Source organism: Bradyrhizobium sp. WBOS08, assembly GCF_024585125.1.
Lineage (GTDB): Bacteria > Pseudomonadota > Alphaproteobacteria > Rhizobiales > Xanthobacteraceae > Bradyrhizobium > Bradyrhizobium japonicum_B.
Genome location: NZ_CP028988.1, coordinates 4,619,892 through 4,675,463 on the forward strand (window position 1 = coordinate 4,619,892; position 55,572 = coordinate 4,675,463).

Annotated in this window: 54 protein-coding genes and 1 pseudogene (2 of these 55 running past the window's edge); 34 read left to right on the plus strand and 21 right to left on the minus strand. The window is 65.1% G+C overall.

Going from position 1 to position 55,572, the window contains the following annotated elements:
- Positions 1 to 630, plus strand: the 3' portion of a protein-coding gene (locus DCM80_RS21705; protein WP_257193602.1) for a spermidine synthase. 45 nt of this gene lie to the left of the window's left edge; the window shows 630 of its 675 coding nt (coding positions 46-675); the start codon falls outside the window, past its left edge; it ends in the stop codon at positions 628 to 630.
- A 118-nt stretch (positions 631 to 748) separates the two neighbouring features.
- Here the strand turns inward: DCM80_RS21705 and DCM80_RS21710 are convergent, their stop codons facing one another.
- Positions 749 to 1,663 (minus strand): alpha/beta fold hydrolase, encoded by a 915-nt coding sequence (locus DCM80_RS21710; protein ID WP_257193603.1) that lies wholly within the window; start codon positions 1,661 to 1,663, stop codon positions 749 to 751.
- 160 nt (positions 1,664 to 1,823) lie between these two features.
- On the opposite strand from DCM80_RS21710, the gene DCM80_RS21715 reads away from it, so the two are divergent.
- The 16 genes from DCM80_RS21715 to DCM80_RS21790 all read left to right on the plus strand — a co-directional run bounded on the left by DCM80_RS21715 (position 1,824) and on the right by DCM80_RS21790 (position 16,009).
- On the plus strand, positions 1,824 to 2,207 hold the full coding sequence (locus DCM80_RS21715; protein ID WP_257193604.1) for a hypothetical protein: 384 nt from the start codon (positions 1,824 to 1,826) through the stop codon (positions 2,205 to 2,207).
- Positions 2,204 to 3,286 (plus strand): alpha/beta hydrolase, encoded by a 1,083-nt coding sequence (locus tag DCM80_RS21720; RefSeq protein WP_257193605.1) that lies wholly within the window; start codon positions 2,204 to 2,206, stop codon positions 3,284 to 3,286. The genes DCM80_RS21715 and DCM80_RS21720 overlap by 4 nt, the downstream gene beginning before the upstream one ends.
- On the plus strand, positions 3,283 to 3,876 hold the full coding sequence (locus tag DCM80_RS21725) for a GNAT family N-acetyltransferase (RefSeq protein ID WP_257193606.1): 594 nt from the start codon (positions 3,283 to 3,285) through the stop codon (positions 3,874 to 3,876). Before DCM80_RS21720 ends, DCM80_RS21725 begins: the two co-directional genes overlap by 4 nt.
- Positions 3,877 to 4,071: 195 nt before the next feature.
- Entirely contained in the window at positions 4,072 to 4,527 is a 456-nt protein-coding gene (locus DCM80_RS21730) for a phasin (protein WP_257193607.1), read from the plus strand.
- Between the two features lie 218 nt (positions 4,528 to 4,745).
- The gene (locus DCM80_RS21735; protein WP_257193608.1) at positions 4,746 to 6,032 is read left to right on the plus strand and encodes a DUF445 domain-containing protein; all 1,287 of its coding nucleotides are present in this window, start codon (positions 4,746 to 4,748) and stop codon (positions 6,030 to 6,032) included.
- 199 nt (positions 6,033 to 6,231) lie between these two features.
- Complete coding sequence (locus DCM80_RS21740; protein ID WP_257197998.1) at positions 6,232 to 7,002, plus strand: triacylglycerol lipase; 771 nt, start codon at positions 6,232 to 6,234, stop codon at positions 7,000 to 7,002.
- Positions 7,003 to 7,202: 200 nt separating this feature from the next.
- The gene (paaX, locus tag DCM80_RS21745; RefSeq protein ID WP_257193609.1) at positions 7,203 to 8,069 is read left to right on the plus strand and encodes a phenylacetic acid degradation operon negative regulatory protein PaaX; all 867 of its coding nucleotides are present in this window, start codon (positions 7,203 to 7,205) and stop codon (positions 8,067 to 8,069) included.
- Positions 8,070 to 8,145: 76 nt separating this feature from the next.
- On the plus strand, positions 8,146 to 9,138 hold the full coding sequence (gene paaA, locus DCM80_RS21750; protein WP_257193610.1) for a 1,2-phenylacetyl-CoA epoxidase subunit PaaA: 993 nt from the start codon (positions 8,146 to 8,148) through the stop codon (positions 9,136 to 9,138).
- A gap of 10 nt (positions 9,139 to 9,148) precedes the next feature.
- Positions 9,149 to 9,436 carry a 1,2-phenylacetyl-CoA epoxidase subunit PaaB gene (gene paaB / locus DCM80_RS21755; protein ID WP_015687593.1) on the plus strand — a complete coding sequence of 96 codons (288 nt, stop codon included), beginning with the start codon at positions 9,149 to 9,151 and terminating at the stop codon, positions 9,434 to 9,436.
- A gap of 136 nt (positions 9,437 to 9,572) precedes the next feature.
- Positions 9,573 to 10,349: a 1,2-phenylacetyl-CoA epoxidase subunit PaaC gene (paaC, locus tag DCM80_RS21760; protein ID WP_257193612.1), complete on the plus strand. Its 777-nt coding sequence runs from the start codon at positions 9,573 to 9,575 to the stop codon at positions 10,347 to 10,349.
- Complete coding sequence (gene paaD, locus DCM80_RS21765) at positions 10,343 to 10,846, plus strand: 1,2-phenylacetyl-CoA epoxidase subunit PaaD (protein ID WP_257193613.1); 504 nt, start codon at positions 10,343 to 10,345, stop codon at positions 10,844 to 10,846. The genes paaC and paaD overlap by 7 nt, the downstream gene beginning before the upstream one ends.
- A gap of 2 nt (positions 10,847 to 10,848) precedes the next feature.
- Positions 10,849 to 11,931 (plus strand): 1,2-phenylacetyl-CoA epoxidase subunit PaaE, encoded by a 1,083-nt coding sequence (paaE, locus tag DCM80_RS21770; RefSeq protein WP_257193614.1) that lies wholly within the window; start codon positions 10,849 to 10,851, stop codon positions 11,929 to 11,931.
- A gap of 101 nt (positions 11,932 to 12,032) precedes the next feature.
- Positions 12,033 to 12,482: a hydroxyphenylacetyl-CoA thioesterase PaaI gene (gene paaI / locus DCM80_RS21775; RefSeq protein ID WP_257193616.1), complete on the plus strand. Its 450-nt coding sequence runs from the start codon at positions 12,033 to 12,035 to the stop codon at positions 12,480 to 12,482.
- 47 nt (positions 12,483 to 12,529) lie between these two features.
- Positions 12,530 to 13,861 carry a phenylacetate--CoA ligase PaaK gene (gene paaK / locus DCM80_RS21780; RefSeq protein ID WP_257193618.1) on the plus strand — a complete coding sequence of 444 codons (1,332 nt, stop codon included), beginning with the start codon at positions 12,530 to 12,532 and terminating at the stop codon, positions 13,859 to 13,861.
- Between the two features lie 64 nt (positions 13,862 to 13,925).
- Positions 13,926 to 14,930 carry a zinc-binding alcohol dehydrogenase family protein gene (locus DCM80_RS21785; RefSeq protein ID WP_257193619.1) on the plus strand — a complete coding sequence of 335 codons (1,005 nt, stop codon included), beginning with the start codon at positions 13,926 to 13,928 and terminating at the stop codon, positions 14,928 to 14,930.
- 2 nt (positions 14,931 to 14,932) lie between these two features.
- Positions 14,933 to 16,009: a YeeE/YedE family protein gene (locus tag DCM80_RS21790; protein ID WP_257193620.1), complete on the plus strand. Its 1,077-nt coding sequence runs from the start codon at positions 14,933 to 14,935 to the stop codon at positions 16,007 to 16,009.
- A 1-nt stretch (position 16,010) separates the two neighbouring features.
- Here the strand turns inward: DCM80_RS21790 and DCM80_RS21795 are convergent, their stop codons facing one another.
- From DCM80_RS21795 to DCM80_RS21810, 4 genes are read right to left on the minus strand one after another with little or no spacing between them, the layout of a single operon-like run.
- Positions 16,011 to 17,234 (minus strand): bifunctional alpha/beta hydrolase/OsmC family protein, encoded by a 1,224-nt coding sequence (locus tag DCM80_RS21795; RefSeq protein WP_257193621.1) that lies wholly within the window; start codon positions 17,232 to 17,234, stop codon positions 16,011 to 16,013.
- A gap of 27 nt (positions 17,235 to 17,261) precedes the next feature.
- Positions 17,262 to 17,924, minus strand: a complete 663-nt coding sequence (locus DCM80_RS21800; protein WP_257193622.1) for a sulfite oxidase-like oxidoreductase — start codon at positions 17,922 to 17,924, stop codon at positions 17,262 to 17,264.
- Between the two features lie 36 nt (positions 17,925 to 17,960).
- Positions 17,961 to 19,181 carry a cytochrome P450 gene (locus DCM80_RS21805; protein WP_257193623.1) on the minus strand — a complete coding sequence of 407 codons (1,221 nt, stop codon included), beginning with the start codon at positions 19,179 to 19,181 and terminating at the stop codon, positions 17,961 to 17,963.
- A 55-nt stretch (positions 19,182 to 19,236) separates the two neighbouring features.
- Entirely contained in the window at positions 19,237 to 19,446 is a 210-nt protein-coding gene (locus tag DCM80_RS21810; protein WP_028135239.1) for a ferredoxin, read from the minus strand.
- A gap of 157 nt (positions 19,447 to 19,603) precedes the next feature.
- Between DCM80_RS21810 and DCM80_RS21815 the strand changes: the two genes are divergently transcribed.
- Positions 19,604 to 20,251: a TetR/AcrR family transcriptional regulator gene (locus tag DCM80_RS21815; protein ID WP_257193624.1), complete on the plus strand. Its 648-nt coding sequence runs from the start codon at positions 19,604 to 19,606 to the stop codon at positions 20,249 to 20,251.
- Here DCM80_RS21815 and DCM80_RS21820 read toward each other — a convergent pair.
- The 3 genes from DCM80_RS21820 to DCM80_RS21830 all read right to left on the minus strand — a co-directional run bounded on the left by DCM80_RS21820 (position 20,248) and on the right by DCM80_RS21830 (position 23,300).
- A complete protein-coding gene (locus tag DCM80_RS21820; RefSeq protein ID WP_257193625.1) occupies positions 20,248 to 20,898 on the minus strand; it encodes an aspartate/glutamate racemase family protein in 651 nt (216 codons plus the stop codon). The genes DCM80_RS21815 and DCM80_RS21820 overlap by 4 nt on opposite strands.
- Positions 20,899 to 20,981: 83 nt before the next feature.
- Entirely contained in the window at positions 20,982 to 22,400 is a 1,419-nt protein-coding gene (locus DCM80_RS21825; protein WP_257193626.1) for an amidase, read from the minus strand.
- Positions 22,401 to 22,523: 123 nt separating this feature from the next.
- Entirely contained in the window at positions 22,524 to 23,300 is a 777-nt protein-coding gene (locus tag DCM80_RS21830; protein WP_257193627.1) for an SDR family oxidoreductase, read from the minus strand.
- A gap of 156 nt (positions 23,301 to 23,456) precedes the next feature.
- On the opposite strand from DCM80_RS21830, the gene DCM80_RS21835 reads away from it, so the two are divergent.
- Complete coding sequence (locus tag DCM80_RS21835; RefSeq protein ID WP_257193629.1) at positions 23,457 to 24,530, plus strand: tartrate dehydrogenase; 1,074 nt, start codon at positions 23,457 to 23,459, stop codon at positions 24,528 to 24,530.
- Positions 24,531 to 24,710: 180 nt separating this feature from the next.
- Here the strand turns inward: DCM80_RS21835 and DCM80_RS21840 are convergent, their stop codons facing one another.
- The 4 genes from DCM80_RS21840 to DCM80_RS21855 all read right to left on the minus strand — a co-directional run bounded on the left by DCM80_RS21840 (position 24,711) and on the right by DCM80_RS21855 (position 29,060).
- Positions 24,711 to 25,784, minus strand: coding sequence for a malate/lactate/ureidoglycolate dehydrogenase (locus DCM80_RS21840; protein WP_257193630.1), 1,074 nt, complete (start codon positions 25,782 to 25,784; stop codon positions 24,711 to 24,713).
- A 151-nt stretch (positions 25,785 to 25,935) separates the two neighbouring features.
- Positions 25,936 to 26,847 (minus strand): NAD(P)-dependent oxidoreductase, encoded by a 912-nt coding sequence (locus DCM80_RS21845; protein WP_257193631.1) that lies wholly within the window; start codon positions 26,845 to 26,847, stop codon positions 25,936 to 25,938.
- Positions 26,848 to 26,859: 12 nt separating this feature from the next.
- Positions 26,860 to 28,110, minus strand: a complete 1,251-nt coding sequence (locus DCM80_RS21850; protein WP_257193633.1) for a Zn-dependent hydrolase — start codon at positions 28,108 to 28,110, stop codon at positions 26,860 to 26,862.
- A 32-nt stretch (positions 28,111 to 28,142) separates the two neighbouring features.
- Positions 28,143 to 29,060, minus strand: coding sequence for a LysR family transcriptional regulator (locus DCM80_RS21855; protein ID WP_257193634.1), 918 nt, complete (start codon positions 29,058 to 29,060; stop codon positions 28,143 to 28,145).
- Positions 29,061 to 29,180: 120 nt separating this feature from the next.
- Here DCM80_RS21855 and DCM80_RS21860 point away from each other — a divergent pair, with 120 nt between their 5' ends.
- The 6 genes from DCM80_RS21860 to DCM80_RS21885 all read left to right on the plus strand — a co-directional run bounded on the left by DCM80_RS21860 (position 29,181) and on the right by DCM80_RS21885 (position 34,801).
- Complete coding sequence (locus DCM80_RS21860) at positions 29,181 to 29,996, plus strand: putative hydro-lyase (RefSeq protein ID WP_257193635.1); 816 nt, start codon at positions 29,181 to 29,183, stop codon at positions 29,994 to 29,996.
- An 89-nt stretch (positions 29,997 to 30,085) separates the two neighbouring features.
- The gene (locus DCM80_RS21865) at positions 30,086 to 31,330 is read left to right on the plus strand and encodes an ABC transporter substrate-binding protein (protein ID WP_257193636.1); all 1,245 of its coding nucleotides are present in this window, start codon (positions 30,086 to 30,088) and stop codon (positions 31,328 to 31,330) included.
- 193 nt (positions 31,331 to 31,523) lie between these two features.
- The gene (locus DCM80_RS21870; RefSeq protein ID WP_257193637.1) at positions 31,524 to 32,402 is read left to right on the plus strand and encodes a branched-chain amino acid ABC transporter permease; all 879 of its coding nucleotides are present in this window, start codon (positions 31,524 to 31,526) and stop codon (positions 32,400 to 32,402) included.
- Positions 32,402 to 33,385 carry a branched-chain amino acid ABC transporter permease gene (locus DCM80_RS21875; protein ID WP_257193638.1) on the plus strand — a complete coding sequence of 328 codons (984 nt, stop codon included), beginning with the start codon at positions 32,402 to 32,404 and terminating at the stop codon, positions 33,383 to 33,385. Before DCM80_RS21870 ends, DCM80_RS21875 begins: the two co-directional genes overlap by 1 nt.
- Positions 33,382 to 34,113: an ABC transporter ATP-binding protein gene (locus DCM80_RS21880; RefSeq protein ID WP_257193639.1), complete on the plus strand. Its 732-nt coding sequence runs from the start codon at positions 33,382 to 33,384 to the stop codon at positions 34,111 to 34,113. Before DCM80_RS21875 ends, DCM80_RS21880 begins: the two co-directional genes overlap by 4 nt.
- Positions 34,097 to 34,801, plus strand: a complete 705-nt coding sequence (locus DCM80_RS21885; RefSeq protein WP_257193640.1) for an ABC transporter ATP-binding protein — start codon at positions 34,097 to 34,099, stop codon at positions 34,799 to 34,801. The genes DCM80_RS21880 and DCM80_RS21885 overlap by 17 nt, the downstream gene beginning before the upstream one ends.
- A 130-nt stretch (positions 34,802 to 34,931) precedes the next feature.
- Here the strand turns inward: DCM80_RS21885 and DCM80_RS21890 are convergent, their stop codons facing one another.
- The gene (locus tag DCM80_RS21890; RefSeq protein ID WP_257193641.1) at positions 34,932 to 35,630 is read right to left on the minus strand and encodes an aldolase; all 699 of its coding nucleotides are present in this window, start codon (positions 35,628 to 35,630) and stop codon (positions 34,932 to 34,934) included.
- Positions 35,631 to 35,735: 105 nt separating this feature from the next.
- On the opposite strand from DCM80_RS21890, the gene ltnD reads away from it, so the two are divergent.
- From ltnD to DCM80_RS21925, 7 genes are all read left to right on the plus strand, one after another.
- Positions 35,736 to 36,653, plus strand: coding sequence for an L-threonate dehydrogenase (ltnD, locus tag DCM80_RS21895; protein ID WP_257193642.1), 918 nt, complete (start codon positions 35,736 to 35,738; stop codon positions 36,651 to 36,653).
- Between the two features lie 15 nt (positions 36,654 to 36,668).
- Positions 36,669 to 37,451: a 2-oxo-tetronate isomerase gene (otnI, locus tag DCM80_RS21900; protein ID WP_257193643.1), complete on the plus strand. Its 783-nt coding sequence runs from the start codon at positions 36,669 to 36,671 to the stop codon at positions 37,449 to 37,451.
- Positions 37,448 to 38,737, plus strand: a complete 1,290-nt coding sequence (otnK, locus tag DCM80_RS21905; protein ID WP_257193645.1) for a 3-oxo-tetronate kinase — start codon at positions 37,448 to 37,450, stop codon at positions 38,735 to 38,737. Before otnI ends, otnK begins: the two co-directional genes overlap by 4 nt.
- Before the next feature lie 171 nt (positions 38,738 to 38,908).
- Entirely contained in the window at positions 38,909 to 40,600 is a 1,692-nt protein-coding gene (locus DCM80_RS21910) for a methyl-accepting chemotaxis protein (RefSeq protein WP_257193646.1), read from the plus strand.
- Between the two features lie 242 nt (positions 40,601 to 40,842).
- Entirely contained in the window at positions 40,843 to 42,531 is a 1,689-nt protein-coding gene (locus DCM80_RS21915) for a methyl-accepting chemotaxis protein (protein ID WP_257197999.1), read from the plus strand.
- Positions 42,532 to 42,761: 230 nt separating this feature from the next.
- A complete protein-coding gene (locus DCM80_RS21920; RefSeq protein ID WP_257193647.1) occupies positions 42,762 to 44,456 on the plus strand; it encodes a methyl-accepting chemotaxis protein in 1,695 nt (564 codons plus the stop codon).
- A gap of 245 nt (positions 44,457 to 44,701) precedes the next feature.
- Positions 44,702 to 46,798, plus strand: a complete 2,097-nt coding sequence (locus tag DCM80_RS21925; RefSeq protein WP_257193648.1) for a methyl-accepting chemotaxis protein — start codon at positions 44,702 to 44,704, stop codon at positions 46,796 to 46,798.
- Positions 46,799 to 46,810: 12 nt separating this feature from the next.
- On the opposite strand, the gene DCM80_RS21930 is transcribed toward DCM80_RS21925, so the two are convergent.
- Together DCM80_RS21930 and DCM80_RS21935 are read right to left on the minus strand one after the other, a co-directional pair.
- A complete protein-coding gene (locus tag DCM80_RS21930; RefSeq protein ID WP_257193650.1) occupies positions 46,811 to 48,319 on the minus strand; it encodes an acetyl-CoA acetyltransferase in 1,509 nt (502 codons plus the stop codon).
- A 143-nt stretch (positions 48,320 to 48,462) separates the two neighbouring features.
- Positions 48,463 to 49,596, minus strand: coding sequence for a nitronate monooxygenase (locus tag DCM80_RS21935; protein WP_257193651.1), 1,134 nt, complete (start codon positions 49,594 to 49,596; stop codon positions 48,463 to 48,465).
- 348 nt (positions 49,597 to 49,944) lie between these two features.
- Here DCM80_RS21935 and yghU point away from each other — a divergent pair, with 348 nt between their 5' ends.
- Positions 49,945 to 50,820 carry a glutathione-dependent disulfide-bond oxidoreductase gene (gene yghU, locus DCM80_RS21940; protein WP_257177406.1) on the plus strand — a complete coding sequence of 292 codons (876 nt, stop codon included), beginning with the start codon at positions 49,945 to 49,947 and terminating at the stop codon, positions 50,818 to 50,820.
- 108 nt (positions 50,821 to 50,928) lie between these two features.
- On the opposite strand, the gene DCM80_RS21945 is transcribed toward yghU, so the two are convergent.
- The 6 genes and pseudogenes from DCM80_RS21945 to DCM80_RS21970 form a co-directional block, all read right to left on the minus strand.
- A complete protein-coding gene (locus DCM80_RS21945; RefSeq protein WP_257198000.1) occupies positions 50,929 to 51,291 on the minus strand; it encodes a GFA family protein in 363 nt (120 codons plus the stop codon).
- A gap of 108 nt (positions 51,292 to 51,399) precedes the next feature.
- Positions 51,400 to 51,657 (minus strand): annotated as a pseudogene (locus tag DCM80_RS21950) (GNAT family N-acetyltransferase); the annotation flags it as partial.
- Complete coding sequence (locus DCM80_RS21955) at positions 51,654 to 52,292, minus strand: flavin reductase family protein (protein WP_257193652.1); 639 nt, start codon at positions 52,290 to 52,292, stop codon at positions 51,654 to 51,656. The pseudogene DCM80_RS21950 and the gene DCM80_RS21955, both read right to left, overlap by 4 nt.
- Positions 52,293 to 52,423: 131 nt before the next feature.
- Positions 52,424 to 53,701 (minus strand): acyl-CoA dehydrogenase family protein, encoded by a 1,278-nt coding sequence (locus DCM80_RS21960; protein WP_028135267.1) that lies wholly within the window; start codon positions 53,699 to 53,701, stop codon positions 52,424 to 52,426.
- Between the two features lie 296 nt (positions 53,702 to 53,997).
- Positions 53,998 to 54,378, minus strand: coding sequence for a VOC family protein (locus DCM80_RS21965; RefSeq protein ID WP_257193653.1), 381 nt, complete (start codon positions 54,376 to 54,378; stop codon positions 53,998 to 54,000).
- 106 nt (positions 54,379 to 54,484) lie between these two features.
- Positions 54,485 to 55,264 (minus strand): SDR family NAD(P)-dependent oxidoreductase, encoded by a 780-nt coding sequence (locus tag DCM80_RS21970; RefSeq protein ID WP_257193654.1) that lies wholly within the window; start codon positions 55,262 to 55,264, stop codon positions 54,485 to 54,487.
- A 179-nt stretch (positions 55,265 to 55,443) separates the two neighbouring features.
- Here DCM80_RS21970 and DCM80_RS21975 point away from each other — a divergent pair, with 179 nt between their 5' ends.
- On the plus strand, positions 55,444 to 55,572 hold the 5' portion of the coding sequence (locus tag DCM80_RS21975) for an enoyl-CoA hydratase/isomerase (RefSeq protein WP_257193655.1). The gene runs 660 nt beyond the window's last position; only the first 129 of its 789 coding nucleotides appear in the window; the start codon lies at positions 55,444 to 55,446; the stop codon falls past the right edge of the window.

Here is a 55,572-nt window from a genome sequence, read left to right on the forward strand (position 1 = left end):
GACGAGGAGCTCCGGCTGATGCGGCGTGGTAAGGAGTTCTCCATCAAGCTCGGCAGCAACGAGCTGATGAACAACCGCCTGTCCGGCTCGGAAGCCGCGCTCGCAACGCTGGCGGCGAAGCAGATCGAGAAGGTCGCCAAGCCCGTCGTCCTGATCGGCGGCCTCGGCATGGGCTTCACGCTGCGCGCGGCGCTCACCGTGCTCGGCCCCAAGGCGAAGATCGTGGTGTCCGAACTGGTGCCGGCGGTGGTGGCTTGGGCGAGAGGTCCGATGGCGGAGGTCTTCGGCGACAGCCTCGATGATACCAGGGTGAAGATCCGGGAAATCGACGTCGGCGAAATCGTCCGCGCGCAGCGGTCGGCCTTCGACGCCATCCTGCTCGACGTCGACAACGGGCCGGAAGGGCTGACCCGCAAGGGTAATGACGCGCTCTATAGCGCGAGCGGGCTCGCGGCAGCGAAGACGGCGCTGCGCCCGGGCGGCGTGCTCGCGGTCTGGTCGTCGGGACCCAACCCCGCCTTCACCAGGCGTCTTCGCACCGCCGGCTTCGACCTCAACGAAGTCAATGTCCGCGCCACCGGGCGAGGCGGTGGCGCGCGCCACGTGATCTGGATCGCGAAAAGACTGTAGGGTGGGCAAAGCGAAGCGTGCCCACCATCTGCATGTGGTGGGCACAGCGCGCAAAAAGGGCGCGCTTTTGCCCACCCTACGATATGCGTTGCGGGGACTGGATTCTTGAAGAGCCTGATCAGGCCGCCTGCGCCGCCGCGCCATGCGCGTGCTTGTCGATGGCGTCGATGATCTCGGGCCAGAACCGCATCGGCAGCGCGTGGCCCATGCCGTCGATCATCAGCAATTTGGCGTTCGGGATCGACGCCGCCGTATCCTTGCCGCCTTCGGGGCGGACCAGCGGATCGACGGTGCCGTGAATGACCAGTGTCGGTATCATCACCGCATGCAGCCGCTCTTTCCGGCTGCCGGACGCCAGCACGGCGCGAAGCTGGCGGCCGACGCCGGCCGGATTGAGTCCGCGCGCGAACACGCGCTCGGCGCGCTCGGGATCGAGCGCTTCCTCCTCCGGAAAATGTCCGGCGCGCAACACTTTCCAGGTCTGGCCGTAGCGGACGATGAACTCCTCCTTGCTGCGCGGCGGCGGCGCCATCAGCATTGCGGCGGCCTCGCGCGAAGGCGGCGGAATGCGCGGATTGCCTGTGGTCGACATGATCGATGTCAGCGAACGGACGCGGTGCGGAAACGACAGCGCCACCTCCTGGGCGATCATGCCGCCCATGGACGCCCCGACCAGATGCGCCGACTTGATGCCGAGCGCATCCATCAGCCCGACCGTGTCCTTCGCCATGTCGATCAGCTTGTAGGTCGCGGCGACGGGAATCCTGAGGAAGCGCAACTTCAGCAGCTCGAGCGGCGTCAGACGCTTGCCGCCGGTGAGATGGCTGGACTTGCCGATATCGCGATTGTCGAAGCGGATCACGCGGAAACCCCGCGCGGCAAGCTGCTCGCAGAACGGATCGTCCCAGTGGATCATCTGCGCGCCGAGACCCATGATCAGCAGCAGCGGTTCGGCATCGTCGTTGCCAAAGATCTCGTAGCAGATGTCGATGCCGTTGGCGCGGACGGTCTGGGGCGGCTGATGGGTGGTCACGGGTCCCTCCTGCTGATCGGTGTTGTATCGCACGGTTTGTCGCCACAAAGAAGCGGCGTGCCGAGCAGCGCGTGCGCTTGCCGGTTGACCGGCACGGCGCAACGGTGTGGTATGGCGAGAAAAGAAGGGCATCGCAGCTCTCGTTTTCAGGAGGACGCCGATGACCGACAAGACCAACGACCCCGTTGCAATGTGGCAGAAGATGGTCGGCGAGATGGAGAAGGGGTTCAACTCTTTCGCCAACCAGGCCATGTCGTCGCCGGAATTTTCGCAGGCGATGAACCGCGCCGGTGGAGTTGCTGCAGGTGCTCAGAAGCAGCTCGGCGAGCTCATGGAGAAATACCTGGTCACGATGAACCTGCCGAGCCGGGAGCAGGTCACGGGTCTTGCGGAACGGCTCCAGTCGGTCGAGGCTCAGATCGGCGAGATCAAGGCGATGCTGAGCCAGATGGCGGCGAATTCCGGCATCACGCAAGGCTTCGACAGCACCCCGCGGCCGCCGCGGACGAAGCGCCCGCCTTCCGAGCCCGGAGAGCCGACATGAATGGGCCGGCGGGACTCGATCTCGCGTCCATCCCGGAGCGGATCCAGGCCGAGGTGCAGCGCGCGATCCAGCGCAGCATCAAGGGCGTTGAATATTTCTCGACCTCGGGCCCTTCGCTCGGCTCGACGCCGAAGGATGTGCTGCATTCGCGCGGCACCATGAACCTTTATCATTATCGGCCGATGTCGGACGAGATCTACCGCGTGCCGGTGCTGATCGTGATGGCGACCACCAATCGCGGCTACATCCTCGATCTCGTCCCCGGGCAGAGCTTCATCGAGTTCTTGCTCAAGCGCGGATACGACGTCTACATGCTCGACTGGAGCGCGCCGCGACCGGAGGAGAAGAGCCTGCGGATGGAGGATTATGTCCTCGACTTCATCCCGGATTGCGTCCGCCGCGTGCAGGCCGATTCCGGTGAGCAGGACGTCTCCGTCATCGGCTATTGCTTCGGCGGCGTGCTGTCGCTGCTGTACGGCTCGATCCACAAGGACGGGCCGATGAAGAACCTGATCTGCTTCACCACGCCGATCGACTTCCGCGAGATGAAGCTGTTCTCGAACTTCTCCGACCGCCGCTATTTCGACGTCGACCGTCTCGTCGACAGCGTCGGCAACGTGCCGCCGGAGATGATCCTGTCTTCGTTCGAGATGCTGCGCCCGGCCTCACGCACGGTGAGCCAGATTCAGCTCTGGGAGAACATCTGGAACGACGAGTTCGTCAAATCCTACCGCATGTTCGATCGCTGGGCGACCGACACGCTGCCGCTGGCTGGCGAATATTTCCGCACCATCACCAAGGACCTGATGTGGGACAACAAGCTCTTCAACGACACCATGTCCGTCGGCGGCCGCACGGCGAAGCTCGAGAACATCAAGGTGCCGATCCTGCATGCCGTCGCCGAGCACGACCACATCGTGCCGTATGAGGCCGCCAAGCACCTGATCGCGAAGATCGGATCTGCGGACAAGGAAGAGGTGATCCTGAAAGGCGGCCACGTCTCGCTGGTCGCGGGCGCCAATGCCGTGAAGCGGCTATGGCCGAAACTGGATTCCTGGCTGGGAAAGAGATCGACATGAGCGAGCAGCGTTCCTATCCGCGTCACGTCAAGACGGACGCCGGCGATATCGAGATTCGTCTGATGGCGCCCGCGGACGAGGCCGCGGTGCTCGCCTTCGGCAAGGGTCTGCCGACCCACGATTTGCTGTTCCTGCCGCGCAATATCAGCGAGCCGAAGGTGCTGTCGGCCTGGGTCAAGGAGATCGAACGCGGCGCGATCACGAGCCTGCTCGCGGTCAAGGACGGCAAGGTCGTCGGCTGCGGCACGCTGGTGCGCGATCCCCATTCCTGGTCGCCCCATGTCGGCGAGATCCGGATGGTGGTCTCGCTCGATGTGCGCGGGAAGGGGGTGGGGCGGGCGCTGTCGCAGGAGACCTTTGCCCTCGCGCTCGGGGCGGGCCTGGAAAAGCTCTCGGTTCAGATGACGGTCGACCAGCAGGCGGCGATCGCCGTGTTCGAGAGCCTTGGCTTCAAGGCCGAAGCGCTGCTGCGGGACCACGTTCGGGACGTCGACGGCAAGACCCATGACATCGTCGTGCTCGGTCACAACATCGCGCAGGTCCAGGCCCAGATGGAGGCCTATGGGCTCCCGGGCGCAGTGCAGCACTAGGGACCGCCAACAAACGCGGTGGCGCTGTGAGGAGGCATCATGATGCCTCCTGTTCAAGATAATCACGAGTTCGTGATATCGCAGTGCAATATTGATATTGCATCGCACAATTAACTATGCCATATAAGTCGTGCCCCGGGCCCACGTGGACGGGGTGAGCCCATAGCTCAGACCAATGAGGATGGAGAGAACCCCATGACCACTGAAACCAACAGCGCTTTCGAGGGCTTCAAGGACGCTTTCAAGAACATCCAGAATCTGGAAGTTCCCGAGGCCGCCCGCGAGTTCGTCAAGAAGACCGCCAACACTGCCAAGGACCGTGCTGCCGAGGCTTTCGCAGGCTCCGAGCGCGTGACCGCCGCCGTCGAGAACGCGGTGACCGAATCCGTCACGGAAGCCGGCAAGATCAGCCGCAACATCCAGCAGGCGATCTACGAGGACGCCGAGGCGTTCTTCTCGAGCATCGACAAGCTCGCGTCCGCCAAGTCGTTCAGCGAGGCCGTCGAGATCCAGTCGGGCCTGCTCCGCTCGCGCGGCGAAGTGTTCGTCTCGCGCGCCAAGGCGACCGCCGACTATTTCGGCAAGCTCGCTGCCAACGGTGCGAAGTCCGCTCAGGACAATTTTGCCAAGGTCTACAACAAGACCGCCTGATCTGGCGCACTGAGCAGAAACTGAATTTGAGGCCCGCTTCGGCGGGCCTTTTGTTTCTTGCGCAGCAGCCGCCATCGTCTCCGCCGTCATTGCGAGGAGCTCGCGACAAAATTGCGTAGCAATTTTGCGCTGATGCGACGAAGCAATCCAGAGTCGTTCCGCGGAAAGATTCTGGATTGCTTCGCTTCGCTCGCAATGACGAGTATTGTGACGCAGTGATGACTCCACCCGCCACCTTCACCTTCGACACCCCCGGCGATGCCGAACGCGCGGCCGAGCTGCGCCGCGTCAAGGCGCTGGCGACGCTGGTGCTGGCCTCGACGCTTGCGCTCTTCATCGTGGCAAAATGGCTCCTGCCGGTGCACCCGTTGTTCGGCTTCATCGCCGCCTTCGCGGAAGCCGCGACCATCGGCGGCCTCGCCGACTGGTATGCCGTGGTGGCGCTGTTCAAGCGGCCGCTCGGCCTGCCGATTCCGCATACCGCGATCATCCAGAGCAACCAGGCCCGCATCGCCGACAAGCTCGGCGAGTTCATCCAGGTGCATTTCCTCGAGGCCGGTCCCGTCGAGGCCAAGCTGAAGGAGATCGATTTCGGCTCCTTCATTGCCGACTGGCTGCGCGACCGCAAGCGCAGCGATGATCTGGCTCGCTTCGCGCTACGCCTGATGCCCGAGGCCTTCTCGGCGACGGAGAACTCCGGCTTGATGACCTTCATCATCCGCCGCATGTCATCGCAGCTCCAGGCAATCGACCTCGCGCCGCTTGCCGCCGGCACGCTGCGCGGCTTCGTGGCGGAAGGACGCCACCAGATTCTGTTCGACGATCTCCTGCGGGTGATGCACGAGACGATGAACCAGAAGGAGACGATGGCGATGATCCGCGAGAAGGTGCGCGCGGAATTGCCGACCCTGCTCAGGCTCTACCGTGCCGACAAGTTCCTGGTGAACAAGATCGTTGCGTCCGCCACCGCGTTCTTCAACGAGGTGCGCAGCGATGCCAAGCATCCGTTCCGCGGCGAGTTCGATCGCATGGTGCTGAGCTTCGTCGACCGGCTCGGCACCGATCAGGCCTATATCGACCGCATCGCCGGATTGAAGCGTGACCTGCTGGCGCGGCCCGAGCTCGCCGATCTTGCGCGCACGGTTTGGGCCAACACGCGCTCGTTCATCGAGCGTAGCGCGAGCGGCGAAACGCAAGTGCTGCAGCATCATCTCGCCGGCATGTTCGTCGCGGCAGGCGAAGCGCTCGCCGGGGATGCCGAGCTGCGCGGCGAGATCAACAAGGGGCTGGTGACGGTGTTGCGCAGCTTCATTGCCGATCAGAAGAGCGGCGTGTCGATCTTCATCTCCGATCAGGTCAAGGCGTGGGATATGGCGCAGCTGATTTCGCTGATCGAAATCAACATCGGGCGCGACCTACAATACATCCGCTTCAACGGCTCGCTGATCGGCGGCCTTGCCGGCCTGGCGCTCTACTCCTTAGAATTCCTGCTCCGATGGCTGTGACTTTTGCGTCACGGCTTCCGGCATTAGCACACAGGCCTATTGTCGCCTGGGCTCGCCCCGGCTTCAATGCCGGGAACCGGCTGTGCAGCTGATTCATGCTGCAATGCGGAACGATCAAGAAGCCGGAGGGTTGGAATTCAGATCCTTTGCCGGCCTCGTCCCGGCGTCCTTTATCCAGTTCTTCCCAGGGGAAACATTGATGACTGCTACTGCCCAGACGCTGCGTCCGCCGTCCCGCACCCTGATGTTTCTGGAGGGACGCGCGATCCACGAGTTCGGCGCATTCCTCGGCGCACTTCCGCTGCTGAGCCTCGCGCCGCGCGGCGATGGGCACCCCGTGCTGGTCTTGCCGGGCCTCGTGGCTTCGGACGCGTCCACTCGTGCGCTGCGCTCGTTTCTGACCAGCAAGGGCTACGCGGTGAGCGGCTGGCGCCAGGGTCGCAATTACGGCCTGCGCGACGGCGTACAGAACGCGATGGTCGATCTGGTCGAAGAGCTCAGCGAAACGCACGGCCGCAAGATCAGCCTGGTTGGCTGGAGCCTCGGCGGTCTTTATGCCCGGCAGCTCGCCAAGATGATGCCCGACCGCGTGCGCCAGGTGATTACGCTTGGCAGTCCCTTCGCCGGAAATCCCCGCTCCACCAACGCTTGGCGCGTCTATGAATGGGCCAGCGGACGGAAGGCCGATGAGGTCGATCCGCGGTTTGGCGGCGAACTCGCCGTTCCGCCACCGGTGCCGACCACCGCCATCTTCAGCCGCACCGACGGCGTCTGCGCCTGGCAGGGCTGCATGGAAAAGACGGGCACGCAGACTGAGAGCATCGAGGTCGAGAGCAGTCATTGCGGCATGGGCCATCATCCCGCCGTGGTCTATGCGGTGGCCGATCGCCTCGCGCAGAAGGAAGGCCAGTGGCGCCCGTTTGACCGCAGCGGCTGGCGCAGCCTGGCGTATCCCGATCCGCATCGGTGATTCCTTCTTCGCCTCTCCCCGCCTGCGGGGAGAGGCCGACACGCGCCGAGCGATGCGAAGCATCGTCCGGGCGTGGCGGGTGGGAGACTCTACGCGAGTCCGTCGGCAATGAGTTTGCCGATACAGCCCCTCGCCCCGAGACCAAGAGCGTCGCTCGCGTCCATTGTCGCGCCGGCGCCAAACGCGCTATGCCATGCCCCATGGCGCATCCGCTCTCCCGCATCATCGACCAGCTCAAGCGCGAACCGTCGCGCACCGGCTCCATCGTCATCACCGTGTTCGGCGATGCCATCGTGCCGCGCGGCGGCGTGGTGTGGCTCGGCACGCTGCTCGAATTTTTCGAGGGTCTGGACATCGATAGCGGCGTCGTCCGCACCGCGATGTCGCGCCTTGCCGCCGATGGCTGGCTCACCCGGGAGAAGGTCGGTCGCAACAGTTTCTATCGGCTTGCCGACAAGGGACGCCAGACGTTCGAAGCCGCCACGCGCCACATCTACGACCCGCCGCCGTCGGACTGGACCGGGCGCTTCGAGTTGCTGCTGATCGGCAACGGCGAGGATCGTGACGTCTCGCGCGAGGCGTTGCGCAACGCCGGCTTCGGCAGTCCGTTGCCGGGGGTCTGGGTTGCGCCGTCGGGCTTGCCCGTGCCGGAAGAAGCTGCGGGCGCCATCCGGCTCGAAGTCGCGGCGGAGGATGACAGCGGGCGCCGCCTCCTCAGCGCGAGCTGGCCGCTGCAGCGCACCGCGGACGCCTATCTGAAATTCATGAAGACGTTCGAGCCGCTGCGCGCCGCGATCGCGCGCGGTACGGAGCTGTCCGAGGCCGAGGCCTTCACCGCGCGCATCCTGCTGATCCATTATTATCGCCGTGTCGTGCTGCGCGATCCGCTGTTGCCCGAAAGCCTGTTGCCGGCGGACTGGCCGGGCAGGGCGGCGCGAGAGCTTTGCGGCGAAATCTATCGCGCGCTGCTTGCGCCGTCCGAGCAATGGCTCGATGGTCATGGAACCAATGAAAAAGGGTCCTTGCCGCCGGCGCGAAAACTCCTGGAACGGAGGTTCGAGGCCTGAGCTTTATGTTACAGAAATATCTTGCATGAACTAATTCTTGTTATATATTACCTCTCAATCAATCGGGAGGATGCGCATGTATACCCAGGCGCTGAACACGGCCGAGACCGACGACCGCGGTCTTGAGGACGCGGCCAAGGCTGCGCAGTTCCAGGCCCGCATCGACGCCGAGGAGCGCATCGAGCCCAACGACTGGATGCCGACGGCCTACCGCAAGACGCTCACCCGCCAGATCTCCCAGCACGCCCATTCCGAAGTCGTCGGCATGCTGCCGGAAGGCAACTGGATCACGCGCGCGCCGACGCTGCGCCGCAAGGCCGCGCTGCTCGCCAAGGTGCAGGACGAGTGCGGCCACGGCCTCTATCTTTACGCCGCTGCCGAGACGCTTGGCGCCTCGCGCGAAGAGCTGGTCGACGCGATGCTCGCCGGCAAAGCCAAGTACTCCTCGATCTTCAATTATCCGACGCTGACCTGGGCCGATATCGGCACCATCGGCTGGCTGGTCGACGGCGCCGCGATCATGAACCAGATCCCGCTGTGCCGCTGCTCCTATGGCCCCTATGCGCGCGCGATGATCAGGGTCTGCAAGGAGGAGTCCTTCCACCAGCGCCAGGGCTACGAGATCATGCTGACGCTGTGCCGGGGCTCGGACGAGCAAAAGGCGATGGCGCAGGACGCGCTGAACAGGTGGTGGTGGCCGGTGCTGATGATGTTCGGCCCGCCCGATGCGGCGAGCCAGCACAGCGACACCTCGACGAAGTGGAAGATCAAACGCTTCTCCAACGACGAGCTGCGCCAGAAATTCGTCGATGCCACCGTGCCGCAGGCGCAATATCTCGGCCTCACCATTCCCGATCCCGACATGATTCAGGATGCTGACGGGCACTGGCGCTACAGCGAGATCGACTGGACTGAATTCAAGCAGGTGCTCGCCGGCAACGGCCCCTGCAATCGCGACCGCATGGCCGCGCGCCGCAAGGCCCATGCGGAGGGCGCCTGGGTGCGAGAGGCGGCCGCAGCCTATGCGGCGAAGCGCGCGCAACGCCAGACCGCGCAAGCCGCGGAATAGGGAGACCAATATGGCCACGCCGAACACGCCGCTGTGGGAAGTCTTCATTCGCAGCCGCAACGGGCTCGCGCACAAGCATGTGGGATCGTTGCATGCGAGCGATGCCACCATGGCCCTGCAAGCCGCCCGCGACATCTACACCCGCCGCGGCGAAGGCCTGTCGATCTGGGTCGTGCCTTCGAGCGCGATCACCGCGAGCGATCCCGCCGAGAAGGGCATGATGTTCGAGCCGGCGGAATCGAAGATCTATCGCCACCCCACATTCTACGAGGTGCCCGAGGAAGTGGGGCATATGTAGCGCTCTCTCCCTCATGGTGAGGAGTGCGAAGCGCGTCTCGAACCATGAAGGCCCGTGAACTGCGGCCATCCTTCGAGACGGCGCTGCGCGCCTCCTCAGGATGAGGTCGGAACAAGTGGCAAGATGGATAGGACAGATGCCCGTTGCCAATATCGAGGTCTCCGAAACGCCGCTGGTGCTCTACACGCTGCGCCGCGCCGACGATGCACTGATCCTCGGCCACCGGCTGTCGGAATGGTGCGGACATGCGCCGATGCTGGAAGAGGACATGGCGCTCTCCAACATCGCGCTCGACCTGATCGGCCAGGCGCGCGAGCTCTACAGCTACGCTGCCAAGGCCGAAGGCAAGGACAACGATGAGGACAAGCTCGCCTATTTGCGTGACGTCAGGCAGTACCGCAACCTGCTGCTGGTCGAGCAGCCGAACGGCGATTTCGCCCAGACTTTGGTGCGGCAGCTCTTCTATTCCGCGTTCGCCGACCTCACCTGGCGCGCGATGATGACCTCGCGCGATACGACGCTGGCGGCGATTGCCGCCAAGTCGGAGAAGGAGAGCGCCTACCACCTGCGCCACGCTTCGGAATGGCTCATCCGGCTCGGCGACGGCACCGATGAGAGCCACACCCGCGCGCAAGCCGCGATCGATCACCTCTGGGCTTTCACCGGCGAGATGTTTGAGGTGGACGAAGGCGAGCGCGCCCTGATCCAGGCCGGTATCGCCATTGATCCCGGGCTGTTGCGCGGTCGCTGGCTGCAGACGATCTCCGATGTCGTCAGCGAAGCCACGCTTGCCTTGCCGCAGAATGACTGGATGCAGCAGGGCGGCCGTACCGGCCGGCACAGCGAGCATCTCGGCCATCTCCTGTCCGAGCTGCAATCGATGCAGCGCACCTTTCCGGGGCTGACATGGTGAGCGTGCTGGAGCGCGATAGCGAGCTGCGCCGGCGCGCCTGGGACGCGGCGGCGAGCGTGGTCGACCCGGAGATTCCGGTCTTGACCATCGCCGATCTCGGCGTGCTCCGTGAGGTCTTTGTCGACGGCGACCAGGTCGAGGTCGAAATCACTCCGACTTACTCGGGGTGTCCGGCGATGAACATGATCGCGCTGGAGATCGAGCTGGCGCTGGAGCGCGCCGGTTTCCGTCATCCGAAGGTGCGCACCGTGCTGTCGCCGGCGTGGACCACCGATTGGATGAGCGAGGACGGGCGCCAAAAGCTGCGTGCCTACGGCATCGCGCCGCCGCAAGCGTCGAACTCGCGCCGCGCGCTGTTCGGCGCGCAGTCCGTGGCCTGCCCGCAATGCGGCTCTGGGGACACCGAGCTGCTCTCCGAATTCGGCTCGACCTCCTGCAAGGCGCTGTGGCGCTGCAAGTCCTGCCGCGAACCTTTCGATTATTTCAAGTGTCATTGATCATGTCCGCCGCAGCACCCCGCTTCCATCGCCTGGCCGTCAGCGACCTCCGCCGCGAGGCGGCCGACGCCGTGTCGATGACCTTTGCCATTCCCGGCGAGCTCGCGCGCGATTACGCCTTCACGCCCGGCCAATATCTCACGCTCCGCACCACGCTGGACGGAGAGGAGGTGCGCCGCTCCTATTCGATCTGTTCCGGCCCTGACGACGGCGAGATACGCATCGCCGTGAAGAAAGTCGATGGCGGCGCATTCTCGAGCTGGGCAGCCGAGGATCTCAAATGCGGCGACGAGCTCGACGTGATGACGCCGACCGGCCGCTTCGGCGTGGTTCCCCCGGCAGACCGGGCGCGCATTCATGTCGGCTTCGCCGCAGGCTCCGGCATCACCCCGATCCTGTCGATCGTGAAGGGCGTGCTCGCGCGCGAGCCGGACAGCCGCTTCTTCCTGTTCTACGGCAACCGCAGCACCGACAACATCATGTTCCTCGAAGCATTGGAGGAACTGAAGGACCGTTTCATCGATCGCCTCTCGCTGTTCCACGTCATCTCCGGCGAGGAGCAGGACATCCCGATCCTGCATGGCCGGCTCGACGGCGACAAGGTGAGGGTGTTGCTGCGCTCGCTGGTGCCGGCGGGAAGCGTCGATCATGTCTATATTTGCGGGCCGCTTGGCATGAGCGAGGACATCGAGGCCACCTGCCGGACGCTCGGCATCGCGCAGGATTGCATCCACGTCGAGCGGTTCGTCTCCGAATTCGGCGGCAAGCCGCGGCCGAAGAAGGCGGTTGCCCCCGATGCGCCGCCGAAGGCGATCGCCTCGCTGATCATCGACGGCAAGCGCCGCGAGGTGCCGGTGGCCGAGGACGAGGCGATCCTCGATGCCGCGCTGCGCGCCGGCGTCGATCTGCCCTTTGCCTGCAAGGGCGGCATGTGCTCGACCTGCCGGGCCAAGCTGGTCGAGGGCGAAGCACCGATGGACATCAACTATTCACTGGAGCCGTGGGAGCTCAAGGCGGGCTTTGTCCTGACCTGTCAGGCCAAGCCGTCGTCGGAGCGCGTCGTGGTCGATTATGACCATGTCTGACAGGGCGCATCAGTGCCCGGCGATGCAAATGCGTCGCATTATTTGACAGGCTTGGCCAACCAGCAGAACATCATGTGCAAGCATTTGACCGGGAGAGGCGCGTGAACCTCAAAGCCGCTTTGTCGCCTGAGAATGTTGCCCGCGCCTGCGCCGAGGCGATGTGGGCGGAGGACGACGCCTCCAAGGGACTGGGCATGGAGATCGTCGAGATCGGTCCGGGCTTCGCGACGCTGGCGATGACGGTGCGGCCGGACATGGTCAACGGCCAGCGCATCGCCCATGGCGGCTTCATCTTCACGCTGGCCGATTCCGCCTTCGCCTTTGCCTGCAACTCGCACAACGACCGCGTCGTCGCGGCGCAGGGCCAGATCACCTTCATCAAGCCGGGCAAGCTTGGCGATCGCCTCGTCGCGAAGGCGCGTGAGGTCACGCGCGGCGGGCGCTCCGGCATCTATGACGTGCGAGTCACCGTCGGTGACGTCGTGATCGCGGAGTTTCGCGGACATTCGCGGGTCATTCCCGGAACCTGGTTGCCGACCCAGGAGCCCTGAAACAAATAAGACAACAAAAAGAACACCGATGATGTGGGGAAACGAAGATGAACATGACGAGGCTCAAGCAAGGCGGCAGCGCCTACAGCCCCGAGATGGACGCGCATGAGCGCGCCTCGCGCGACGAGATCATGGCGCTGCAAAAGCAGCGGCTGGCCTGGTCGCTGAAGCACGCCTACGACAACATCACGCATTATCGCAAGGCGTTCGACGCGGCCGGCGTGCATCCGTCCGATTTTCGCGAGCTCTCCGATCTTGCGAAATTTCCGTTCACGGTTAAGACGGATTTGCGGGACAATTATCCGTTCGACATGTTCGCCGTGCCGCGCGAGAAGCTGGTGCGCGTGCATGCCTCCTCCGGCACGACGGGCAAGCCGATCGTGGTTGGTTATACGCAAGCCGATATCCAGACCTGGTCGGAGGTGATGGCGCGCTCAATCCGCGCCGCCGGCGGCCGCACCGGCATGATCATCCACAACGCCTACGGCTATGGTCTCTTCACCGGAGGGTTAGGGGTGCACTACGGCGCCGAGAAGCTCGGTTGCACCGTGGTGCCGATCTCCGGCGGCATGACCGAGCGGCAGGTGCAGCTCATCAACGATTTCCGGCCCGACATCATCACGGTGACGCCGAGCTACATGCTGGCGATCCTCGACGAGTTCAAGCGCCAGAAGCTCGATCCGCGCCAGTGCTCGCTCAAGGTCGGCATCTTCGGCGCCGAGCCCTGGACCAACGCCATGCGCGGCGAGATCGAGGACGCCTTCGACATGGACGCGACCGACATCTACGGCCTGTCCGAGGTAATCGGCCCCGGCGTCGCGCAGGAATGCATCGAGACCAAGGACGGCCTGCACATCTGGGAGGACCATTTCTACCCCGAAGTGATCGACCCCGACACCGGCGCGGTGCTGCCGGATGGCGAGAAGGGCGAGTTGGTCTTCACCTCGCTCACCAAAGAAGCGTTCCCGGTGATCCGTTATCGCACCCGCGACCTGACACGGCTGCTGCCGGGCACGGCACGGCCGGGCATGCGCCGCATGGAGAAGGTGACCGGGCGCTCCGACGACATGATTATCCTGCGCGGCGTCAATTTGTTCCCGACCCAGATCGAGGAGGTCCTGCTCGCGACCGATTGGTGCGGCGGCCACTTCATTCTCGAACTGACCCGCGAAGGCCGTATGGACGAGCTCACCATCATCGCCGAAGCGCGACCCGAGAGCTGGGATGGCCGGGGCCTCGTCGACCACGCCGACCGGATCTCGACCCACATCAAGAACACGATCGGGATCAGCTCGCAGGTGAGGGTGGTTGCGCCCGACACGCTGGAACGCTCGCTCGGCAAGGCCAAGCGGCTCTACGACAAGCGGCCCAAGGACTGACCGGACGGATTGACTCGACCGGCTTCAGAGGCGACAAGGCCCGCGACAAATCGCGGGTCCTTTCATGTCGTCACTGGATGCCAAATCCGTCGAAGCGCGCTGCGTGCGCCTCAAGGCCAAGGCCGAAAATGCCGCCGCGCTTGCGCCGACGGTCGAGCGTCACGCGCTGAAGCGTGGCCCGAACGATCTCCTGATCGAGGTGAAGGCTGCCGCCGTTAACCCATCGGATGTGAAGGCCGCGACCGGGCTGATGCCCTATGCCGTGTTCCCGCGCACGCCGGGCCGCGATTATGCCGGCATCGTTCTCGTCGGGCCGGCCGGCACGGTCGGCCGCGAGGTGTTCGGCTCCTCCGGCGATCTTGGCATCCGCCGCGACGGCACCCATGCCAGCCATCTCGTGGTCGAGGCCGATGCCGTGGTGGAGAAGCCGGAGACGGTGTCGTGGGAGGAGGCTGCCGGCATCGGCGTGCCCTTCGTCACCGCGATGGAAGGCTTTCGCCGCGCGGGCTTGCCGAAGAAGGGCGACACCGTGCTGGTGTTCGGCGTCAACGGCAAGGTCGGCCAGGCCGCGGTGCAGATCGCGACCTGGCAGGGCGCAAGCGTCATCGGCGTGGTCCGCAAGGCGGAGGCCTATGAAGGCCACAGCAACGCGTCGATCGAGGTGATCGATGCTTCCGCGACCGACGTCGCCGCGCGCGTGCGTGAAGTGACCGGCGGCAAGGGCGCCGACATCGTCTTCAACACGGTGGGCGATCCCTATTTCGAGGCAGCACACAAGTCGCTCGCCTTGCGCGGTCGCCAGATCCTGATCGCCGCGATCGACCGCATCGTGCAGTTCAACATCCTCGAATTCTACCGGGGACAGCACACCTATGTCGGCATCGATACGCTCGGCCTGTCCTCGACGGCGACCGGCGCAGTGCTGCGCGACCTCGGCCCGGGCTTTGCGAGCGGCCACCTCAAGCCGTTCCCGATCAAGGCGAATGCCGTCTATCCGCTCGAGCGCGCCAAAGAGGCCTATGTCGCCGTCGCCGGCTCTTCGCGCGACCGGGTGATCCTGAAGCCGTAATCATGGAATCGCCCGAACTCGTCATCCTCGCCGGCCTCGGCATCGGTCTCGTCTACGGCGCCGTGGGTCTACTCAGCGGCTTCTGCCTGATGAGCAGCATGCGCGGCTGGCTGGCCGAGGGAGACGGGCGGCTGGTGCGGACCTATGCACTGGCGATCGCGGTGGCAATCGCCGCGAGCCAATTCCTCGCCGGCAACGGCATCGTCGATCTCGGCAAGACCATCTACCTGCAACCATCCTTCTCGGCGCCGGTGCTGTTCCTCGGCGGCCTGCTGTTCGGTTACGGCATGGTGCTGTCGAACGGCTGCGGCTCGCGCGCGCTGGTGCTGCTCGGCCGCGGCAATCTCCGCTCCTTCCTCGTCGTGATCGTGCTCGCCGTGGCTGCCCAGATGACGCTCAAGGGCCTGATCGCGCCGGCGCGCATCGCGCTGGTTCAAGCCTCGCAGACGACCGTCAGTGCGAACTCGCTGCCGTCCTTGCTGGCGACGCTCGGTCTGACGGAATCGCTCTCACGCGTGGTTGCCACCGCGGTGATGGTCGTCGCGCTGATCCTGTTCGCTTTCGCGCACTCCGGGTTCCGCCGCTCGCCCGGCCAGATCGCAGCGGGGACCATCGTCGGCCTCCTCGTCGCCGGCGGCTGGGTCGTCACCGGCCATCTCGGCGCCGACGACTTCAATCCGATCCCGGTGACCTCCCTGACATTCATCGCGCCGATCGCCGACAGCCTGCAATACGCCATGCTCTCGACCGGCCTGACGCCGAACTTCGGCATCGCCACGGTCGTGGGCGTCCTCGCCGGCAGCCTGGCGACGGCGCTCGCAACCCGCCGTTTCAAGCTCGAAGGCTATTCCTCGCCGCGCCATATGCTGCGCTCGGGCAGCGGCGCGGCGCTGATGGGGATCGGCGGCGTGATGGCGTTCGGCTGTTCGATCGGGCAGGGGCTGACCGGCATGTCGACGCTCGCGCTGGGCTCGTTGATCGCGCTCGCCGGAATCGTGCTCGGCACGACGGCAGGCCTGCGCGGCGCGCTACGGGTTCAGCCGGTAAAGGCCGCCGAAGCGGGCTCGACGATCGCCTGAGTTAATCCACCGCCTTCGTCACGATGCGGATCTCCGACGTCAGCGTCCGGTGCACCGGACACTTGTCCGCGATCTCCATCAGCTTCTTGCGCTGCTCGGCATCAAGCGCGCCGTCGATCGTGATGTCGCGTTCGATCTGGTCGAGCATGCCCTCGCGCGTCTCGCACTCCGCACAGTCCTTGGCGTAGATCTTGGAGTGCTTCAGCGTGACCGTGACGCGATCGAGCGGCAGCGACTTGCGGTCGGCATAGAGGCGCATGGTCATGGAGGTGCAGGCCCCAAGACCGGCAAGCAGGAAGTCGTAGGGCCCGGGGCCCGCGTCCTCGCCGCCGGCCGCGACCGGCTCGTCCGCCATCAGATGATGCGGGCCGACAATGATGCTCTGGTTGAACTTGCTCTTGCGGGTCTCCTGGACCACGACCTGCCGCGGTGCCTCGGGCAGATCCATCGCCTTCGCGGGCTTCGCGGTGTCGATGTAGCGGCCCGCCCAGGCCGCGATCACGTCGGCCGTGTAGAGCGCGTCGGCAGGCTTGCTCAGGAGATGATCGGCGTGATCGAGCGAGACGAAGCTCTTCGGGTGCTTGGCAGCAACGAAGATCTTGGTGGCGTTGTCGATACCGACGGTGTCGTCGACAGGAGAGTGCATCACCAGCAGCGCCTTGTGCAGGCCGGTGATATCCCTCATCAGCTCGTGCTCCGCGATGTCCTCGAGGAATTCGCGCTTGATCCGGAACGGACGTCCAGCGAGCGAGACCTGGACCTCGCCCTGTGCGCGGATGTCGTCGAGATGCGCCTTGAAGAGGCCGGTTACGTGCGCCGGGTCGGATGGGGCCGCGATGGTCGCGACGGCCTTGGCTTCCGGAATCTGTCCGGCGGCCGCCAGGATCGCGGCGCCGCCGAGGCTGTGGCCGATCAGGATCGAGGGCGCCTTGCGGACGCCGCGCAGATGGTCGGCGGCGCGCACGAGATCGGCGACGTTGGAGGAGAACGTCGAATTGGCGAAGTCGCCCTCGCTCGAGCCGAGCCCGGTGAAGTCGAAGCGCAGCACCGCGATGCCCTTGGCGGCGAGCGCGACCGCGATGCGCTTGGCCGCCAGCGTATCCTTGCCACAGGTGAAGCAGTGCGCGAACAGCGCGTAGGCCGCGGGCTCGCCGTCCGGCAATTCCAGCGCGGCCGCCAGCTGATGGCCGCCTTCGCCCGTGAATTGAAAGCGTTCGGTCGGCATGGCTTTCCCTCGTTCCAAATCTGAACTCTAATCGTCCGAATAGCGCTGCTCGGCCCAGGGATCGCCCCGGTTGTGATAGCCGCGGACCTCCCAGAAGCCCGGCGCGTCGTCGGTCCGGAATTCGATGGCCTGGAGCCATTTCGCGCTCTTCCAGAAATACAGATGCGGCACGACCAGCCGCACCGGGCCGCCATGCTCCTCCGTCAGCGGCTGGCCGGACCAGCTATGGGCGAGCAGGGCATCCTCGGCGGCAAAGTCTTCCAGCGCGAGGTTGGTGGTGTAGCCGTCGTAGGAATGCAGCGCAACGAAGCGCGCATCCTCGCGCGGCTGGCAGGCCGCCAACAATTCACGCGTGGCGAGCCCTTCCCACTCATTGTCGTAGCGCGACCAGGTCGTGACGCAATGGATGTCGGAGGTGAACCGGGCCTGTTTCTGCGCCGCGAACTCCGCAAAAGTCCAGAACACCGGGGTCTTGATTGCACCGTAGACGTCGAGCCGCCAGCGCTCGCGCGAAATCGGCGGGGTGACGCCGAGATCGAGCACCGGCCAATCCTTGGTGAGATGCTGGCCCGGCGGCAGGCGCTGGTCTTCCGGCCGCGCGATCTTGCCGGTGAGGAAGCGGCCCTCACGCGCCCACGCTTCCTTGGTGCGCGTCAATTTGCTGTCGGGCGGCTCGTTGTCGTCAGCCATGGCCGTCCGGCCTCTCCGTTCCCGTGTTGGAAAGGCTTACATCGCCTTTCCGAGCAGAAATGGCAACTGGCGGGGGCCTCGCACCGTGCCTTGCGACCACGTCACCGTGCCTGCCGGATCGAGCCGGAAGTCCGGAATGCGCTTCAGCCATTCCTCCAGCGCGACCTGCATCTCCATACGCGCCAGGTTGGAACCGACGCAGCGGTGGATGCCGAGGCCGAAGGCGGCGTGGCGGTTCTCGCGGCGGTCGATCACGACCGTGTCGGCATCCGGAAACACGTTGGGATCACGATTGGCGGCCGGGAAGGACAACAACACCATGTTGCCCGCCTTGACCGGACAGCCCGAGATCGTCGTGTCCTTGACCACCTCGCGGGCCATCGTCACCGGCGAATAGGCGCGCAGCAGCTCCTCCACCGCGATCGGCATCAGGCCGGGCTCGGCGATCAGCCGCTCGCGATCGGCCGGCGTCTTCGCCAGATGCCAGAGCGAGGAGCCGATCGCGCTCCAGGTGGTGTCGATGCCGGCGATCAGGAGCAGGCGCAGCGAGCCAAGGACGTGGGAATCTTCGAGCGGATTGCCCTCCTTGTCCCTGGCGTTCATCAGGTAGGAGATGAGATCGTCGGTCGGGGCGGTCTTGCGCTTCTCGATGTGCGCGGTGAAATAGGCGCTCATCTCCTGCACGGCCTGCAGCAGCTTGCTCTCGTCCTTGATGCCGAGCTCGAGGATCATGTGGATCCATTTGATGAAGAGATCGCTGTCGCTTTCGGGAATGCCCAGCATGTGCGCAATCGCCCGAACCGGAATGTACTTGCTGTAGCGCGCGGCGGCATCGACCTTGCCGTCGGCGATGAACCCGTCGATCAGCTCATTGCAGATCGCGCGCATCCGCGGTTCCAGCTTCTTCATCGCATCCGGCGTGAACGGCGGCAGCAGGAGCTGCTTGGCCGGCTTGTGCACGGGCGGGTCGGAGGTGATCGGCGGAGCTGCGTTCCTGGCGACTTCGGGCCGGACATCGCGCACGATGATGCGGCGCGAGGAGAAATGCTCGGTGTCGTTGGCGATCTCGCGCACGGCCTCATAGGTCGTCGGCATGTAGCAGCCGAGGAAGCGGTTCGTGTGCACGACCGGGCTTGCGGCGCGCATCTCCTCCCAGATCGGGAACGGGTCTTCCGTCCACTGCGGATCGGTGTGGTCGAAATCGTTGACCCAGTCGGTGACGGGCGGATGGGCGACAGGTTGGCTGACGTCGGACATGACAGGGAATCCTCGGGCTGGCGGTCGAATCGCGCGGGCACACAGGGCGCTCGTGCTACTCCTCGATCACGTCGATTGCGATTTCCGGGCAATTGGCTTTGGCAAGCCAGGCCTTGTCTTCGAGCCCGGGCGGGACCGTGCCATCGCCGGCTTCGTGCGCGTTGCCAAATTCGTCGAGCTCGAAGAGTTCCGGCGCGAGTGCCTTGCAGCGCGCGTGGCCCTGGCATTTGTCGGGATCGACGTGAACCCTCAGTCGCTCTGTCATGGCGGCATCCTTGGTCGTATCCGCGCGTGGCCCGCAGGGCGGCGCGTTCCTCATGTCAATTTTATCCGCGGCATTTGCCGCGGGCTTTAAGTTATATGCTATTACATTCGCGCCAGGCTTTCCCTGTCAAGCGCAAACTTGTAGGCTTGGCCACAACATGCGCTCCCAACTCGCCCGCAAGCCCGAAAACACTTACCATCATGGCGATCTTCGCGATGCTTTGATCAAGGCCGCGCTACGCGAGGCGGAGCAGGGCGGCGCCGAGGCGATCAGCATCAAGGCGCTGGCCAAGCAGCTCGGTGTGTCTCAGCCGGCGCCGTATCGACACTTTGCCGATCGCGAGGCGCTGCTTGCGGCGGTGACGGCGGAGGCGTTCCGGCAGCTCTGCGCGATCCTGCGCGAGGCGATGGCCAAGCCGTCGAAGCAATCGAAATTGTCACGGCTGGCACAGGCGACCCTGGATTTCGGCCTGCGCCGCAACGGCATCTACCGCCTGATGTTCGCCTCGCGCACCGTCTCATGCGCGGCCAAGGGCAGCGAGCTGCACGAGGTCACGCGCGAGACGTTCGCGCTTGTGATCGAGGCGCTGGAAGCGCCTGCCGTCGGCTATTTGCGCGAGCGGCAAGCGCTCAAGATCTGGGCGGCGCTGCACGGCGTCGTGATGCTGGCCGAGCAGGGCCTGTTCACCGGCGAGGCGGCCCATGCCACGCGCGAGGAGCTGGTCGAGGATTTCGTCAACGAGACCAAGGATGCGCTCGCGCTCGCGATCAGGGCCGCGCGGCGTCGAAAAGCGACGGGTGCCTAAGCCTTCGCTCCCAACAGCGTCATCAGTTTGTCGACGGCGCTGTCAGGCGTGGTCACGACGGGACGGCCGGTGGCGTCAGCGACCAGCGGTGCCGTCGCCGCGATGCTGAACTGCGCCAGCGCGATGACGTCGCAATCGCGCAGGTCCTGTGACGCTTCGACGATCAGCCGGTCGTGCGTGGCGCGGTCGCCGCGGTCGAGCGCCGCCAGCGCGCCGTCGGCAAGTTTCGGAACGACCTGGACCGAGGCCGGAAACTCCGGCGGCATCGAGGCCAGCGTCGGCGGAAAGGTGGAGAGCAGGCCGATGCGCCTGCCCATCGTCACCGCGCGCTCGATCATCGCTTCGTTCGGCTTCAGCACCGGCATCGGCGCCTGCGCGCGCGCGACCGCTTCGATGCAGGGGCCGAAGGCCGAGCAGGTGAACAGGATTCCATCCGCGCCCGTCGCCGCCGCATAATCGCCGAGTGCCAGGAAGCGCTCGGTCATGGCGTCGTTGAGCCTGCCGTCACGGGCCAGATCCGCCGCCAGGCTGTCGTCGAGCAGGTTCATCAGCCGCGCCGCCGGCCACGCTTTCGCAAACGCGGCCTCGATCGGGGCGATGGAGTGCTTGAGGGCGTGGATCAGGGTGATGCGAGTGGGCGTCGTCATGGAGCGTGACTATCTGGGTTCTCGTGCCCCGGACGCAGCGCACCGCCGAAGAGGCGCTGCGCTGCCGCCGGGGCACACGAAATCTACATCTTCACCTTCGGATCGATCGGCGTCGTCCCGCGCAAGCCCAGAACATCCTCCAGCACCTTCGCGCCGGCGATCACTTGGGCGTCCGCGCGCGGTGCGCCGACCACCTGCACGCCGATCGGCAGGCCCGACGCCGTGAAGCCGCAGGGCAGCGACAGCGAGGGACAGCAGGCCAGCGTGATGGCGTAGACGATGCCGAGCCACTCGACGTAGTTGTCGAATTTCTTGCCGGCGCATTCGGCGACATAGCGGTGCTCGATCGGAAAGGGCGGCACGATCGTGGTCGGTGTCAGCAGCAGATCGTAGGTCTTGAAGAACTCGACCGCGCGCTCGGTCATGCCGACGCGCTGGGCCTCGGCGCGCGCGATCTGCTCCACCGTGAGCTTGAGCCCCTCCTCGATGTTCCAGATCACCTCGGGCTTGAGCAAATCGCGCTTGGTGCGCAGCAGATTGGCCTTGGTCATCGCGAAATCGAAGGCGCGCAGCACGTGGAAACATTCATGCGCCTCGCGCCAGTCGGGATGCGCCTCCTCGACGATGACGCCGGCCTCGGCGAAGCGTTCCGCCGCCTTCCGCGTGATCGCTTTCACTTCGGGATCAACAGGGGTGATGCCCAGATCGGGCGAGTAGGCGATGCGCTTCGGTTTCTTGCCCGCCTGCGCCGCCGACAGGAACGAGGCCGCAGGGGCGGGCAGCGACAGCGGATCGATGGCGTAGTCGCCGCTCATGGCATCCAGCAGCAGCGCGAGATCTTCGACGTTGCGCGCCATCGGACCCTGCACGCCGAGATTGCGATCGATGCCCGCCTTCGGCGTATGCGCGACCCGGCCGATGCTCGGCCGCATGCCGACGATGCCGCAGAAAGCGGCGGGGCTGCGCAAGCTTCCGCCCATGTCCGAGCCCTGCGCCAGCCAGGCCATGCCGGTGGCCAAGGCCACCGCCGCGCCGCCGGAGGAGCCTGCCGCGGATTTTGTCGTATCCCAGGGATTGAGCGTCGCGCCGAAAACCTCGTTGAAGGTGTTGGCACCCGCACCGAATTCCGGCGTGTTGGACTTGGCGTAGACCACCGCGCCGTTGGCTTCGAGGTTCTCGACCATGAGGTCGGACTTGGCGGGCACGTTGTCCCTGAAGATCGGCGAGCCCTGCGTGTTCAAGACGCCTGCAACATCGGTCAGATCCTTGATCGGCACGGGCAGGCCCGCGAGCAACCCCCGCGCGCCCGCGGGTTTGTGCATCAAGGCCTTGGCGCTGTCCCGCGCGCGATCGAAACACAGGGTCGGCAGCGCGTTGACCTTGCCGTCGACTTCACTGACGCGCTTCTCCAGCACGTCCAGCAGTTCGAGCGGCGAGACGTCGCCGGAGCGCAGCTTGTCGACGACGGCGCATGCGGTTTCACGGATCAGGTCTTGAGACATTTGGTTTACTCCTAAGCCCATTCTTGGTCGTCATTGCGAGCGCAGCGAAGCAATCCAGAAATGCCTCCGTAGCAACCAGTCTGGATTGCTTCGTCGCTTTGCTCCTCGCAATGACGGAAATACTTAACCCCAGCCCGCGCTGATGCCGCCGTCCACCGTGTAGATCACGCCCGACGTATAGCCGGCGCGGTCCGAGGCCAGGAACGCCATGAGGTCGCCGATCTCGCGCGCATGTGCGGGACGGCCGAGCGGCAGGCCCTTCTGGAATTCCTTGTAGCGGCTTTCGTCACCGAACTGCTGCTTCGCCCGCGTCTTCAACAGCGTGACGTGGCGATCGGTGCCAACTGGGCCCGGATTGATGCCGACCACGCGGATGTTGTCGGCGAGACTCCTGCTGCCCAGCGCGCGGGTGAAGGCCATCAGCGCGGCATTGCCGGCGCTGCCGCAGATGTAATTTGCGTCGAACTTCTCGCCGGCCGCGCCGATGTCATTGACGATGACGCCGCCGCCCTTGGCCTTCATCTGCGCGTAGATATGCCGCGTCAGGTTGATATAGCCAAACACCTTCAATTCCCAGGCGTGGCGCCAGGCGGCCTCGTCGATCTTGTCGATGGAGCCGCCTGGAATGTCGCCGGCATTGTTGACGAGAACGTCGATGTCGGCGGCTTCCCTGGCGAGCCGCGCCACGTCCTCTTCCTTGCGCAGGTCGACGATGCTGGTTGCGGCATCGATCTGGTGCGCAGAGCGCAAGCGCTCGGCCAGCGCCTTGAGCTGGTCGCCGCTGCGGGCGGCGAGCAGGAGGTGCGCGCCTTCCTCGGCAAACGCCTCGGCGGCGGCAGCGCCAATACCTTTGGACGCGCCCGTGATCAGGACACGCTTGCCACGCAGATGCAGATCCATGAGGGTACTCGCAGGATAAGAACAAGATCAAACCAGTAGGCGCTTGGTCGCGCCACGGTCAACATTGCAGTGCAGCGTTGCACTGCCGGCGCGTTTGGTCCATTGCAGTGCGGTCAAAAATGGCGGCGGCTGCCGGACCAACCAAGGACGTTCTCGATGAGCAAGAAGCAATACCGGATCGCGGTCATTCCCGGCGACGGCATCGGCAAGGAAGTGATGCCTGAGGGCCTGCGCGTCCTGGAGGCGGCGGCGAAGAAGCACGGCGTTGCCCTGCATTTCGATCATTTCGACTTCTCGTCCTGGGACTATTACGAGAAGCACGGCCAGATGATGCCCGATGACTGGAAGGAGAAGATCGGCAAGCACGATGCGATCTATTTCGGTGCGGTCGGCTGGCCGGCCAAGATTCCGGACCACGTCTCGCTGTGGGGCTCGCTGATCAAGTTCCGCCGGGAGTTCGATCAATATGTGAACCTTCGTCCGGTGCGGCTGATGCCCGGCGTGCCGTCGCCGCTGGCGGGCCGTAAGCCCGGCGACATCGATTTCTGGGTGGTGCGCGAGAACACCGAAGGCGAATATTCCTCCGTCGGCGGCCGCATGTTCCCGGACACCGACCGCGAGTTCGTGACGCAGCAGACGGTGATGACCCGCACCGGCGTCGACCGCATCCTGAAATTCGCCTTCGAGCTCGCGCAGTCGCGGCCGAAGAAGCATTTGACCTCGGCGACCAAGTCCAACGGCATCTCCATCACCATGCCCTATTGGGACGAGCGCGTGGAGGCGATGGCCAAGAAGTTTCCAGGCGTGAAGTGGGACAAGTACCACATCGATATTCTCACGGCGAACTTCGTGCTGCACCCGGACTGGTTCGACGTCGTGGTCGGCTCCAACCTGTTCGGCGATATCCTGTCCGATCTCGGTCCGGCCTGCACCGGCACCATCGGCATCGCACCATCAGGCAACATCAACCCCGGGGGCGACTTCCCGTCGGTGTTCGAGCCGGTGCACGGCTCGGCGCCCGATATCGCGGGGCAGGGGATTGCGAACCCGATCGGCGCGATCTGGTCCGGCGCGATGATGCTCGAGCATCTCGGCGAGAAGGAAGCCGGCAAATCGATCGTCGAGGCGATCGAGCGCACGCTGGCCGAGCGCACGCTGCGCACCAAGGATCTCGGCGGCAATGCCGACACCACGGCGTGCGGCAAGGCCGTTGCGGACATGGTGGATTGACGGGCGACTGTCCCTCTCCCCTTGTGCGAGAGGGTGGCTCGCCGCGGCGGTGATGGGTCTGCTGCCGCGGGGACAGACCCATCACTGCACGATTGCTCGCGGTGAGAACCCCTCATCCGGCGCTTCGCGCCACCTTCTCCCACAAGGGGAGAAGGAAGAGCGCATTGCGCGTCGAGCCGTTCAGCCCGCGATCTTCTCGATCGCGGCCTGATCCAGGCCGAACTTCTTTCCGGCCTCCAGAATCTCCTGCCAGGTCGTTGGATCGACCGGAATGCCTTCAGCGAGACGCTTTCTCTTGGTCTCGCGCTCGGGCTCGCCCGCGATTCTGACCTTGTCGACGCCGGGGGCGGGCGGCGAGCCGGTGTGCCAGGCGACGAAACTCTCGACTTCGCGCGCGAGGTTCTCACCGGTGCCGAGCTTGCCGGGATCGATGACGATCGAGAGCATGCCGTTGAGCACGTTGTGCTTGCCGTCGGACGAACCCTTCACCACCTGACCGCCGGAGAGCGCGCCGCCGAGGATCTCGCACACAAGCGCGAGGCCCGAGCCCTTGTGCTCGCCGAAGGGGAGGATGGCGCCATACGGCGGGATCACGGTGTAGCGCGGATTGACCGTCGCCTTTCCTTCATGATCGATGATGGTGCCGGGCTCCAGCTCGACGCCCTTGTTGTGGGCGACGCGGGTCTTGCCCTGCGCGATCCTGCTGGTGGCGAAATCCAGAACGATCGGGTCCTTGCCGCTGCGCGGGATGCCGACGCAGAACGGGTTGGTGCCGTGGCGGGCATCGCTGCCGCCCCAGGGCGCCACGATCGGGCGCGAGATCACGTTGACGAAGTGGATCGAGACCAATCCGTGGTCGATGCACTGCTCGGCCCAATGGCCGATGCGGCCGATGTGGTGCGCGTTGGAGAGGCCGACGAGGCACACGCCGTTGCGCTTGGCGCGCTCTGCCGCCAGCTCCATTGCTTCATGGCCGATCACCTGGCCGTAGCCGGTGAGGCCATCGAGCGTGAGCAGCGGACCGGTGTCGAGCACGATCTTGACGTGCTGGTTCACGGCAAGGCCGCCATTGGTGACGCTCTGGACATAGCGCGGGATCATGCCGACGCCGTGAGAGTCGTGGCCCTTGAGATTGGCTTCGACGAGATTGGTGGCGACCAGCTCGGCCTCGCGATCCGAGGAGCCGCCGGCCTTGACGATGGCGTGGATGGCGTTGGTGAGCGGCTCTGCCTTGATGGTGCGATACTCGGCCATTGTTATTCTACTTATCCCTTCACGTTATGGCGGGGGGCGTAGGGTGGGTTAGGCGAAGCCGTAACCCACCTCTTCTGTCTCCACGGAAACGGACAATGGTGGGTTACGCCCTGCAGATGCGCTTCGCGCTTCTTGCAGCGCTAATCCCACCCTACGAATTCACAATCCTGCGGCAATGGACCAATGCCGCTTCAATCAGGTTCTCGCTCGCTTCCGGCGTGCGAAAGGCCGAATGCGCCGAGAGCGTCACGTTCGGAATCTTGGTCAGCGGATGGTCGGCGGGCAGCGGTTCGGTGTTGAAGACGTCGAGGCCGGCATGGCGGATGTGGCCCGACTTCAGCGCCTCGATCATCGCCTGCTCGTCGACGATCGCGGCGCGGGCGGTGTTGACGAAGATGACGCCCGGTTTCATTTTCGCGATCTTCTCACGCGTGATCATGCCGCGCGTCTCGTCATTGAGCAGCAAATGGAGCGATACCACGTCGCTCCGCGCCAGCACGCTGTCGAGGTCGGTGAACTCGACGCCGGGATGGCTCTTCGGCGAGCGGTTCCAGGCGATCACCTTCATGCCGCTACCGGAGGCGATGCGCGCGACCTCCGCGGCGATGCCGCCGAAGCCGATCAGGCCGAGCGTCTTTCCGGTGAGCTGCATGCCGTCCTCGCGCAGCCAGCTGCCGGCGCGCATCTCGCGGTCCATCATCGCAATGACGCGGGCGGAGGCCCACATCAGCGCGATCGCGGATTCGGCGACCGCGGTGTCTCCATAGCCCTTGATCAGGTGCACGGAGATGCCGAGCTCGGCGAGCTCTTCCGGATTCATGTAGCTGCGCGCGCCGGTGCCGAGGAACACGACGTGCTTCAGGCCGGTGCACTTCTTCGCCACCTCGGTCGGCAGCGCCGTGTGATCGACGATCGCGATCTCGGCGCCATCGAGGATTTCAGGATATTGCTCCGGCTTGATGTCGGGATCCCGGTGGATGCGCACCTTGGGATCGCCGGGCTTCCCGAGCCGCTCCATGATCACGGCAAGGGCTTCGTTGGCGTCGACGAAAACTCCGCGCATGGCTCTCTCCGATCAGGACGCGACGCCGGCGATCGCCAGCACGGTATGCATGAGGACGTTGGTACCTGCGGCGCAATCGCCCTGCGTGGCGTCCTCCAGCTCGTTGTGGCTGATGCCGTCCTTGCAGGGCACGAACACCATCGCCGCGGGCATCACGGTGTTGAGGTTGCAGGCATCGTGGCCGGCGCCGGACGTGATGCGGCGCGAGGAATAGCCGAGCGTCTTCGCCGCGCTCTCCACCGCTGCGATCAGCTTGGGATCGAAATGCGTCGGCGGCTTGCGCCAGACCAGGTCGAGCTTGACCTCGACCTTGCGGCGCGCAGCGATTTCGGCAATGGCCGCGCGCAGATCACGGTCGAGCGCGTCCATGATCGCGCCATCCGCGCTGCGGCAATCCATGGTGAAGGCGATCTCGCCGGGAATGACGTTGCGCGAGGGGTTGGCGATCACGGCCTCGCCGATGGTGCCGACCGCGTTCGGCCCGTGCTTCTTCGCGATGGCTTCCATCGCCAGCACGATCTCTGACAGCGTCGCCAGCGCATCGCGGCGCAGCGGCATCGGGGTCGAACCGGCATGGCTCTCGAAGCCGGAGATCTTGCCGTCGTACCACAGCACGCCCTGGCCGGAATCGACGACGCCGATGGTCTTGCCTTCGGCCTCCAGGATCGGGCCCTGCTCGATGTGCAATTCGACGAAGCAGCCGAGCTTCTGGAAGCCGACCGGCTTGTCGCCGCGATAGCCGATGCTGTCCAGCGCCTGGCCGACGGTGGTGCCTTCGGCGTCCTTGCGCGACAAAATGTCGTCGGTGGTGAAATCGCCGACATAGGCCGCGGAGGCCATCATCGCCGGTGCGAAGCGCGAGCCTTCCTCGTTGGTCCAGTTGACGATGCAGATCGGCGCCTCGGTCTCGATGCCGGCGTCGTTCAGCGTGCGGATAACCTCCAACGCGCCGAGTGTCCCCAGGATGCCGTCATACTTGCCGCCGGTCGGCTGGGTGTCGAGATGCGAGCCGATGCCGACGGGCGGCTTGGCCATATCGCGGCCCTTGCGCAGGCCGAACTGCGAGCCGAGCGCATCGGTATGCACCTCGAGGCCGGCCTCCTCGCAGGCCCTGCGGAACCAATCGCGCACCTGCTTGTCTTCGTTGCTGAGCGTCAGCCGCCGCACGCCGCCCTTGGCCGTCGCGCCGAATTGCGCGGTCTCGTGGATGGAGCCCCAGAGGCGGGCGGAATCGATTTGCAGGTTGGTGGCGGCTCGGCTCATGCGGTCGTTCTCTCTTTTGTCCGGCGCCTTTTTCAATGACGCGCCTGCGCGGGCGCGTCAACCGCGAGGCTGCTCTGCGCAATCTGCCGTGCCAGCTCGGCGACGCGCTCCACGGCGACGACGTCGGGCGAGGCGAGCCAGCTCGCGGTGAAGGTCAGCGGCGCGATGGCGAGATCGGTGTCGAGCAGCTGCAGCCGCCCGTCGGCGAGCTCGCTCTCGACGATGGCGTCGGGAATCACGGCGACGCCCAGCCCCTCGACCGCCATGTGGATGACGGTGGCGAGCGAGGCTGACGCATGCAGGCGGATCGGCGGCAGCTCCGGCCGGTCGAATACCTCGCGCACCACCTCGTAAGGCTTGGTCTTGCGCGGGAAAGTGATGATTGGAAACCGCGCGAGGTCGACCGGCGTCACCGGGCCCTTGCCGAGCCCGAGCGAAGGGCTTGCAAGAAACCCGATCGGATAATCGGCAAGCACGCGATTGTGCACGCCGGAGGCGGACAGCGGACCCACCACGAACGCAAGCTCGATCTCCTGCGCGAGCAGGCGCGCGGTGAGATTCGGCGTGATGTCGACCTCGATCTCCAGCGACAGGTTTGGATAGACTTGGTTGACGCTCTTCACGAGGCGCGGCAGCCAGGTGTGCACGATGGTCTCGGCGACGCCGAGCCGCATCACGCCGCGCATCGCCGAGGCATCGCTGATCTCCGCCATCATCTGCGCGCGCAGCCCGATCAGCTTCTCCGCATAGACCATCATCTGCCGGCCGCTCGGGGTCGGTGAGGCCACGCGATGATCGCGGTTGAGCAGCTTCACGCCCATCTCGCGCTCGAGCTGGGCGATGCGCTGGGAGATCGCCGGCTGGGTGGTGTTGAGCCGTTGGGCGGCGCCGCGAAAGCTGCCGAGCTTCACGACCCACAGGAATGTCTCGATCGACCTGAAGTCCAGCATTGGAAGGATTCTCCCGATCGATAAATCAGACTTATCGATATTGATTAGAAACGACGATTAGACTTTATAGCACGCTTGGTGTTGGCTTGTCTTTGTCGAGTTTATAGGCAGGTCGATCACATGACTGTTTTGGTGGCAGCGCAGCAAACTGAAACGCCCGACGCCCTCCCGAGCCGCAAGGCCCGGCTCGCCTACCGCGAGGGGCTGGTCGCCTCCACCGCCGGCGTCGCCCCCGGCTTCGTCCAGGGCAATCTGGCGATCCTGCCGGCCGAGTATGCTGGCGCCTTCCACCGCTTCTGTCAGCTCAATCCGAAACCGTGCCCGATCATCGGCATGTCCGATGTCGGCAGCCCTTTCATCCCTGCGCTCGGCGCCGACCTCGACATCCGCACCGACGTTGCGCGCTATCGCGTCTGGCGCGATGGCGAGATCGTCGACGAGCCGACCGATGTGACCAAGTACTGGCGCGACGATCTCGTCACCTTCGTGCTCGGCTGCTCGTTCTCGTTCGAGGAGGCGCTGCTCGAAGAGGGCATGCCGATCCGTCACATCGAGCAGAACGTGCGCGTGCCGATGTACCGCACCAACATTCCTTGCGGAGAGGCCGCACCGTTCGCGGGTCCCATGGTGGTGTCGATGCGCCCGTTCAAGCCGGCGGATGCGATCCGCGCGGTGCAGATCACCTCGCGCTATCCCGCCGTGCACGGCGCGCCCGTGCATCTCGGTCATCCGCATCTGATCGGCATCAAGGACATTTCCAAGCCTGACTACGGCGATCCGGTGACCGTCGCCGACGACGAGATCCCGGTGTTCTGGGCCTGCGGCGTGACCCCGCAATCGGTCATCAACGCCGCCAAGCTGCCGTTCGCGATCACGCATTCGCCCGGCCTGATGCTGGTCACGGATCTCAAGAACAGGGCCATGGCCGTGATTTAGTGGGCAGCATTTGCTGCTTCTTCGAGCTTTACCGCATCCATCAATCGCTTCATTCGATCATCTGAAATTCAGTCACAAAGGACTCTGCCATGACGATCACTCGCCGCGACGTGTTGTTAGGTGCCACCGCCACCGCCGCCCTGGTGCCGCTCGCTGCACGCGCACAGACCTCCGAAGTCGTGATCGGCGTGATCTATCCGTTCTCCGGCGGCAGCGCGCAGCAGGGCGTCGACGCGCAGAAGGCCTATGAGACCGCGCTCGAAGTCATCAACAAGAACACCGATTTCGAACTGCCGCTGGCCAAGGGTGAAGGCCTGCCGGGCCTCGGCGGCGCCAAGGTCCGCCTCGTCTTCGCCGATCACCAGGCCGATCCGCAGAAGGGCCGCGCCGAGGCCGAGCGCCTGATCACGCAGGAGAAGGTCAGCGCCATCATCGGCACCTATCAGAGCGCCGTCGCCGTCACCGTCAGCCAGATCTGCGAGCGCTACCAGGTCCCGTTCGTCTCCGCCGACAATTCCTCGCCGAGCCTGCATCGCCGCGGCCTGAAGTACTATTTCCGCGCCGCGCCGCACGACGAGATGTACTCGGCCGCCATGTTCGACTTCTTCGATGCCATGAAGAAGAAGGGCACCAAGATCGAGACGCTGTCGCTGTTCCACGAGGACACCATCTTCGGCACCGATTCCGGCAACGCCCAGGCCAAGATCGCCGGCGAGCGCGGCTACAAGATCGTCACCGACATCAAGTATCGCGCCAACTCGCCCTCGCTCTCGGCCGAGGTGCAGCAGCTCAAGTCGGCGAATGCCGACGTGCTGATGCCATCGAGCTACACCACCGACGGCATCCTCCTGGTCAAGACCATGGCCGAGCTCGGCTACAAGCCGAATGCGATGGTGGCGCAGGATGCCGGCTTCTCCGAGAAGGCGCTCTATGATGCCGTCGGCGACAAGCTCGAAGGCGTGATCTCGCGCGGCACGTTCTCGCTCGACCTCGCGCAGAAGCGGCCGATGGTCGGCAAGATCAACGACATGTTCAAGGCGAAGTCGGGCAAGGACTTCAACGACCTCACCTCGCGCCAGTTCATGGGCCTGATCATCCTCGCCGACGCCATCAGCCGCGCCAAGTCGACCGACGGCGAGAAGATCCGCGACGCGCTGGCGGCGACCGACATCCCGGGCGAGCAGACCATCATGCCCTGGAAGCGCGTCAAGTTCGACGAGATGGGCCAGAACAACGACGCCGACCCGGTGCTGCTGCAATATATCGGCGGCAAGTTCGTTACCATCTTCCCGCCGCAGGCTGCGATCGCCGAGGCGGTCTGGCCGATGAAGTAAGCGCTGCGGGAACCAAGCACTTGGCGGAGTAGCTAATCGAGCGGCCTCCCCGCGACGTCATTGCGAGCGAAGCGAAGCAATCCAGAGATGTATCTACGGAGACAGTCTGGATTGCTTCGTCGCAAGGGCTCCTCGCAATGACTGAGGAGGCAGCTCTCGCGCTTATCCAGAGCGTATTTGTGGGGGACGACTTTTGACAGCCCAAGCCATTATCCAAAGTCTCGCGAGCGGGCTGCTGATGGGCCTGCTCTACGGATTGATCGCAGTCGGACTCGCGCTGATCTTCGGCCTGATGGACGTCACGAACTTCGCCCATGGCGAGTTCCTGATGATCGCGATGTATCTGTCCTTCTTCCTGTTCGCGTTCTTCGCCATCGACCCCTTGATGTCCGCGCCATTGGTCGCCGCCGCGCTCTTCATCTTTGGAGCGGTGATCTACTTGCTGATTGTGCGCTTCGCCATGCGGGCCAAGGCCAATGCCGGCATGGTGCAGATCTTCACCACCTTCGGCCTTGCCATCGTCATGCGCGGCCTCGCGCAATACTTCTTCACGCCTGATTATCGCAGCATTCCGCAGTCATGGCTCGGCGGCAAGACCATCTCGATTGCCGGCATCTTCCTGCCGGAGCCGCAGCTGGTCGGCGCGCTGGTCTCGATCGCGGCCTTCGCCGGCCTCTATTTCTTCATCCATCGCACCGATTTCGGTCGCGCGATCGAAGCCACCCGCGAAGATCCCGGTGCGGTCGCGCTGGTCGGCATCGACAAGAACCGTGTCTTCGCCTTCGGCTGGGGCCTCGGCGCCGCGCTGGTCGGTCTCGCCGGCGCGATCATGGCGAGCTTCTTCTACATCTATCCCGACGTCGGCGCGTCCTTTGCGCTGATCGCCTATGTCACCGTGGCGCTCGGCGGCTTCGGCAGCGTGTTCGGCGCCTTTGCCGGCGGCATCATCGTCGGTCTCGTCGAAGCCACCACCGCCCTGGTGCTGCCGCCGTCGCTGAAGTCGGTCGGCATCTACGCGGTCTATCTGCTGGTCGTCTTCATCCGGCCGCGCGGCCTGTTCGGATCGATCTGATGGACAAGGAATTTGCAGCGCGGCGCCGCCGCGACCTCATCATCGCCGCGATGCTCGCCCTGATTGCGGCGCTGACGCCCTTGTTCGTGAAGGACGTCGTCGTCCAGAACATCCTGATCCTGACGCTGATGTATGCGGGGCTGTCGCAGAGCTGGAACATCCTGTCCGGCTATTGCGGGCAGATCTCGCTCGGGCACGCGCTGTATTTCGGCCTGGGTGCCTACACCACCGAGTTGCTGTTCACGAAGTTCGGCGTGCTGCCCTGGTTCGGCATGCTGGCGGGCGGCGTGGTGTCGGCGTTGATCGCGATGGGGCTCGGCTATCCCTTCTTCCGCCTGCGCGGCCATTACTTCGTGATCGCCACCATCGTCATCGCCGAGATCGGATTGCTGCTGTTCCACAACTGGGAATGGGCCGGCGCTGCGATGGGCATCACCATTCCGATCCGCGGCGACAGCTGGCTGAAGTTCCAGTTCCTCCGCACCAAGCTGCCGTATTTCTACTTCGCGCTCGCGCTGTGCTGCCTCGCCTGGTTCGTGACCTGGTGGCTGGAAAACTCCAAATGGGGATTCTGGTGGCGTGCGGTGAAGGACAATCCGGAGGCTGCCGAGAGCCTCGGTGTCGACGTGTTCAATTCCAAGATGGGCGCGGCAGCGGTCTCCGCCTTCCTTGTTGCCATCGGCGGCAGCTTCTACGCCCAATTCGTCTCCTACATCGACCCTGAGAGCGTCATGGGCTTCCAGTTTTCGCTGCTGATGGCGCTGCCCGCCGTGCTCGGCGGCATCGGCACCCTGTGGGGGCCGGTGCTGGGGGCCGCCATCCTGATCCCGCTGACCGAGCTGACGCGCTTCAAGTTCGGCGGCTCGGGGCGCGGCGTCGACCTCATCGTCTACGGCACGCTGATCGTCCTGATCTCGCTGGCCCTGCCGCGGGGGCTGCTCAGCCTGTTTTCCCGTGCGAAACCGAAAGGAGCTGCCCGATGACCGCGCTCCTCGAAACCCGTGGCGTCTGGCAGCGTTTCGGCGGCCTCGTCGCCAACAGCGACGTCTCGATCTCGGTCGGCCGCGGCGAGATCGTCGGCCTGATCGGCCCGAATGGCGCCGGCAAGTCGACGCTGTTCAATCTCATCGCCGGCGTGCTGCCGCCGACGCAAGGCTCGATTCACTTCGACGGCGAGGACGTCACCCACATGCCGGCGGCCGCGCGCTGCCAGCGCGGCATCGGGCGCACCTTCCAGGTGGTCAAGAGCTTCGAGACCATGACCGTCATCGACAACGTCATCGTCGGTGCGCTGGTGCGCAACACCGTGATGCGCGAGGCGCGCCGCAAGGCGCACGAGGTGCTGGAATTCACCGGCCTTGCCGCGCGCGCCGACGTGCTGGCGAGCGACCTCGTGCCGGCCGAGAAGCGTCGCCTCGAAGTGGCGCGCGCGCTCGCGACTGAGCCCAAGCTTCTGCTGCTCGACGAAGTCCTCACCGGCCTGACGCCGACCGAGGCGCAGACCGGTGTCGCGCTGGTGCGCAAGGTGCGCGATGCCGGCATCACCGTGTTGATGGTCGAGCATGTCATGGAGATCGTGATGCCGCTGGTCGACCGCGCCATCGTGCTCGACCTCGGCAAGGTGCTGGTCGAGGGCAAGCCCGCCGACGTCGTCCGCGATCCCAAGGTCATCAAGGCATATCTGGGAGATCGTCATGCTGTCGGTGCATGAAGTCACGACCGCCTATCAGGGACTGGTCGCGATCTCCGCGGTCTCGATCGAGGTCCAGAAGGGCGAGATCGTCTGCGTCGCCGGTGCCAACGGCGCCGGCAAGTCGACGCTGCTGAAATCGATCGCCGGGGCCGAGCGGCCGCGCTCGGGCAGCGTGACCTTCGACGGCAAGCAGATCAACGGCATGGCGCAGCACCACATCACGGCGGCCGGCATCGCCTATGTGCCGGAGAACCGCCGCCTGTTTCCGCGCCTGTCGGTGCGGGACAATCTGCGCCTCGGCAGCTATCTCTATCGCGGCGAGGCCGACCGCGAGGGACCGCTCGATCTCGTCTTCAAGCTGTTCCCGCGTCTTCAGGAACGTTTGGAGCAGCGCGCCGAAACGCTCAGCGGCGGCGAGCAGCAGATGCTCGCCATCGGCCGCGCGCTGATGACGCGTCCGCGGCTTCTGATGCTCGACGAACCCTCCCAGGGCATCATGCCAAAGCTGGTGGATGAGATCTTCCAGGCGGTGAAGCTCATTCGTGACTCCGGCATGACCGTCCTCATCGTCGAGCAACGCATGGCCGAGTGCCTCGAGATCGCCGACCGCGCCTACATCCTGCAGACCGGCCGCGTGCTGATGCAGGGCGCAGCCAGTGAGATCAAGGGCAATCCGGATGTGCGGAAGGCGTATCTGGGATTGTAGTGGTGGATTCGTAGGGTGGGCAAAGCGAAGCGTGCCCACGCCTTTCAAAGACGTGGGCACGGCGCTGGCGCGCCTTTGCCCACCCTACGGCACTATCGTTACGAAGTAACGAGCGCTCGCAATGACGAGGTTAGAACCGCGTCTGATGCCCGTCCCCATGCTCCGGCAGCGTCACCCCGAACACCTTCACCAAATCCGCGACCTGCTCCGGCGAGAGATGCCGCGGGTTCAGCCCGCGCAGCAGCAGGTACAGCTTCGCCGTCTCCTCCAGCTCCTCGGTCGCGAACACCGCGGCTTCCAGCGTGTCGCCGGCGACGACAGGGCCATGATTGGCGAGCAGCACGGATGAATATCGTCCCGCCAGTCCCTTGATTGCGTCCGCCACAGCGGGATCGCCGGGGCGATAATAGGGCACGAGCGCGGTGGCGCCGCATTTCATCAGGTAGTACGCCGTCATCGGCGGCAGCGCGGCGCGCGGGTCGATCTCGGGCAGCATGGATAGCGCGACCGAATGGGTGGAGTGCAGGTGCACTATCGCGCGTGCGCTGCCGCGCGTGTCGTAGAGTGCAGTGTGCAGCGGAACTTCCTTGGTCGGTGCATCGCCCGACACCAGCCGGCCCTGATCGTCCAGCCGCGAGAGTTTTGCCGGATCGAGGAAGCCGAGCGAGGCGTTGGTCGGCGTTACCAGCCAGCCGCCGCCGTCCAGCCGGACGCTGATATTGCCGGAGGAGCCCGGCGTCAGCCCGCGCTCGAACAGGGACCGTCCGAAGCGGCAGATATCCTCGCGCAGCCGCGTCTCGTTGCTGTTTTCAGTCCTCATGGCCGTCATGGCCCTTTGTCTCACGCTTTGGCAGCGCGACCAAGCCGTGTTATCGGTTCGCCGAGCCCGCCGCAAAGGCCGGCCATCCGGGAAACGTTCGCAAGGGTTAGTTGCATGTCCGCCTCCACGCCACAAAATCAGCGCATCGCCGTCATCGGGCTCGGCTCGATGGGGTACGGCATGGCGACCTCGCTGAAGCGCGCCGGTCACGCGGTCACCGGCTGCGATGTTTCGGCTGACGCCGTGGCGCGTTTCGTGAAGGATGGCGGGACGGGGGCCAGGACCCCGGCCGAGGCCGCCAAGGACGCCGACATCGTCGTTAGCGTCGTCGTCAATGCCGCGCAGACTGAGACGATCCTGTTCGGCAAGGATGGTGCCGCCGAGACCATGCCGAAGGGCAGCGTGTTCGTCTCGTCCGCCACCATGGACCCTGACGTGGCGCGGCGCCTTGCCAAGCAGCTGGAGGCGACGGGCCGGCACTATCTGGACGCGCCGATCTCCGGCGGGGCGCAGCGCGCCGCGCAAGGCGAGCTGACGATCCTCGCCTCCGGCAGTCCCGCCGCCTTCGCCAAGGCGCGGCCCGCGCTCGATGCCATGGCCGCAAAGCTCTATGAGCTTGGCGATGCCGCAGGCCAAGGTGCCGCCTTCAAGATGATCAACCAGTTGCTCGCCGGCGTGCACATCGCCGCCGCATCCGAAGCAATCGCGTTCGCGGCCAAGCAGGGCCTCGACATCCGCAAGGTCTATGAGGTGATCACGGCCTCCGCGGGCAATTCCTGGATGTTCGAGAACCGGATGCCGCACGTGCTCGACGGCGATTACACGCCGCGGAGCGCGGTCGAAATCTTCGTCAAGGATCTCGGCATCATCCAGGACATGGCGCGCAGCGCCCGATTCCCCGTGCCGGTCTCCGCCGCCGCGCTCCAGATGTTCCTGATGACGTCAGCCGCCGGCATGGGCCGCGACGACGACGCCTCGGTCGCGCGCATGTATGCGCAGGTGACCGGCGTGAAGCTGCCCGGCGACAAGTAAGCAAGGGGATTTCCGATGCCGCGTTTTGCCGCCAATCTCTCGATGATGTTCACCGAGATGCCGTTCCTCGACCGTTTCGATGCCGCCGCGCAGGCCGGCTTCACCGCGGTCGAGTTTCTCTTTCCCTATGAGCATCCCGCCGAAGCGGTCGGCGAGCGGCTCACGCGCAACGGCCTGACTCAGGCGCTGTTCAACCTGCCGCCGGGCGACTGGAATGCCGGCGAGAAGGGCTTTGCGGCGCTCCCCTCGCGCTTCAACGACCTCAAGGCGAGCCTGGAGACGGCGCTGCCCTACGCCAAGGCGACCGGCGTGAAGCGCCTGCACCTGATGGCCGGCATCGCCAACCGCGGCGAACGCGTCGCGATCGAGGCGTTCTACAAATCGGTGGCCTGGGCCGCGGAGTTCTTCGCCCCCCACGGCATCGACATCGTGATCGAGCCGATCAATGCGCGCAACGTCCCCGGCTACTTTCTCAACGATTTCGGCTTTGCCCGCGACCTGATACAAGAGCTGAGGCTTGCGAACCTGAAGCTCCAGTTCGACATCTATCATTGCCAGATCATTCATGGCGACGTCACCATGCGGCTGCGCGAGATGATGCCGATCATCGGCCACGTCCAGATCGCCAGCATCCCCTCGCGCAACGAGCCCGACGGCGAGGAGCTGAATTATCCGTTCCTGTTCGACGAGCTCGACCGCCTCGGTTATGCCGGCTTCGTCGGCTGCGAGTACAATCCGCGCGGCAAGACCATTGAAGGGCTCGCCTGGTTCAAGCCCTACGCCGGAGTGAAGTCGTGACACTTGCGGCAACGATTTCTCTCGGCTGCATCGCCGACGATTACACCGGCGCCTCCGATCTCGCCAACACGCTGACGCGCGCCGGCCTGCGCACCGTGCAGACCATCGGCGTGCCCTCGGACGATCTGGCGTTGCCCGAGGTCGACGCCGTCGTGGTGTCGCTGAAGAGCCGTTCGATCGAGGCCGGACTTGCCGTCTCGCGCTCGCGTGCGGCGGAGAAATGGCTGCGGAGCCGCGGTGCGCGCCACGTGCTGTTCAAGATCTGCTCGACTTTCGATTCCACCGATTCAGGCAATATCGGCCCGGTGATGGACGCGTTGCGTGCCGATAGCGCCGAGGGTGCCGTTCTGGTGACGCCGGCGTTCCCGGAGACGGGCCGCACCGTCTACCAGGGCAACCTCTTCGTCGGCGCCGTGCCGCTCAACGAGAGCCCGCTGAAGGATCATCCGCTCAACCCGATGCATGATTCAAACCTGGTGCGCGTGCTGGCGCGCCAGAGCAGGACGCAGATCGGTCTCGTCGACCTCGCGACCGTCGCGCGCGGCGCGGATGCCGTGCGGGCGCGGCTGGCCGAGCTCGCCGGCAAGGGTATCGGCGCTGCGATCATCGACGCCGTGTTCGATCGCGACCTCGAAACCATCGGGCTCGTGGCCGCCGAACATCGCCTGTCGGTCGGGGCCTCCGGCATCGGCCTTGGACTGGCGCGAGCGCTGGTGTCGACGGGAAAGGTCAAGCGCGGTGCCGCAAGCAGCGAGTCCGGAGCTGCCGTCGGCGGGCCGGCAGCGTGTCTTGCCGGAAGCTGCTCGCAGGCCACGCTTCAGCAGATCGCCAATGCCGAACGCATCATGCCGGTGTTCCATCTCGACCAGGACCGTATTATTACGGGAGCGAACGAAGCCGAGCGCGCGCTCGACTGGGCGAGGCCGCGACTTGCCGACGGCCCGGTGCTGATCGCCTCGAGTGCGAAGCCCGAGGACGTCGCCGCATTGCAAGCCCGCCACGGGCGCGATGCCGCGGGACACGCTATCGAGCAGGCGATGGCCGATATCGCGGAGAACCTCGTGAAAGCAGGGGTCCGGCGCCTCGTCGTTGCCGGCGGCGAGACGTCCGGCGCGGTCGTCGACCGCCTCGAAATCCCGGGCTTCCTCGTTGGCGCGGAGATCGCCGCGGGCGTGCCGGTGCTGCGCGCCGTCGGCGCCGAAGCAGGCGAAATGCTGCTCGCGTTGAAGTCCGGCAATTTCGGCGGCCCGGAGTTCTTCGCGGATGCGCTTAGGCTCATGCGCTGAGCGCAGGGCGTTCTTAGGCGCCTGTTCATCTCTTTCGACTTCCGTGCTCGCGCGGAGTCGCAGTCAACATCTTTCGCAAACGGTCTGCTGTCTGATGCCGGCGCTGCTCCCCTTTGGTTGATTCTTTAGAGCTCCCGACGCGCGCCCGCGCCAGCACAACGAGACCCGATTATGTTTGCCAAGCTTTCCATCCGCGCCAAGATCATCAGTGTCGTGGCGTTCCTGCTGGTCGCGATGACCGGCATGGGTCTGCTCGCCGTCGCGAAGATGCGGACGATGAACGCCAACACCCTCGACATCACCACCAACTGGATGCCGAGCGTCAAGGTGATCGGCGATTTGCGGGCCGCGGTCATCACGTATCGGAACGTGGTGCGCCAGCACATGCTGGCCGAAGCTTTGGACGACAAGCTGGCGGTGGAGAAGACCGCCGCCACCGTGACCGACGTGCTCGCCAAGACGCGCAGCAAGTATGAGGCCATGATCAGCTCGCCGGAAGAGCGGGCGCTCTACGGCCAGTGGTCCAAGCTCTGGGACGATTACAAGAAAGGCACCGAGGAGGTGATGGCCTTGTCGCGCAAGGAGGCCGGCAAGCTCCCGCGCGAGGCGCAGGAGCTCAACTCCAAGACGGTCAACAAGATCGGGCTTCAGGCGGATGAGGTCCTGAACAAGGACATCGAGCTCAACACCAGGGGTGGCGAACAGGCGGCTCAGAATGCCGCCGACAGCTATTCCTATGCCTTCATGCTGGTTTCGGTCATTCTCGGCGTCGCCGTACTGGTCGGCATTGGTCTCAGCTTCTATCTGGTCAGCGACGTCTCGAACGGCATCAACTCCATCACGCAGCCGATGCAGGCGCTGGGTCGCGGCGATCTGGCCGCCGAGGTCCCGCATCGCGGCGAGAAGACGGAGATCGGCGCCATGGCCGACGTGCTCCAGATCTTCAAGGAGGCGTTGATTGCCAAGAAGGCTGCGGACGAAGCTGCGGCGGCGGATGCCGAGATCAAGATCGAGCGCGGCCGCCGCGTCGACGACATCACCCGCGAATTCGAAGCTATGATCGGCGAGATCGTCCAGACCGTGTCGTCGGCCTCGACCCAGCTCGAGGCCTCCGCCTCGACGCTGACGCTGACAGCCGAGCGCTCGCAGAGACTGGCGACCACCGTTGCCGGAGCCTCGGAGGAAGCCTCGACCAACGTGCAATCGGTCGCCTCGGCGACTGAGGAGATGGCTTCGTCGGTCGGCGAGATCAGCCGTCAGGTGCAGGAATCGGCGCGGATGGCGGGCGATGCCGTCGGGCAGGCGCGTGCCACCACCGAGCGTGTCAGCGAGCTGTCGAAGGCGGCGGCCCGCATCGGCGACGTCGTCGAGCTGATCAACACCATCGCCGGCCAGACCAATCTGCTCGCGCTGAACGCGACCATCGAGGCGGCGCGCGCGGGTGAGGCCGGTCGCGGCTTCGCCGTCGTCGCATCCGAAGTGAAGGCGCTCGCCGAGCAGACCGCGAAGGCCACCGGCGAGATCGGTCAGCAAATCTCCGGCATTCAGGCGGCGACCAACGAATCGGTCGGTGCGATCAAGGAGATCTCCTCGACTATCGAGCGTCTGTCGGAGATCTCGTCGGCGATTGCCGCGGCCGTCGAAGAGCAGGGCGCGGCGACCCAGGAGATTGCCCGCAACGTGCAGCAGGCCGCGCAGGGCACGCAGCAGGTGTCGTCGAACATCACCGACGTGCAGCGCGGCGCGACCGAGACCGGATCCGCCTCCTCGCAGGTGCTGTCGGCGGCGCAGATGCTGTCGAACGACTCGGGTCGGCTGAAGAACGAGGTCAGCAAGTTCCTGACCACCGTCCGCGCGGCGTAGACTTAAGAACGTTCAGTTGAGCAAGAGCGGCGCCCAGGCGCCGCTCTTTGCGTTTGGCGTGCGTCGTTGCGTCGCGCTTCTCTTCCGTAGAATTGCGGCACTTTCCTTCGCGGTATCTCCGTATCAATGCGGACTGCGGTTAAGGAGTGCGATCCAGCCAGCTGCTATCGAAGTGCATCGGAATCCGCCGCGGGATTGGACGGTCGGATGAGCAACCCTCAAAGGTATGGCTGGTAAGTTTGATGTCTTGGATCAACAACGTTCGCATTTCCATCAAGGTTTCTGCTGTTTTTGTCGCGATCTGCCTGGTCATCGCCGGCAGCACCGGTGCGATCTACAATTCCCTGAGCGTGATGAGCTCGACGGCAAGAATGACCGTTCATACCTATGAAGTGCTCGAGCAGCTTTCCGGGCTCGTCACCGCCATGGTCAATCAGGAAACCGGCATTCGCGGCTATCTCGTGTCCGGCGATACCGGCTTTCTCGCCCCCTACGAGGCTGGGCAGAAGCAGTTTCAGGCGGCGGCGGCCAAGGTCGGCAGCCTGACCTCGGATAACGCGAAGCAGCAGAAGCGCCTCGATCAAGTCAAGGCGTTCGCCAGCGACTGGGCGACCAACGTCGCGCAGCGCGAAATCGCACTGATGAAGGACCCTGGAACTCAGGCCAAGGCCCGCGAGCTCGAAGCATCCGGCGCCGGCAAGAAGGCTATGGATAGCTTGCGCGCCGTGGTGGAGGAGATGGACAAGGAAGAGCGATCGCTGTTGACGGTGCGTGGCGCGGCTGCCGACGCCGCGTCCAGCAATGGAACTCTGTCCATGCTGATCGGCGGCGTCGTCACCCTGCTGCTCTCGCTCGTGGGCGCTCTCGGCGTTGCGTTCGCGGTCACCCGCCCAATCCAGCGCATCACGACCGAGATGGAGATTCTCGCGAAGGGCGACACCTCGGTGGTCGTATCCGGAACCGAGCGCAAGGACGAGATCGGCGCGATGGCCCAGGCGGTGCAGGTATTCAAGACCAACGCCATCGAGGTCGAGCGACTGAAGGCGGAGCAGATCGAAGCGGAGCGTCGCAATGTCGAGCAGCGCAAACGTGACATGACCAGGCTTGCCGACGACTTCGAGAGCGCGGTCGGCGAGATCATCGGAACCGTGTCGTCTGCTTCGACCCAGCTTGAGGCGTCGGCCACCACGCTCACTGGAACAGCCGAGCGCTCGCAGAGACTGGCGACCACCGTTGCCGGAGCCTCGGAGGAAGCCTCGACCAACGTGCAATCGGTCGCCTCGGCGACCGAGGAGATGGCTTCGTCGGTCGGCGAGATCAGCCGTCAGGTGCAGGAATCGGCGCGGATGGCGGGCGACGCCGTCGGGCAGGCGCGTGCCACCACCGAGCGTGTCAGCGAGCTGTCGAAGGCGGCGGCCCGCATCGGCGACGTCGTCGAGCTGATCAACACCATCGCCGGCCAGACCAATCTGCTCGCGCTGAACGCGACCATCGAGGCGGCGCGCGCGGGTGAGGCCGGTCGCGGCTTCGCCGTCGTCGCCTCCGAAGTGAAGGCGCTCGCCGAGCAGACCGCGAAGGCCACCGGCGAGATCGGTCAGCAGATCTCCGGCATTCAGGCGGCGACCAACGAATCGGTCGGTGCGATCAAGGAGATCTCCTCGACCATCGAGCGTCTGTCGGAGATCTCGTCGGCGATTGCAGCAGCCGTCGAAGAGCAGGGCGCGGCGACCCAGGAGATTGCCCGCAACGTGCAGCAGGCCGCGCAGGGCACCCAGCAGGTGTCGTCGAACATCACCGACGTGCAGCGCGGCGCGACCGAGACCGGATCCGCCTCCTCGCAGGTGCTGTCGGCGGCGCAGATGCTGTCGAACGACTCGGGCCGGCTGAAGACCGAGGTCAGCAAGTTCCTGACCACCGTCCGCGCGGCGTAGAGTCTCTGTCCGATCGAACGGCGAGCGGCGCCAGAAAGCGCCGCTCGTTCCGTCTTGCTGGTAGCATGATCTCGCTCGCAGTCGCACTTCCGCGTGCCGTAGTTCTACGGTCGAGACGTTTCATCGATGGTTAAATCGAATTTACGAGAGTGATCGGAGGGCAGGCGCACGCAGGGCGGGGCCCGATTGGAACGACCTTTTTACTGATTCCGGTTTTTTGGGGAGCGCCGATGCGCAAGAATTTTCCGGTCACCGATGTCGAATATCCCGTCAGCGACGAGACGCTGATCGTCTCGCGGACCGATCTCAAGGGCAAGCTCTCCTACTTCAACGAGGACTTCATTGCCGCCGCCGGCTTCACCTCGGCGGAGCTGATGGGCCAGCCGCACAACATCGTTCGTCACCCCGACATGCCGCCGGAGGCGTTCGACAACCTCTGGGACACGCTGAAAGCCGGCAAGCCCTGGCTCGGCGCGGTGAAGAACCGCCGCAAGAACGGCGACTTCTACTGGGTGCTGGCGACGGCCTCTCCGATCCGCGAGAATGGCGAGGTCAAGGGCTATACTTCGATCCGCACCAAGCTGCCGGCCGACCAGCGCAAGCTCGCCGAACAGGTCTACGCCGCGATCCGCGAGAAGAAGCCGCATGGCTATCGCATTGACGCCGGCATCATCCGTCGCCGCTCGTGGCTGGACCGCTTCAGCGTCTTCACCGGGACGCTGAAGGCGCGCCTCGTCACGACGATGGTTCTCCAGGCGCTGTTCATGCTTGCGCTTGGCATCGGCGGCGCCCTCGCCACCGGCGGTTCGACCAGCCTGATTCTGGCCGCGCTGGCCGTCGTCGGCGCCGCCATCGTCGGTTTCGCGGGCCTTGCAACCATGCACGCGATCCAGGGGCCGATGCAGCAGCTCAACGAGGTCCTGGTCAACCTCGTTCAGGACAAGCTCGACAACCGCATCGTGATCGAGCGCGACGACGAGATCGGCGAAGCACTGCGCAACCTCCAGACGGTGCAGACCATCGTCCGCTTCAGCCGCGACGAGGTGCAGGCGGTGCAGCGCCGTGCCGAGATACAGCGCAAATCCGACATGACCAAGCTCGCCGACGGCTTTGAGGCCGCGATCGGCGAGATCGTCGAGACCGTCTCGTCGGCCGCAACCGAGCTCGAGGCTTCGGCCTCGACGCTGTCCTCGACCGCCGGCCGGGCGCAGGAATTGGCCTCCGCGGTTGCAACCGGCTCGGAAGCAGCCTCGACCAATGTCCATTCGGTGGCGTCGGCTGCCGAAGAGATGTCGTCCTCGGTGCGCGAGATCGGCCGCCAAGTGCAGGACTCCTCCCGGATCGCGAACGAAGCGGTCAGCCAGGCCCATGCCACCACCGAGCGCGTCAGCGAATTGTCGCGGGCCGCAGCGCGGATCGGCGACGTCGTCGAGCTCATCAATGCGATCGCCGGCCAGACCAATCTGCTGGCCCTCAATGCCACGATCGAGGCGGCGCGGGCGGGCGAGGCCGGACGCGGCTTCGCCGTCGTGGCCTCCGAAGTCAAGGCGCTCGCCGAACAGACGGCCAAGGCCACCGGCGAGATCGGCCAGCAGGTCGGCGGCATTCAGGCGGCGACGCAGGATTCGGTCAGCGCGATCGGCGAGATCAGCGGCACCATCGGGCGTCTGTCGGAGATCGCTTCGGCGATCGCGGCAGCCGTGCAGCAGCAGGGTGCGGCAACCCAGGAGATCGCCCGCAACGTTCAGCAGGCCGCCCAGGGCACCCAGCAGGTCTCGTCCAATGTCGGCGACGTCCAGCGCGGTGCTTCCGAAACCGGCTCGGCGTCCTCGCAGGTGCTGTCGGCGGCGCAGATGCTGTCTCGCGATTCCAATCGCCTCAAGCTCGAGGTCGGCAAGTTCCTGAACTCCGTCCGCGCCGCGTGAGCGGCGGATCAGCTGCGCTCGGGCATGACGGGCTGAAGGCTGCGATCTCTCCGATCGCAGCTTTTTCTGCGGCTTGCGTCGCATCCGGCAATCAATAATTCGATAATCATACGCTCCGAACAATCGCATGCAGAGGCGAGGTTCGCGACGATCTTTGATGTGAGACAATCCCAAGTTGCCAGAGCCGGCTATTGCTTTCGCAGAACTGCTCTTTTTCGGGCGGTACTCACGAGAGGAAGCCAGCCGTGCACGCGCGAATTGGAACGATCCTGCCGCTGATTGTCTCGGCTCTCGCCCTGATGGGCGTGGCCGCCACCGGTTACACGGCCTATGGGGCCTACCACGACCGACAGGAGGCGCAGGCCTTCGTCGAGCTCAATGGAATATCGCAGTCATTGTTGCTGAGCGCCGGACAATGGGCTCTGGAGCGGGGCATGACCAACGCGGCGCTGAACGCGCCCGAGCCTGTCGGTGCAGACCGCCGCGCCGAAATTGACCGAATCCGTGCCGCTTCGGGACAGGCGTTCCGGGATGCCGCGCAGCGTCTGCGCAACCTGCCTGCGATGAAATCCATCGAGACCGGCATTGCGGAAGCCGAGCGCGCGCTTGCCGGGGTCGAGAGCCTGCGCCGCAAGGTGGACGCCGATCTGGTCAAGCCGGGGGTTGAGCGCGATCCTGCGGTCGTCAACGCGGTCGTGCCGGCGCTGACCGAACTCATCGAGATCGCCGCCAACCGGCCGCGACTGACTCTGGAGACGTTGACCGATGCGCCGTCGCCGGCAATGACGCGGCTTGTCGGGCTTCGCCATCTCACGGCAGAGATGGCCGAGAATGCCGGCCGCGAGCGAGCTTTCCTCGCGGGATTGATCAGCGCCCATGCGAAACTCACCGCGGACGGCATCGGCGTGGTGTCCGGATTCCGCGGTCATGTCGAGCTCGCCTGGGAGACCATCTCACCTGTGGCCCAGCGCGCCGATGTCTCGGCGGATCTTGGCCAGGCGATCAAGGACGTGGAGGAGAAATACTTCCGCACTTACGGTTCGCTGCGCGCAGACGTCATCGGGGACGGCAAAACGGGCGAATACAGGATCTTGGGCACCGACTATATGGCGCGTGCGACGAGCGCCATCAACGCGATCCTGCAGCTTGGTCAGGCCATCGCTGCGGATGCGGATCGGGAGGCGGCGGGACTGGCGGCAAGGAGCACGTCAAATCTGGCCGTCAGCGGCGGCATTCTCCTTGCAAGCGTCGCGCTCGCGCTGCTCAGCTTCTGGGTCGCGTTCTCGCGGATCTTGCGCCCGCTGTCGGCGCTGACGAGCGCCATGGGCGAACTTGCCGGCGGCAATTTCTCCGTCGTCCTGCCCGGACTCGGCCGTAAGGACGAGATCGGCGACATGGCGCACGCGGTCGAGGTCTTCAAGGTCAAGGCCGAGGAGAAGGCTCGCATGGAGGCCGAGGCCAAGATCGTGCAGGATCGGATTGTCGCCGAGCAGCGCAAGGCCGACATGCACCGGCTCGCCGGCGCATTCGAGACGGCCATCGGCGAGATCATCGACACGGTGTCCTCCGCATCGACCGAGCTCGAAGCCTCGGCCGGCACGCTGAATACGACCGCCGAGCGCGCCCAGAAATTGGCGGTCGTGGTCGCGTCGGCGTCGGATGAAGCTTCCTCCAACGTTCAATCTGTCGCGTCGGCGACCGAGCAGCTCTCGTCGTCGGTCAACGAGATCAGCCGACGGGTCCAGGACCAGGCCCGGATGGCCAACGAGGCGGTTGGCCAGGCCGGAAGAACCAACGATAGGATCGGCGAATTGTCGCGAGCGGCCTCCAGAATCGGCGACGTCATCGAGCTGATCGACCAGATCGCGGGACAGACCAATCTCCTGGCCCTCAACGCCACGATCGAGGCCGCGCGAGCCGGCGAGGCCGGCCGAGGCTTTGCGGTGGTCGCGTCCGAGGTGAAGGCCCTGGCCGAACAGACGGCGAAAGCCACCGGAGAAATCTCCCAGCAGATCACCGGTATTCAGGCGGCCACCCAGGATTCCGTCAGTGCAATCCGGGACATCGGCGGCTCGATCGGGCGCCTGTCGGAGATCGCCTCGGCCATCGCCGCGGCCGTCGAAGAGCAGGGCGCAGCGACGCAGGAGATCGCACGCAACGTGCAGAAAGCGGCCCAGGGAACGCAGCAAGTGTCGGCCAATGTCGGCAACGTCGAGCAAGGCGCCACCGAGACCGGTTCGGCCTCGTCCCAGGTGTTGTCGGCGGCGCAGATGCTGTCGCGCGACTCCAATCGCCTCAAGCTCGAGGTCGGCAAGTTCCTGGATACGGTCCGCGCCGCCTGAGATGCCCCTCGGCTACGCCACCCGCCACTCCGGCACCCCGTCGGCAGCCATCGCGATCTCGCCGAGCGAGCCCACCGGCGTGCGATCCATGTTGAGCAGATGGGCCAGCGTCGCGCCGTCGCTCGCCGGAATCCGGGCCAGCGTACGCCGGTCGTGCTCGGTGCGCAGCATCACCACGCCGTGCTCGACCTCGCCGCTACGGCCATAGAGCACCGTAAAACTCTCTACCTTGCCCTTGCCGCTGGCTTCGGTGACGAATTCCGGCACCGCGCGCTTGTTGCGGTCGGCCTCGCCTTGCACGCTGGTCTCCTGCGCCAGCGCCGCGCGCGGCGGCGCCTTCGAGACCACCAGCGCGTGATGCTTGGTGACGAAGCCGCCCTGGCCATAGAGCAGGCCGAGCCCGGCGCCGTCGCGCAGCCGCCGCACCATCGCGCAGGCCGCATGCGTCATGTAGGTGTTGAGCGGCGCGCCGAAGAATGTGAGGCCGCCGGTCACGGTCGGCTGCACGTCGGCGGAAAGCCCTAGCGTCCGCCGCGCCATCTTGGGCACGCACGGAAAGCAGCTGTAGAGCTCGATCGCGTCGAACCTTTTGCCGTCGCCGCCGGCGAGCTCCATCACCGCTTTCAGCACCGCGTTCTGCGGATGGCTCTCGTAGAACTGGTCGCGCAGCAGATAATCGCGCGGCTCCTCCGCCGAGGCGCCGCCGAGCGGATAGACCAGCCTGTCCTCGGAAATCCCGGCCGCGCGGGCCTTGGCGAGGCTGGTGAGCAGCAGCGCGCCGCCCATGTTGACGCTGGGATTGGCTACCATGAGCTTGTTGTAGGGCCACGCGATCAGCCGATTGTCCGCGGTCGGCGTCGTGATCTCCTCGGGTGTATAGCGCCGCTTCAGCCATGCATTGGGATTTTGTGCGGCGGCCTCCGAATAGCGCGACCACAGCGTGCCGGATTCCGCCATCGCCTCGCGCGGCGTCTGGCCCCATTGCGCGGAGGAGGCGGCCTCGTAGAACGGATAGACCGTGACCGGCCGGAACACGCCGAGCTTGACTGCCAGCGGCTTCTGGAACGCGGCGCCGCGCTTGGGCTCCTCGACGTCATGGGCGAACGGCGTCCACGGCAGCTCGACGCCGGCACGCTCCGCCTTGGTCGCGGTCGACTGCGCCTCGGCGCCGCAGACGGCGGCGACCGTGCACTCACCGCGGGCGATGCGCTTGGCGGCTTCGTGGATGTAGCGGATCGGGCTCTCGCCGCCGACCGGGCCGTAATGGCAATGCGCAGGTGTGATACCGAGGCGCTGCGCCAACAGCTGCTCGGGATCGCGATAGCGCCAGCTCAGGAAGTTGACGACGTCGAGCGACTGCACCTCGCCGAGCAGCTTTGCACCGGCATCTTGCTCGGCGCGCCGCAGCGCCTGCTCGAGCAGATCGAGCGGCTCGAGGCCGGCACTGATCTCCTTCGGACGGTCGACGATCTCGCCGATGCCGACGATGACGGGGATGCAGTCAGGGGAAACACTCGTCATTGTTCTTGCTTCTTCACTCTCTCTCAGACATCTCCGACCTCATCCTGAGGAGCCTGCGAAGCAGGCGTCTCGAAGGATGGGCCGCGGGCTCTCATGGTTCGAGACGGCGCTTGTGCGCCTCCTCACCATGAGGGTCTGCACCATCACTCCGCCACCAGCGCATTCATGTGCTCGACGGCTTCGGCGAACTCTTCCTTGAACTCCTGCACCACGGCGCCGGCGGACTTCACGCTGTCGATCAGGCCAACGCCCTGGCCGACGAAATAGCTGACGAGATCGCGCGCCTTGGCGTTGCCGCCTGCCGCCGCGCGGTCGATCGAGTTGAAGGCGTCGCGGCTGATGATGCTTTGCAGCGGCATCGGCAGTGCGCCCGGGCTGTCCGGCGCGCGGTCCCAGGCGTCGGTCCAGACCGAACGGAGCTGCCGCGCCGGCTTGCCGGTGCGGCCCTTGGAGCGCACCGCATCGCGCGAGGACGCCGCGATCATCTTCTCGCGAAAAATCTCGCTGGTCTCGGACTCGACCGTCGCCAGCCACACCGAACCGGTCCAGACGCCGGCCGCGCCCATCGCCATGCAGGCCGCCATCTGCCGGCCCGTCATGATGCCGCCGGCCGCCAGCACCGGCACGTCGCGAATGGGCTTGATCGCCTTGATCACCTCCGGCACCAGCACCATGGTCGAGACCTCGCCGCAATGGCCGCCGGCCTCGGTGCCCTGCACCACGAGAATGTCGACGCCGGCCGCGACCTGGCGCAGCGCATGCTCCTTGGCCCCCACAAGCGCTGCAACCGGCACGCCGTGTGCCTTGCCCATCTCGATCATCGCCTTGGGCGGAACGCCCAGCGCATTGGCGATCAGGCGGATCGGATGCTTGAAGGAGACCTCGAGCAGCTGCAGCGCGGTCTTTGCGTCGAACGGCTGCGGCTGGTCGGCCACGACCTCCGTGCTCGTCAGCTCGATGTCGTATTTCTTCAGGAGATCGCGCGTGTAGTTGCGATGCTGCTGCGGCACGCGCGCTTCCAGGCTCTTCCAGGTGACGTCCTTTTCGCCTGATGTCGAGATGTTCTCCGGGATCAGCACGTCGATGCCGTAGGGCTTGCCGTCGACATGGTCGTCGATCCATTTCAGCTCGCGTTCGAGCGTATCGGGTGTGTGCACGGTGGCACCCAGCACGCCGAAGCCGCCGGCGCGGCTGACGGCGGCGACGACGTCGCGGCAATGGCTGAAGGCCAGCAGCGGGAACTCGATTCCCAGCATGTCGCAGATCGGCGATTTCATGGCTCTCTCCCGGCGGCCCCCGGCGTTTTCGTCTCTGCAACGAAGCGTCAGCCGGGCGATGACATGCCGGATTCGACCATGCATCTTGTGTGTAGGCGTTGCGTTTTGCCCTCAGGCGCCACGGTCATTCCGGGGCTCGCCTAGCGAGAAGCCGGAATCCATTTTTCAAAGCATTCCTGGCGGAGGGATGGATTCCGGGTTCGCCCTGCGGGCGCCCCGAAATGACCGGGAAGGGGCCTGCTATGACAAAACGTGACGTTGTCCGGCCCGGCAATGCGTTGCGATGCCCTTGCCATCGGCCATTCCCCGTCTAATTAATGCAGACGCATCTTTCCGCCGGAGCCCCGCATGACCGACGCCCCCGCCTACGTGCCGCCCAAAGTCTGGACCTGGAACAAGGAGAATGGCGGGCAGTTCGCCAGCATCAACCGCCCCATTGCCGGTCCCACGCATGACAAGGAGCTGCCGGTCGGCAAGCATCCCCTTCAGCTCTATTCGCTGGCCACCCCGAACGGGGTGAAGGTCACGGTGATGCTGGAGGAGCTTCTGGCGCTCGGTCACAAGGGCGCCGAATACGATGCCTGGCTGATCAAGATCGGCAACGGCGACCAGTTCGGCAGCGGCTTCGTCGACATCAACCCGAATTCCAAGATTCCGGCGCTGATGGACCGCTCGGGTCCGGAGCCGATCCGGGTGTTCGAATCCGGTTCGATCCTGTTCTATCTCGCCGAGAAGTTCGGCGCCTTCCTGCCGAAGGACGTCAAGACCCGCACCGAGGCGATGTCTTGGCTGTTCTGGCAGATGGGCAGCGCGCCCTATCTCGGTGGCGGCTTCGGCCATTTCTACGCCTACGCGCCGACCAAGATCGAATACGCCATCGACCGTTTCGCGATGGAGACCAAGCGCCAGCTCGACGTGCTCGATAGGCGCCTTGCCGACAACGAGTATCTCGCGGGCAAGGAGTATACGATCGCCGACATGGCGGTGTGGCCCTGGTACGGAGCGCTCGCCAAGGGGCTGGTCTACGGCGCCGGCGAATTCCTGTCGGTGCAGGACTACAAGAACGTCCAGCGCTGGACCGATCAGATCGCCAAGCGTCCGGCCGTGAAGCGCGGCCGCATGGTCAACCGCGTCTCCGGCGATCCCGCCAGCCAGCTCCACGAGCGGCATGACGCGAGCGATTTCGAGACCAAGACCCAGGACAAGGTCGCACCCGCGACGTAACTGCGTAGGGCGGATTAGCGAAGCGTAATCCGCCATCCCTCGGCGATTGTTGGCGGATTACGCCCGCGGACAGCGCTTCGCGCAGCCGCGAGCTAATCCGCCCTACGATCAATCCGGCAGCATCTCGCCGGAGCCGCCAAGATCGGCCGGCAGGTCGACATATTTCGGCAGGCCATCCCGGACCGACACCATCTTGCTCGCGTAGTTCGCATGCAGGGTCGGCTGGTGCCGGTATCCTTTCAGCAGATTGGCGTAGACGTCGATCAGCCGCATCCGCGGATGCTCGGTCATGACGTGGCCGCCGCAGCGCTTGCAGAATTTTCGGTAGGAATGCTCGGTCTTGTTGAACGTCCCGAGCTCGGCCTCGCCCTTGGTGATGCGCACGCTGCCGGACTTCCACAGGCTGAACGCATTGATCGGCGCCGCCGACCAGGCCTGGCAGTCGGCGCAATGGCAATAGCCCGCAAACATCGGCTTGCCTGTCACCTCGACCTCGACCGCTCCGCAGAAGCAACCGGCGCGATAGCGCGTCTCAGGCTCGGCCTGCGCATCTCCGCCATCCGCCAGGAGGTCGTTATAGCCGGGGTCCTTGCGCATGAAATTGCGGATGAAATCGCACTCGACCGAGAGCCTGCGCCCCTGCGACCGCACCGCGTCCAGCGTGGCGCGGCCGAGCTTCGAGCCAATGCCGCGGCCGCCGAGCTCCGACGGCACCTCGGTGTGCACCAGCGTGATCGCTCCGTCGGTCTTGCGGTAGGTGACGAAGGCGATCGCCCCATCGACGTCGAGCTCGAACCGCTCGCGTTCCTCGTTGTCGCGAAAGGATTCCGGCATCATCTTGCTCCCGGGTTCGACGATTTGTTTTTTGCGCCTTCCGCCGCCGGAAACACCACGCGGTCGTCGGTGCGGCAGTAGCGGTCGGCAAACATGCGGCCGATCGGATGATAGCGGTCCATGTGCACCCGCATCGCCTCGTCATCCCACAGCTCGTCGCGGATGTGGAAGTGGAGGCCTTCGCCCATGATCAGTTTGCGATCGTCGTTGACGTCGATCAGCTTCCAGAGCTTGCACTCCATCGCCCAGGGCGTGTCGGCCAGCCGCGGCACGGCGATTGTCGTCGAGGGCGCAAGCTTCAGGCCGAGATAATCGGGCTCGCCGATATCAGGGGGAAAGTCGCCGCTGCTCTCGTGCATCGCACGCGCCAGCGGCTCGTCGGCGATATTGACCACGAATTCGCCGGTGCGCTGGATGTTGAGGAAGGTGTCCTTGTCCTCTCCATCAGGCTTGCGGTTGGCCGCGAACATGCAGAGCGGCGGATCCTCGCAGAAGGCATTGAAGAAGCTGAATGGGGCCGCATTGACGATTCCGGTCGGTCCGATCGTCGTCACCCAGGCGATCGGCCGCGGCAGGATGAAGGAGGTCAGCACTTTGTAGCGCTCGCGTGGCGTCAGCTCGCTTGCGGCGTAGTCCATGGTGGCTCCTGCTAGAAAAGACTCTCGTAGGGTGGGCAAAGCGACAGCGTGCCCACCACCTCTTGCGTTGGCCGTGATGGTGGGCACGGCGCGCGAAGTGCGCGCCTTTGCCCACCCTACCGCATCGTCGATCACGCCATGCTCAGCTCGTGGCGCCCGACCACCATCCAATGCACCTCGTCCGGGCCGTCGGCAAAGCGCAAATGGCGCACGTCCTGGTACATCTCGGCGAGCGGGGTCCAGTGCGAGATGCCGGTGGCGCCGTGCATCTGGATTGCCTGGTCGATGATCCTGCAGGCGCGCTCCGGCACCATGGCCTTGACCATGGAGACCCAGACGCGGGCCTCCTTGTTGCCGAGCACGTCCATCGCCTTGGCGGCCTTCAGCACCATCAGCCGCATCGCCTCGATCTCGCAGCGCGCCTGGGCGATGATCTGCATGTTGCCGCCGAGATGGGCGATCTTCTTGCCGAAAGCCTCGCGCGTGAGGCCCCGCTGCACCATCAGATCGAGCGCCTTCTCGGCCTTGCCGATGGTGCGCATGCAGTGATGGATGCGCCCCGGTCCGAGGCGGAGCTGCGAGATCTCGAAGCCGCGGCCCTCGCCGAGCAGCATGTTCTCCTTCGGCACCCGTACATTGTTGAAGCGCATGTGCATGTGGCCGCGCGGGGCGTGGTCCTGGCCGAACACGTACATCGGGCCGAGCACCTCGACGCCGGGCGTGTCGCGCGGCACCAGGATTTGCGACTGCTGCTTGCTCGGCGCCGCATCCGGATTGGTCTTCACCATGACGATGAGGATCTTGCAGCGGGGATCGCCGACACCCGAGATGTAGTATTTCTCGCCGTTGATGACCCATTCGTCGCCGACGAGCTTTGCGGTCGTCGAGATGTTCTTGGCGTCGGAGGAGGCGACGTTCGGCTCGGTCATGACATAGGCCGAGCGGATCTCGCCGTTGAGCAGCGGCTTTAGCCACTTCTCCTTCTGCTCCTTGGTGCCGACGCGCTCCAGCACCTCCATGTTGCCGGTGTCCGGCGCCGAGCAGTTCATGGTCTCGGACGCCAGCGGGCTCTTGCCGAGCTCGGCCGCGATATAGGCGTAGTCGAGGTTCTTCAGGCCCTGGCCGGTCTCGTCGTCGGGCAGGAAGAAGTTCCAGAGGCCCTCCTGCTTGGCCTTGTTCTTGGCCTTCTCCAGCACCTCGAGCTGCTTCGGCGTGAAGCTCCAGCGGTCTTCCTTGCCTTCGCCGGCCTTGGCGAACTCGATCGACATCGGCTCGACGGTGTCGCGGATGAATTTCTTGACGTGATCGTAGAGCGGCCGGACCTGCTCCGACATCCTGAGGTCGTTGAGCTCGTCGCCGGGATTGAGGGTGTAGTTGGTGGTGCGGGGAATGTAGGTGTGTTTTGTCATTGTTCCTCCCGGGGACGCTGAGATCTTTCTGGCGGCAGAATAGTGCCAGCGCGGTCAAAGTGCGAGCGCGCATTTTTTCGCGCCGAGCCCTGCCACGCGATAGAATATCGCGAGGGCGTTTGAAATGTTGTTTGAATGGGATCGGAGGGCCGGGCCCACGGCCGTACGGCAAACTCCACTGTCATCGCCCGATTTAATCGGGCGATCCAGTATTCCAGCGACGGTCGCGATTGAACTGAAAGGCCGCGGCGTACTGGATTCCCCGCTTTCGCGGGGAATGACAGCAGTGGATGCGGCTAGCTCGGCATCCGATGCATCGCGCAGATCTTGTTGCCGTCGAGGTCGCGCAAATAAGCCAGATAGAGCTTGCCGCCGGGGCCCTGGCGCACGCCGGGCGGATCTTCGATCGAGATCCCGCCGGCTGCGACGCCGGCCGCGTGCCATTTGTCGACCTGCTCCGGCGAATTACAGGCGAAGCCAATGGTGCCCCCGTTCGCACAGGTCGCGGGCTCGCCATTGATCGGCTTCGACACCGAGAACACGCCGGTCTTGGTGATGTAGAAGATGCGATGGCCGTCGACCCTGGCCGGCCGGACCTCGAGCGTGCTCAGCAGATTGTCGTAGAACGTCTTGGCCTTGTCGAGATCGTTGGTGCCGATCATGATGTGCGAGAACATTTGCCCATTCCCTCAGTCTTTGTAGCCCGGATGGAGCGAAGCGAAATCCGGGTGTTTGTTGTTTTTGCAGTCCCGGATTGCGCTTCGCTCCATCCGGGCTACAAAATCAGAACGCCGTATAGCCGCCGTCGATCACGAACGTGTCGGCGGTGTGATACGATGACGCCTTGCTCATCAGATAGACGGCGATGCCGCCGAAATCGGATGCTTCGCCGAACCGCCGCATCGGAATGCGGGGCATCACGTTGGCGACGAATTTCTCGTTGGCCATGAGACCTGACGTCATGTCGCTCTTGATCCAGCCGGGCAGGATCGCGTTGGCGGTGACGCCGTGGCGGGCGAGCTCGACGCCGAGGGCGCGCACCAGCGCGTTGATCGCGGCCTTGGTCGCGGCGTAATGCTCGTTGCGCGCGGTGCCGAAGATCGAGGCGAGGCTCGAGGTCGCAACCAGCCGGCCGAAGGCGTCGCCGGAATTGGCGCGCTCGGTCATGTGCTTTGCCGCGGCCTGAAACGCGTGGAACACGCCGTCCAGATTGGTCGCGAACATCGTGCGCCATTCCTCCTCGGTGCGCTCGATGAAGGAGCGCCGGCCGCCGCCGCCGATGCCGGCATTGGCGAAGCAGCCGTCGACCCGGCCGAACGTGTCGAGCGTCGCCTTCATCGCGGCATTGACCGAGGCCGGATCGGTGACATCGCAAACGCGGGTGTCGACCTTGCCGGATAGGCCGGCCATGCTGGCGGCTGCGGCCTTGTTCTTGTCGGGGTTGCGGCCCCAGATCGAGACGTTGCAGCCCTGGCCGGCGAGCGCCTGCGCGATGCCGAGGCCGATCCCGCCATTGCCGCCGGTGATCACGGCGACGCGGCCGCTGAGGTCGAAAATGTTCATGGCGCGTTTCCCTTTTTTGACAAGGCTGCTCAACATGCGGACGATCAGCCGCTGCGCGCAAGATTGCTTGCCATGCTCTGATCACCATGGACAAGACCGCGCCAAAAATCAAATATGCGCCCCGGCAAAACAAATTCCGGTCTGCGAAACTGGCGCAGGCCGCAACTGGCGAGGACACCATGCAGTTCAAACACGTCACACTCGATTTCGATGGCTCGGTCGCGATCCTCAAGCTCGACCATCAGGAGGTGATGAACGCGGTCTCCGTGGACATGCTGGGCGGCCTTGCCGAAGCGCTCGATACGATC

Bases quoted from the DNA above. Each gene is read 5' to 3' on its own strand.
- DCM80_RS21715 (WP_257193604.1), top strand. From the start codon at position 1,824: ATGACCGACAAGACCAACGACCCCGTTGCAATGTGGCAGAAGATGGTC.
- DCM80_RS21720 (WP_257193605.1), top strand. From the start codon at position 2,204: ATGAATGGGCCGGCGGGACTCGATCTCGCGTCCATCCCGGAGCGGATC.
- DCM80_RS21725 (WP_257193606.1), top strand. From the start codon at position 3,283: ATGAGCGAGCAGCGTTCCTATCCGCGTCACGTCAAGACGGACGCCGGC.
- DCM80_RS21730 (WP_257193607.1), top strand. From the start codon at position 4,072: ATGACCACTGAAACCAACAGCGCTTTCGAGGGCTTCAAGGACGCTTTC.
- DCM80_RS21735 (WP_257193608.1), top strand. From the start codon at position 4,746: ATGACTCCACCCGCCACCTTCACCTTCGACACCCCCGGCGATGCCGAA.
- DCM80_RS21740 (WP_257197998.1), top strand. From the start codon at position 6,232: ATGACTGCTACTGCCCAGACGCTGCGTCCGCCGTCCCGCACCCTGATG.
- paaX (WP_257193609.1), top strand. From the start codon at position 7,203: ATGGCGCATCCGCTCTCCCGCATCATCGACCAGCTCAAGCGCGAACCG.
- paaA (WP_257193610.1), top strand. From the start codon at position 8,146: ATGTATACCCAGGCGCTGAACACGGCCGAGACCGACGACCGCGGTCTT.
- paaB (WP_015687593.1), top strand. From the start codon at position 9,149: ATGGCCACGCCGAACACGCCGCTGTGGGAAGTCTTCATTCGCAGCCGC.
- paaC (WP_257193612.1), top strand. From the start codon at position 9,573: ATGCCCGTTGCCAATATCGAGGTCTCCGAAACGCCGCTGGTGCTCTAC.
- paaD (WP_257193613.1), top strand. From the start codon at position 10,343: ATGGTGAGCGTGCTGGAGCGCGATAGCGAGCTGCGCCGGCGCGCCTGG.
- paaE (WP_257193614.1), top strand. From the start codon at position 10,849: ATGTCCGCCGCAGCACCCCGCTTCCATCGCCTGGCCGTCAGCGACCTC.
- paaK (WP_257193618.1), top strand. From the start codon at position 12,530: ATGAACATGACGAGGCTCAAGCAAGGCGGCAGCGCCTACAGCCCCGAG.
- DCM80_RS21785 (WP_257193619.1), top strand. From the start codon at position 13,926: ATGTCGTCACTGGATGCCAAATCCGTCGAAGCGCGCTGCGTGCGCCTC.
- DCM80_RS21790 (WP_257193620.1), top strand. From the start codon at position 14,933: ATGGAATCGCCCGAACTCGTCATCCTCGCCGGCCTCGGCATCGGTCTC.
- DCM80_RS21795 (WP_257193621.1), bottom strand. From the start codon at position 17,234: ATGCCGACCGAACGCTTTCAATTCACGGGCGAAGGCGGCCATCAGCTG.
- DCM80_RS21800 (WP_257193622.1), bottom strand. From the start codon at position 17,924: ATGGCTGACGACAACGAGCCGCCCGACAGCAAATTGACGCGCACCAAG.
- DCM80_RS21805 (WP_257193623.1), bottom strand. From the start codon at position 19,181: ATGTCCGACGTCAGCCAACCTGTCGCCCATCCGCCCGTCACCGACTGG.
- DCM80_RS21810 (WP_028135239.1), bottom strand. From the start codon at position 19,446: ATGACAGAGCGACTGAGGGTTCACGTCGATCCCGACAAATGCCAGGGC.
- DCM80_RS21815 (WP_257193624.1), top strand. From the start codon at position 19,604: ATGCGCTCCCAACTCGCCCGCAAGCCCGAAAACACTTACCATCATGGC.
- DCM80_RS21820 (WP_257193625.1), bottom strand. From the start codon at position 20,898: ATGACGACGCCCACTCGCATCACCCTGATCCACGCCCTCAAGCACTCC.
- DCM80_RS21825 (WP_257193626.1), bottom strand. From the start codon at position 22,400: ATGTCTCAAGACCTGATCCGTGAAACCGCATGCGCCGTCGTCGACAAG.
- DCM80_RS21830 (WP_257193627.1), bottom strand. From the start codon at position 23,300: ATGGATCTGCATCTGCGTGGCAAGCGTGTCCTGATCACGGGCGCGTCC.
- DCM80_RS21835 (WP_257193629.1), top strand. From the start codon at position 23,457: ATGAGCAAGAAGCAATACCGGATCGCGGTCATTCCCGGCGACGGCATC.
- DCM80_RS21840 (WP_257193630.1), bottom strand. From the start codon at position 25,784: ATGGCCGAGTATCGCACCATCAAGGCAGAGCCGCTCACCAACGCCATC.
- DCM80_RS21845 (WP_257193631.1), bottom strand. From the start codon at position 26,847: ATGCGCGGAGTTTTCGTCGACGCCAACGAAGCCCTTGCCGTGATCATG.
- DCM80_RS21850 (WP_257193633.1), bottom strand. From the start codon at position 28,110: ATGAGCCGAGCCGCCACCAACCTGCAAATCGATTCCGCCCGCCTCTGG.
- DCM80_RS21855 (WP_257193634.1), bottom strand. From the start codon at position 29,060: ATGCTGGACTTCAGGTCGATCGAGACATTCCTGTGGGTCGTGAAGCTC.
- DCM80_RS21860 (WP_257193635.1), top strand. From the start codon at position 29,181: ATGACTGTTTTGGTGGCAGCGCAGCAAACTGAAACGCCCGACGCCCTC.
- DCM80_RS21865 (WP_257193636.1), top strand. From the start codon at position 30,086: ATGACGATCACTCGCCGCGACGTGTTGTTAGGTGCCACCGCCACCGCC.
- DCM80_RS21875 (WP_257193638.1), top strand. From the start codon at position 32,402: ATGGACAAGGAATTTGCAGCGCGGCGCCGCCGCGACCTCATCATCGCC.
- DCM80_RS21880 (WP_257193639.1), top strand. From the start codon at position 33,382: ATGACCGCGCTCCTCGAAACCCGTGGCGTCTGGCAGCGTTTCGGCGGC.
- DCM80_RS21885 (WP_257193640.1), top strand. From the start codon at position 34,097: ATGCTGTCGGTGCATGAAGTCACGACCGCCTATCAGGGACTGGTCGCG.
- DCM80_RS21890 (WP_257193641.1), bottom strand. From the start codon at position 35,630: ATGACGGCCATGAGGACTGAAAACAGCAACGAGACGCGGCTGCGCGAG.
- ltnD (WP_257193642.1), top strand. From the start codon at position 35,736: ATGTCCGCCTCCACGCCACAAAATCAGCGCATCGCCGTCATCGGGCTC.
- otnI (WP_257193643.1), top strand. From the start codon at position 36,669: ATGCCGCGTTTTGCCGCCAATCTCTCGATGATGTTCACCGAGATGCCG.
- DCM80_RS21910 (WP_257193646.1), top strand. From the start codon at position 38,909: ATGTTTGCCAAGCTTTCCATCCGCGCCAAGATCATCAGTGTCGTGGCG.
- DCM80_RS21915 (WP_257197999.1), top strand. From the start codon at position 40,843: ATGTCTTGGATCAACAACGTTCGCATTTCCATCAAGGTTTCTGCTGTT.
- DCM80_RS21920 (WP_257193647.1), top strand. From the start codon at position 42,762: ATGCGCAAGAATTTTCCGGTCACCGATGTCGAATATCCCGTCAGCGAC.
- DCM80_RS21930 (WP_257193650.1), bottom strand. From the start codon at position 48,319: ATGACGAGTGTTTCCCCTGACTGCATCCCCGTCATCGTCGGCATCGGC.
- DCM80_RS21935 (WP_257193651.1), bottom strand. From the start codon at position 49,596: ATGAAATCGCCGATCTGCGACATGCTGGGAATCGAGTTCCCGCTGCTG.
- yghU (WP_257177406.1), top strand. From the start codon at position 49,945: ATGACCGACGCCCCCGCCTACGTGCCGCCCAAAGTCTGGACCTGGAAC.
- DCM80_RS21945 (WP_257198000.1), bottom strand. From the start codon at position 51,291: ATGTTTGCGGGCTATTGCCATTGCGCCGACTGCCAGGCCTGGTCGGCG.
- DCM80_RS21955 (WP_257193652.1), bottom strand. From the start codon at position 52,292: ATGGACTACGCCGCAAGCGAGCTGACGCCACGCGAGCGCTACAAAGTG.
- DCM80_RS21960 (WP_028135267.1), bottom strand. From the start codon at position 53,701: ATGACAAAACACACCTACATTCCCCGCACCACCAACTACACCCTCAAT.
- DCM80_RS21965 (WP_257193653.1), bottom strand. From the start codon at position 54,378: ATGTTCTCGCACATCATGATCGGCACCAACGATCTCGACAAGGCCAAG.
- DCM80_RS21970 (WP_257193654.1), bottom strand. From the start codon at position 55,264: ATGAACATTTTCGACCTCAGCGGCCGCGTCGCCGTGATCACCGGCGGC.